Raw genomic sequence first — 48,758 nt, 5'->3', positions numbered from 1 at the left:
CTCTCATCAGGAGGATCGGTCAACCGATCCTTATCTGATCTACGTTGCCGCTAAAGCGGGCGTTTTCAGTTAAGGCCAAACTCAGTGCTGATGACCACCGACGCCATGGGCATGACCATGAGCTATCTCTTCATGGCTGGCTTCACGGGCTGAGACCACTTCAATATCAAAGGTCAGCTCGCGACCGGCCAATGGGTGATTGATGTCCACAGTGGCCATAAACTTGCCCACCTTGACCACAGTCACTTGACGCTGACCTTGATCTGTATTGACGACCGCGCGCATGCCAGGCTTCCATACTTTGGCGCCCATCAGGTGTTTTACCGATACGCGCTGCTCAGCGCCTTCAACCCGCTCACCGTAAGTTTCAGAGGCTGGCAAGGTCACACTGAACTTGGCACCTATCTCTTTGCCTTCAATGGCTTTCTCGACTCCGGGCATCATGTTGTCATGGCCATGCAGATAGGCGATGGGATCGTGCCCCTCGTTGGTTTCCAGCACTTCACCCTTTTCATCGCGCAGTGTGTAATTGAACTGCACCACCATATCTTCTTTAACGCTCATTCTGAGTCCTCAGTATTCATGATTCCGGCGCAGCTTAACAAAACTGTCGCCTGCACTCCACTGCTTTGGATTAACGCCCCGCGCCCGGCACTATCGCCAGATGCTCGAGTCGCTCCAGCACCTGGTGGTTTTTCAATGCCAACTGACAAACACCACCATCAATTTGATGCTTAACAGAGCAATCCACACTCCAGCTGCGCAGCAGATATCCGGCCAAGGCCGCATTGCTGGCCACCTTGAGTTCGCCATCCTCCATACGATAGTCGAGCATAATCGCCTCCGGGTGTTTCAGGCTCGGATGGGGAACCAACACCAGTTCCACCGGCGTCAACCAGTTGTTGTCGGCTGCCGGTTGCTCCTTGGGCAAGGGAGAGCCTTCAAGTTCTCTGGCCTGCTTGATACGGGTCACCACAAAGTCGTTGAACTTGCCATGCAGTCTGTCAAATGCCCGCACATGCCAGCGCTGACCGTTGTTGACCAGGGCATGGGGCACTATTTCTCGAAAAGTTTCGCCGCTTGAGGTGGAGACATATTGCAGCGCCAGCGCCAGCCCTTGTTGAATCGAGCGCATCAGCGCCGCGATAATCTCGGTATCCGGATGAATAAGCCGCACCGCATCGAAACAGACCTGGCTGGGCACCAGGGGCTGTGACAAACCATCTCCAAAGCCACGGGCCAGACCCGAGAGAATGGCTTCAGGATCGTGATGAAACAAGGGCTTGAATTCATGCTGGCGCTGATAATGACGGCTGGGATGCATCAGCTTAAGATTCTGTGGCGCCAGCTCGCGATAGAGGCTGAAGTCGCGGGTGGCGGCCGCCAATCCGGTGGCAAACTTGGCAATCAGATCCTGACGACTGACCTGACCAAAATATTGCAAACTGAAATCGATAAAGGCCAGACGCTGACGCTGGCCGTGACTCAACATGTCTATGTTGCTCATCTCGCTGCGCATATCATTCCCTGAGTTCAAATCGGTGCAAGAAAACGCCAAACTCTGCTGCCGGCATTATCCGGGCAGTTTCTTGGCGCCTTTATAAACTAACATTAGCCAATCCCTTGGCTACCGGCAATCATTTTGATTAGCAGAACTAGAGTCCCAGGGCTTTAAAGGTTTCGGCAGAAGGGAAACCGTCGGCCACCAAGCCTTTGCTGAGCTGAAACGCCTGTAAACTGGCGCGGGAGTTACGCCCGAGAATACCGTCCGGCTTTCCGGCATCAAACCCCTGCTCATTGAGCTTTTGCTGCAGTGCCTTTATCTGGGCGCGGCTCAAGCGGGTTTGCTGCGGCGGTGCTTTGGCAAGCCGACCGGCGCCACTTATTCTGTCGGCCAAATGGCCTACTGAGATGGCATAAAACTCAGAACGGTTCCAACGCTGGATCACCTGGAAGTTATCGTAGCCGAGAAACGCAGGTCCCTCGTGCCCGGCGGGCAGATAGAGTCTGGCTTCCATCTGGGCCTGTGGCAGCACCCTGCCATTGCTCTGGGTCAACCCCAGCGCCTGCCAGTCAGCGAGAGACTTTTTCTGCCCCAGATGCTGATAATCAAATGATTCAGGTAAGCGAACCTCCCTGCCCCAGCGTTCGTTGCGCTGCCACCCCAGGTGAGCAAGAAAGTTTGCCGCCGAAGTCAGGGCATCGTCTATGCTGTTCCAGAGATCCGCCTTGCCGTCACCGTCACCATCGACGGCATAACTGGCATAAGCACTGGGCATAAACTGGGTGTGTCCCATGGCCCCGGCCCAGGAGCCTTGCATATCGGCCGCAGCAAAACCATATTTCTGGCTCAGCTTCAACGCTGTCATCAACTCCTGGGTAAAAAAGCCCGAACGGCGGGAGTCGCAGGCCAGGGTTGCCAGCGAATCCAACACCGGCATCTTGCCCTTGTACCCCCCGTAATTAGTCTCCATGCCCCAGAAAGACAAGAGATATTGCGGCGGCACACCGTACTCGCGCTTGAGCTTATCCAGCAGCGCTTTGTGTTCAACCAGCAGTTCCCTGCCCTTGGAAACCCGCCAATCTGTTACCCGCTTATCGAAATAGTTGGCAAATGTCTGGGTAAACTCGGGCTGACTGCGATCCAGCTCTATCACTCTGGGGACAAACTTGAGTTGCTTAAGATGTGAGTCGATGGTCTGTTGACTGATCCCCTCTTTCAGGGCCTTGTCCTGCATCGCCACAATACACTGAGGAAAAGCCGCTTCTCCGGCCTTTATCAGGGCTTCTACAGGATCCTCATTCTGGGGGGCTGCCAGCGTTTGCGTGGCCAACAGCAGGGGAAACCAGGATAATACTCTGAACACCTTCCGACTCCTTAAAAGATTAAACACCCCATCGAGTTCCATCCTAACCAGTCGCTCAGCGTTTTTTAAGCCCCGCAGGCATAATTCCCTGTCGTTGAGTCGATTTTTAAGCATTTATTCCTGTTTGTTCATCTGAGGTTAAGATTCACTTGGACTCCAGTGCTTATGCCGTATAATGGCGCCACTAACCCTTGCTCAAGAGAGAGATCATGACTGATTTAGCGCCGGCACTGAGCCAATTTATCGATAACGTCAAAGCGCACCAGCAGGTGTGGGGCTTGCAGGACGACTCCGGCGAAGGCTGGGTGGTGTGTGACTCCAGCGAATATGAAGACACAGATGTCATGCCTTTATGGTCTGATCAGGCAGTGGCCCAAAGCCATTGCACCGAGGAGTGGGTCAACTTCGCACCGGTAGCGATTTCACTGGAAGAGCTGCTGGAGTTCTGGATTGAAGATCTCAACGAAGATGGCGTATTGATTGGTATCGATTGGCGCGCCGAGCAGGAATGTCCCGAAGTTGAGCCGGTAGAGCTGGCCAAGTTCCTGGTGGACGTGGAAGCCGAATAAGCTTTATCAGGTCGGGAGTCACCAAGACTCCCGACTTCTTTTAAGACTCAGAGCAGCATCTGCACAACCCTATGCCCTGTCCCTTGGTCGACATCCCCTTTAATTGCCGTCACAGTTGCTGGTTTTGTGCCGAGCCCTGCGAGCACATTTTCGCCTTTGAAGCCTCCCCCAATGCAGAACATGCCTCACTGAGCGTGCCCGCCTGTAAGGAGTGCCTGACGCTGGCCCGCCAAAATCCTCTCACCTCGATATACGAGTGCCGTATCGCAGTTAAAGATGCATTGATGAAGCGCTACGCTAAACATCTGGCCATAGGGCTGAATTGGACCCGTGAAGAGCTGGAAGAATCTGAGTTTTCCTGCAAAATTCTTGGCGGTTTTAAACGCAGCGCCTGGTTTATGTATGAAGTGGCCAGAGACAGGATCAATGCCAAGGGCTGGCCCCTGTGCATCGAGGGAGTTCCGCTGAGCGACGAAACCCCAAATACCGGGTTTGACTTCGATGGCTTGCACTACAGCTCAGTGTTTGCCGCCATAGAGCACTACGCCAAAAACTTTGCACTGGATAAAGACTTTCTGCAGGCGCTGACCGCCATCTGCGGCCGCGACAGATTTGCCTTCGCCGTGCGCCTGGCCAGGCTCAACATCGCCGCAGACAAACGCACCAAAAAGCAACTTATCCGCGAACTGGAGCAGGAAAACAGCCGTTAATCAGCCCAGCTGGCGAATTCTGTCCTGCACGGCTTCCACCAACAGATCCGGCTGGAACTTGGAAATAAAACGATCGCAGCCCACCTTTTCTACCATCGCCTTATTGAAACTGCCGCTGAGGGAGGTATTGAGGGTAATAAAAAGATCGGCCATCCGCTTGTCATTGCGCACCTCATAGGTCAGACGGTAACCGTCCATTTCGGGCATTTCAGCGTCGGTGATCATCATCAAAATCTGCTCTGTCACCTTGAGCCCCTGATCGCACCAGGACTTAAGCAGCGTCAGCGCCTCGCGGCCATCACTGCGTTCAATCACTTCAAGCCCCAGCTGCCCCAAAGTATCGCGAACCTGGCGTCTGGCGGTGGGCGAATCGTCAACAATTAAAATCTTGTGTCCCGGCATCTTGGCCACCAAGGATTCATCCAACACACCTTCTGAGAGACGCACGTCATAGTGGATGATTTCCGCCAGTACCTTTTCCACATCGATAATCGACACCAACTCAGTTTTACCCTGGGTTTCCATCCGAGTGATGGCTGTAAGGTAATGATTGCGGCCGGCGGTTTTCGGCGGTGGCATGATATCGCCCCAGGTCATGTTGACTATATGCTCAACCTTGCCCACCAGAAACCCCTGCACACTACGGTTGTATTCTGTGATGATAAGGTTAGCGTCTTCGCCCACAGGCATGGGCGAGAAACCTATAGCGCTGCGCAGATTGATAACGGGAATCGAAACGCCACGGATATTGGCGACACCACTGATGGCTGGGTGGCTGCCTGGCATGGTCGAGAGTTCCGGCAGTTTCACTACCTCTTTAACTTTAAAAACATTGATGGCAAACAGCTGAGTCGAACTGATCCTGAACAGCAGTAACTCCAGCCGATTCTCTCCGACGAGTTGGGTTCGTTGATCTACTGATTCCAATACATTTGCCATAACAACTACTTGTCCAATTCTACTGCTGAATATTACGTCGATTATAGTGGTAAAGCGGCGGAACAAACCATGCTTCAGGGCAAATTTAGGCTAAATTGTCTTAAATGATATGCACTTGGCTACTGTTATATCCGTTACAAACATCTGCCTTCATAGAGTTAAGCTGGGCTACAGCAAAAGCCCACGCACGCTCACTGATTACACGTCATTATCCCGCTCATGCTTGCCGAAGGTTTTACGGGCCAGGATGATACCCGCCAGCCCCGACAACTGGTGTTGACGAATAATCTCAAAGTTGCCGCTATCTTCAACAACAGCCAAGAGTTCAGCGTGATTGAAACGGTTTTCCTGGGGATGCTCAAACAGACGTCGACTCAAAGGATTACAGATGGCGGCGCGATAAAGCTCTTCCATGACGAAATAGCCGCCAGGGCGCAACACTCTGTACACTTCGACCACCGCCTGTTGCCAGTCCGGAATATGATGAAAGGCGGCAAAATCGACCACAAGATCAAACTGGCTATCGGCAAAGGGCAAGCCGCTGCCATCACCCTGGCACAGATGCAACCAGTTTTGATCCGAATACCGCCCGGCGCAGTGGCTGACCATGTCGGAATCAAAATCGAGCGCCCATACTTCTTGCGCCCCCAGTTCCTGACGCACAAAAGCGATTCCCTCACCAAAGCCGCAACCTATCTCCAAGGCGCGACTAAAAGCCGGTAAAGGCTTGGCAAACAGCTTCAGCAACATCCGCCGCTCCAGCCGCCTTTGCAGCCACAAACGCAGCGGATGCCTGACTATCGATTTTTCAAAGCGATTGAGTTGCATAAATGGCGATCCACGCAGAATAATTCATGGTTAACTTTTAAGTGCCCTTGCGGCGACAATCATCTTCACTCGTCCCCAAAGGGTTCCAGCGGCAGTTGATCCCAATAGATGCCCTGACCAAAGAAGTCTTCCAACAGTTGATTGAGTCGCGAAAAACTACTCACCCTTTGCGGCTTGCCGCTGATACAGTGCCACACGTACCTGTGGCAGTTATTATCAAACAGGTCATAATCCCGATATTGAAACAGGCTCTCGCCGGCGCGGGCCAGTGCTTGTTCACTGACCAAGGGCATTCTTTGATGATCGCAGGCGACAAACACCTTGCTGCCGCTGCGACCTGCCAGAAAACGCTTCACCGACACAGGCCGTACAAGGCCACTGCCGTGGAGCTCGGCCAACATACCGTCGCCGAGCCAGATACCTGTGTGTTCAATGACCCCGAATACGTGGCAGCACACCAGCATCCCGGGCTGCACCTGTTTGACACTCTGACTGTGAAACCATTCACTGGGTGTCAACCGCGCCTGACCCTTGACGCGCTGTACCGGCAGCTCCTTGAGTAATCGATTCTGGGCGATCTTCTTACGCTTCAGTCCTTCATCGGCAAGCCAAATGGTGCCGAGGGCTGCAGAACCGAGCCATAGGAGAGGCAGCGCCATAGGCATACTCCTTATATTATCCTTCGCCGAAGGTTTGCATCTCTGTCAGATCCGTACCGGGGCGGCAGAGCATGGTTCCCAAAGCACTAATTGCAGATACAACAATTGCAATATAAAAAGCCTGACGCCGGTATACACGCTCCAAGGGCCCCTCTTTACCCTTAAACAAGTCAATATGAGCCGCAAGTTTAAATTCTAGTGAAGATTCAGCCAATTAAGCCCACCTTTTTTGAGTAAATTAACACTCACTACTGCAAACTTTTCGGAACATCTTTTCCTGGACTGGTCAGATCTGCTTCACATAGTCCGTCAACAATGGGCGCTTTGGCAAACTTTTGCTAGTATCCGCGCCAAACAACAACACAAAAGTGTAAACCAGCATGCATATTGAAACCCCGGTAATGATAACTTTTCTGGGTTATTTGGCCCTGATGATGGGGATAGGTCTTTGGGCCTACAAGGCGACCGATTCGGTCGATGACTATATTCTCGGCGATCGCAAGATGGGCCCGGCGGTGACCGCTCTCAGTGTCGGCGCCTCCGACATGTCCGGTTGGCTGCTGCTGGGTTTGCCCGGCGCCGTCTATCTCGGCGGTTTGGGCGAAGCCTGGATGGGAATAGGCCTGTTACTGGGCGCCTGGCTTAACTGGCTTTTGGTGGCCAAACGTCTGCGGATCTATACCCAGATGGCCGACAATGCTCTCACGCTGCCAGACTTTTTTGAGAAGCGTTTCAACGACGAGGGCGGCCTCCTGAAACTGGTATCTGCCGTCACCATATTGCTGTTTTTCACCTTTTACGCCTCCTCCGGCATGGTGGGCGGCGCTGTGCTGTTCAGCAATGTCTTTGGCTTCGAGTACCTGACGGCGCTGCTGATAGGTTCCGCTGTGATAGTGGCCTATACCTTTGTCGGCGGTTTTTTTGCAGTCAGTTGGACAGACTTCTTCCAGGGCTGCTTGATGTTAATCGCCCTGTTGATAGTCCCGGTCAGCATGTTTACCCAACCAGAGAGCCACCAAAGCCTGGATACCCTGGACCCAGCCATGCTGTCGTTATGGAGCGATAAGCTGACCCTGATAGGTCTGCTGTCGGCTCTGGCCTGGGGGCTGGGTTACTTTGGTCAGCCCCATATTCTGTCACGCTTTATGGCGATTAACAGTGTTAAGGATCTGCCGGTTTCACGCCGCATCGCCATGAGCTGGATGTTTGTCTCCCTGATCGGCGCCCTGGCGACCGGCATTGCCGGCTCGCTCTACTTTGCCGATGAGCCGCTCAAGAATCCGGAAACTGTATTTATCCATCTGACTCAGGTCGCCTTTAACCCCTGGATTGGAGGCCTGCTTATCGCCGCTATCTTGTCGGCCATCATGAGCACCATAGACTCGCAACTGCTGGTATGTTCCAGCGTGATCACCGAAGATTTCTACCGCAAGTGGCTCAGGCCCGAGGCTTCAAGCAAGGAGCTGATGTTGGTCGGTCGTATCGGCGTGTTGGCCATTGCCATTATCTCAGTGGTTGTTGCCCTGGATCGGGAAGCCAGTGTACTGGGCCTGGTGAGCTATGCCTGGGCCGGTTTCGGTGCCGCCTTTGGCCCTGTGGTCATCCTGGCACTGTTTTGGCGTGGCTACAGCCGCAACGGCGCCATTGCCACCATCCTAGTTGGCGGCTTGACAGTAATCATCTGGAAACAATTGGAAAGCGGTATCTTCGCCCTCTATGAAATATTGCCTGGATTCATTCTGGCAACTCTGGCCGGGATTGTAGTTAGCCGTTTGTCGCCGCCATCCGAGGCTACACAGACACAATTCAGTCGCTTCAAACAGAGTCTCTAACCACGATACTTATGCCGCCGCCATAGTTTGGCGTACACTTGTACGCCAAACGCGTTCGCAGTTTGTAATTTATTGTGTCTCTAACTTTTACAGCTTGGCAACACTGTCAATGGTTGTTTTCAATCGCTGAAAACACAGTTATCACTGCTTTTCCTGTCAACTACCTACTTTTCAGTTCGTGACACGTTCGCAGCACATTTGCAGAAATTAACCAAAATATTACAATTTTTCACATCTGGTCGGAGTTGTTGACACACTGGAGCATCCATAAGATGCACTGGACTAATAAGCGGGTGCCTGTGGGGTATTAAAGACTGACAGCCAACCTGCAAACATAAAAGAGAAGATAATAATGAAGTATTTCAACAAGACTCTTATCGCAGTTTCTGTCGCGCTGATCAGTGGCCAGACCCTGGCAGCCGGTTTCCAGCTCAACAGCCAATCAGCCACAGGTATCGGCCGTGCTTTTGCCGGTGATGCCGTGATTGCAGACAACGCATCCGTGTTATCCCGTAACCCGGCCGCCATGGCACTGTTTGACAAAGCCGCTATTTCGGTTGGTGTCACCACTGTTGACGTCCAGGTAGATATCAAAGACGTTAACTTCATGGGCGGCCAGGTGGATCTGGGGGGGATTGATGATGCAGGCAGCGTCAAATGGATCCCCAACATCTATTACATCCAGCCTTTGAACGATAAATGGGCTGTCGGTTTTGCGGCCTTTTCCAACTTCGGTACCGGCACAGACAGCGCATCATTGGTCAATAGCAAAACAGTTGCGGCTCCTTATGATCTGATAGGTAATACCGAAGTAACCACCATCAACTTCAACACCAGTGTTTCCTACCGCATCAATGATATGTTGAGTTTGGGCGTCGGACTGGATTTGGTTTATGGCGAAGGCAACCTGGATCGCTATTACAATCAAATGCCTTTGGTCGATGTGGATGCCGATGGTTGGGGCATTGGCGGTATTGTTGGTGCCACACTTGAGCTAAATGAGAACAACCGTTTTGGCCTGAGCTACCGTTACAGCCCCAATGTCGATGTGAGTGGTCATATTGCGACACTGACACCTTTACCAGGCCAAACAAACAGTTTTGCGTCAACCCTGTTTGATGAGCTGGAAGTGCCTTTGGCTGACATATTCCAGTTGGCCGGTTTCCACCAGTTAACCGAAAACTTTGCGGTTCATTACACGGCTCAATACACCCGCTGGGGTAACTTTGATCAAATTACTGCCAAAGATGGTGTCAGCAGCATTTATGGTACAGGTACTGTGATTGCCAATAATGTCAATGCTCCTCTGAAGCAGTATCAGTGGAAAAACTCCTGGCTGATGAGTGTAGGCGGAACTTACGACATCAATGAGCAGTTCACCGTGCGTGCCGGTTACATGTTCGACAATGGTGTTGTCGATGAAATCAGCTCTATCTCCATTCCAGACTCTGACCGTCAATGGTTCACTGCAGGCTTGAGCTACCACATCAACCAGCATCAAACCATCGACTTCGGTATGGCCTTTGTTAAAGGTGAAGAAGTGGAACTGGTAGAAAACAGTGCAGTAGTTGGCCCGGTTAACGCCATTACCAAATCAGAAGCCATGTACTACTCAGTGCAGTACAGCTATCAATTCTGAGCCAAGGCTCCAACGAGTTTAAGCTGACAAGGCCGCCCTTCTGGGCGGCTTTTTTGTTGATTAACAGCAAGTTGTTCAGGCAGCATTCAAGCTTACAGATGCATTCTCGCCAAGGCTTGGTTATCTTATGGAAGGTGTAAACTGCGCTGCATCGGCTGACTTACAAGGCCGGATATAAGGCGTACTTCGTACCTCTCCTATGTCACAAAAGGATTTCGAAATGAGTAAAAATTATTCTCTGGCGGCCCTGTTGCTTGGGGGTTTTATTTGCGCCGGTTTACTGCTGCTTGGCACCAGTATTGGAAACAGCCTGCTGGCAATGAAAGGTATGGAGCGAACCGTGGCGGTCAAAGGTCTGGCTGAACGCGAGGTCAAGGCCAACGTCGCCATCTGGCCGATTCGCTTCAATGAGGTGGATAACGATCTCAACACCTTGTATCAGACGGTGCAACAAAAAACAGATAAAGTGACGGCCTTTCTTGAACAGCAAGGTTTCAACAAGGATGAAATCTCTGTCTCTCTGCCTTCCATAGAAGACAGGCAAGCCCAGGGTTATGTCGATCCCAATGTTAAGTATCGCTACGCAGCCCGGGTGACAGTGTCGCTTTATACTCACCAGGTGGATCTGCTGCTTGAGAGCCGTAACAAGCTGCTGGCCCTGGCCAAAGAAGGCATTGCCATCGCCAGTCAGGACTATGACAGTCGCATCGAATTCCTGTTTACCGAACTCAACAGTATCAAGCCGTCCATGGTGCAGGAGGCTACCCAAAATGCCCGTGAAGTGGCCGAGAAGTTTGCCAAAGATTCAGACTCGGTACTTGGGAAGATCAAACAAGCCAGTCAGGGCACCTTCACCATTTCCGATCGCGACAGTAATACGCCTTACATCAAGAAGGTGCGAATCGTCTCTACCCTCACCTACTATCTCAACGACTGAACTTTTGAAGCGCAAACCTGAAACGGATTTTTCAATATAAACAGGTGGCCAAGGCCGCCTGTTTTCGTATCTGTATTCTGGCTGTGTATATTCTGGCCTGGGTATTCAAGGTCTAGTCAGTTACTCAAGCCACCTCTTATTTAATCATATTTTTCTAATAATAGTTGCAGGCGACCACCTTATTCATTAGAATTTTCTCATAGATGCTTTTTTGAGAACAGTTCCATGCCCAGAATAACGCCAGTATTGACCCTGTTACTGCCCGCGCTGCTGCTCATTCAACCCGTTAAGGCAGCCGAGCCGGCCACAGTGACTGTCCGCCAGACAGAGCACTCCCAATTGCTGACCCTGGATGGCAGGCTCGAGGCGGTCAAGGCCGCAACCGTGTCGGCCCAAACCTCGGGACGGATCCTAAAGCTTTACTTTGATGTCAACGACCGAGTCCCCGCCGGGGCGGCGCTGCTTGAGATCACCAGTGAAGAACAAGGCGCGTCCCTGGCGGCGGCCGAGGCGGAATACGCCAGAGCCAGAGCCTTGGATACCGAAGCGCAGCTGACGCTCAAGCGCTATCAGGAACTGTTTCCCAAGGGCGCGATTTCCCGCGGCCAAATGGATCAGGCCATAGCCAATGCCAAGTCAGCCTCCCAAGCGGCCAGCGCGGCCAAGGCGAGGATCATTCAGGCAAAAGAATCACTGAAATACACAGTCGTCAGCGCACCATATGCTGGCATAGTCACGGCCAGGCATGTGGAAGAGGGAGAAACAGTCGCTCCCGGTCAGCCGCTCCTGTCCGGTTTTGCCGACGATGAGATGCGGGTGGTGATGCAGCTGCCGCAGCGTTTTCTTCAGGCCGCTAAAGCCACAGACAAGATGACGGTTATCCTAGCCGATGGCCGCAGTTTTGACGTTACCACCCCCAAGGTCTTTGGTTTCAGTGATGAGCAGAGCCGCGCCTTTCAGGTGAGACTGCCACTGCCGGCCAACACAGGCGATCTGCTGCCCGGCAGTTTCGTTAAGGTGCGCTTTGCCATAGACAAACGCCAGGAGATAGTGCTGCCCAAAGAAGCGCTTTACAGCGTCAATGAGCTGTCGGCCGTCTACCTCAAGCGCGGCGATAACTTTGTCCTGCAACAGGTACGTCTGGGAGATGTGCGTGACGATGGCGTGACCATACTGGCAGGACTCGAAGCCGGAGACATAGTCGCCGCCAACGCCTATCAGTTGCTGCTCGAGCAGCGCCAGGCCAAGTAAGGGGAACTCATGGCTAATCACAGCGAAAATAACACCGGCATCTCCGGCCGCATTGCCGCCAGTTTCCAGCTCAGTGCCATTACGCCGCTGCTGGCCCTGCTGGGCTTGTTGCTGGGGATGTTTGCCATTATGGTCACTCCCAAGGAGGAAGAGCCTCAGATAGATGTGACCTTTGCCGATGTGTTTATCCCCTTCCCCGGCGCCACACCGACCGAAGTCGAGCAGCTGGTGACCCTGCCGGCAGAAGAGGTGATCTCGCAGATAAAAGGCATAGATACCCTCTACTCCTTCTCGCAGCCCGATGGCGCGATGATCATCGTCATCTTTGAGGTGGGTGTGCCCCGCAACGAGGCGATAGTCAAACTCTACAATCAAATCTATTCCAACCTGGACAAGCTGCCCAGAGCCGCGGGTGTGGGCGATCCCTTGATAAAACCCATGGGCATAGACGATGTGCCCATTGTCAGCCTGACTCTCTGGTCAGAGGATCCCGGTGTCTCGGCTCAGCAACTGACTCATGTGGCCCATGGGCTCGAAACCGAACTCAAACGCATTCCCGGCACCCGAGATGTCGAGTCCATGGGGTCCCATGAGTTGGTGCTCAATGTGCGCATCAATCCGGCCCAAATGAGCTTTTATGGTGTCAGCTTCGATGCCATCAACCGGGCGCTCGGCGCCAACAATGCGGTCTCCATGCCCGTGTCTCTGGTGCAGGATAACCAGGAGATCAAGGTGCAGACCGGCCAGTTCCTGCGTTCGCTGGAGGATGTGCAGCAACTAGTGGTCGCGGTGCACAATGACAGCCAAGGCAAGGCCGCCCCTGTCTTCCTCAGTGATATTGCCGATATCAGCCTCAAGGCCGACGTGCCCCTCTATGGCGCCTGGCATCAGAACGGTCACAGCGCCGAAGCAGAAGCTAAAGGCGTCTTTCCGGCAGTGACCATAGCCATAGGCAAACAACCGGGTGAAAACGCCGTGGATGTCGCCGATGCAATCCTTGCCAAGGTGGAAAAGAGCCGTAACCTGCTTATTCCGGACAATGTCAATGTCATCGTGTCGCGCAACTATGGCGTGACGGCGGCTGACAAGTCCAACACTCTGATCTTCAAGTTGATCTTTGCAACCGCCGCTGTGGTTATCCTGGTGGTGTTCACCATGGGAATGCGCGAGGCACTGGTGGTGGGTGTGGCGATTGTCATTACCCTGGCGATTACCCTTTTCGCCTCCTGGGCCTGGGGCTTTACCCTCAACCGGGTATCCCTGTTTGCACTGATCTTCTCCATAGGTATTTTGGTGGACGATGCCATAGTCGTGGTGGAAAACATCCACCGCCATATGGCCATGGGCAAACGCAGCCTGAGTGAACTCATTCCCGCTGCCGTGGATGAAGTGGGTGGCCCCACCATTCTGGCGACCTTTACCGTTATTGCGGCATTGCTGCCGATGGCCTTTGTCTCGGGGCTGATGGGCCCCTATATGAGCCCTATTCCCATCAACGCCAGCATGGGCATGTTGATCTCCCTGGCGGTGGCCTTTGTGGTCACTCCCTGGCTCAGTCACAAACTGCTCAGGCACAAGGGTGGCGAGGGGCATAGCGACAACGCCAGCCCTGTAATGCTCAAGCTGTTTACCCGGCTTATCAAGCCATTCCTCGAGAGCCGCAAGGCCCGAGTAGGCATGGCGGCCGGCGTGTTTGTGCTGATAGGCATGGCCGTTGCCCTGCCCGTCGGCCAGTTGGTGGTACTCAAGATGTTGCCCTTCGACAACAAGAGCGAATTCCAGGTGATGGTGGATATGCCGGAAGGCACGCCGGTGGAGCAGACGGAAAAAGTCCTCAAGGCCTTGTCCGATTATCTGGTGACTGTACCCGAAGTGCAGCATCTGCAGCTCTATGCCGGCACCCATGCCCCGATCAACTTCAACGGCCTGGTCAGGCATTACTTTGTCCGCAACAGTCAGGAGCTTGGCGATATTCAGGTCAATCTCAGTGACAAACAGCACAGGGACAGAGACAGCCACAGCATAGCCCTGGCGGTGCGCGGCCCGCTGCAGCAAATCGCCCAGGGCTTCAACGCCAATGTCAAAGTGGTGGAAGTGCCCCCCGGCCCACCTGTGTGGTCGCCGATTGTGGCCGAGGTCTATGGCCCCAGCCAGGATATTCGCCAGCAGGCGGCCAGCGAGCTGCAGTCCCTGTTCCAGGCGACCGAAGATGTGGTGGATATCGATATCTTCCTGCCGGCGGCACAACAGAAATGGCAGGTGCTTATCGACCGCAGCAAGGCCAGTCTGCTGGGCGTGCCCTACGCCAACATAGTGGATCTGGTGGCCACAGCTGTCGGCGGCAAGGATATCAATGTGCTGCATAAGCCGATGCAGAAACGCCCGGTGCCCATTCGCCTGGAACTGCCGGAGGCCAACAAACTGGATTTGACTTCAGTACTCAACCTGCGCCTCGACAGCCTCCATGGCGGCACTGTGCCCGTGGCCGAATTGGTGACAATCCGCAAGGGGCAGATAGACGCGCCCATCATTCACAAAAACATGATCCCGATGATCATGGTGATTGCCGACATGGCCGGGCCGCTCGACAGCCCACTGTACGGCATGTTTGAAATGGCGGCGGATATCGACTCAGAAGGTGGCCTTGGCTTCAACCAGCATTATTTCAGCCAACCCGATGGTCTGGATGCCATCAGCGTACTCTGGGATGGCGAGTGGAAGATCACCTATGAAACCTTCCGTGATATGGGCCTGGCCTATGGGGTCGGCATGATTGCCATCTATCTCCTGGTAGTGGCTCACTTCCGTTCCTATCTGGTACCGCTGATCATTATGGCTCCTATCCCCTTGACCATTATCGGGGTCATGCCGGGGCACGCCTTGCTCGGCGCCCAGTTCACCGCCACCTCCATGATAGGCATGATAGCGCTGGCGGGGATCATAGTGCGTAACTCCATACTCCTGGTGGACTTTATCAACCAGGAAACCGCTGCAGGAGTGCCATTTGAACAGGCGGTCATTCACTCCGGCGCCGTGCGGGCCAAACCTATCATGCTCACCGCCCTGGCGGCCATGATAGGCGCCATGTTTATTCTGGATGACCCTATCTTCAACGGTCTGGCCATCAGTCTTATCTTCGGGATCCTGATCTCCACCCTGCTGACATTGGTGGTGATCCCGGTACTTTACTATGCCCTGATGCGCAAGCGCATCGACTCAGTGATCAACCAGGCCCAGGTGGCCAAAGGAGCTTAAAATGTCTGTAGAACGTGCCACTATGGCCTTTGCCGGATTTATGGTGATGTTGTCATTACTGTTAACCGCCACTGTCCATCACAATTTTGTATGGCTAACTCTGTTTGTTGGCGCTAACCTATTCCAAAGTGCTTTTACCGGCTTTTGTCCTGCCAGCATGCTGATGCGTAAATTCGGTATGAAAACAGAGGCTGAACAGGCCAAGGCCACTGATTAAGGAATGCAAGTGAAGATAATAACCCGTACCCAACGCCATTTCCTGTGGCTGACAACTCTGCTGTTTGCTGTACTGCTGAGCCTCAGTGTTCGCGCTGAGCAGATGGTTCCCGAGGTGGCGCTGACCAAGGTCGCCCAAGGCGCCATGCTGGTGGATGTCAGAACCCCGGAGGAATATGCAGAGGGACATCTGCCAGAGGCGGTTAATATCCCCTTTGAGCAGATAGCCGAAGCTTTTGCCAAACAGGGCATTGCCAAGGACACCCCTGTGGTTGTCTACTGCCGTAGCGGTCGCCGCTCAGGCATTGCCAAAGAATCACTGGAAAAAGCCGGTTATCAGGAAGTCTACAATGGTGGCGGCTATGATAGCCTCAAGGCCAGCGCCGGCAACTAGCTGACCAGATAGCCATTAACTACTGCGCCACTCATGCAACCAGGCCCACTCAAGTGGGCCTTTTTACAAAACAGTCAACACAAAAAATTAACAAAAGCCAGAAACCAAAGATGACGGACAAGCGTCAAAAAATGCACCTCCAGTCAAAAAACCGCCTTTGCCTCATACTAAAGTATCCTTTTCGCAACCATTATTCTTAAAAGTAATTTCTTATGATAAATTGGAATATCTGGCACAATTAAACATACAAATCAATAAACTACACATACCTCACAGCTCACAACCCTATCCAACCTCGCATCCAGGCTTATTCAAAACCGGCAAAATTTCATGCACCCGACAATGATACATTTGGTAACACTAAACGCTTGATTGAATTTTTATTCACAAAAAATGAAATACAGCAAAACGAAATCAGAACACCATACCGCTAACATTTGTTTTACATGGTTTTTTCGTGACGGTAGATTGCAAAAGGGTCATTTAAGTGAACGCTGAAGTGCCCGAGGACAATAAACCAAGATCTGTTACACGGAAGACAAGTATGAAAAAAATAACAAATAAACAGCTGGTCCTGAGTCTGTCCATGCTGGCCCTGGCAGTTTCTGCCGGTGTTCATGGTGCACCTTTCCAGCCTCAAGCCAATGATCTGTCACAGCAGTCGCCCCTGCCCAAACGCTATATCGTTAAGTTCAAGGACAACAACGGCCTGCAAACCCTGAATGGTCAAAGCGAACTGAATCAGGTATTCGGCCAGCACAGAGCGCTTAACGGCGTTAAGGCGCGCGAAATGAAGCGCATTGGTCGCAGCCACAGCTACAGCGTCAAGTTGGATAACCCCGGACTCAAGGCGCTACGTGCCCGCACCGATGTGGAGTATGTCGAAGAAGATATGCCCCGCCGCTTGTTGAGTGAAACCACGCCCTGGGGGCAAACCTATGTCGGCTCGACTCAGTTGGCCGATAACCTCAGCGGTAATCGCACCATATGTATCATAGACTCCGGCTATGATCGTGCCCACCAGGATCTCAGTGGCAACAATGTCACAGGTACCAACAACTCGGGCACCGGAAACTGGTTCGAGCCGGGCAATAACAATGCCCACGGAACCCACGTTGCCGGCACCATAGCCGCCATCGCCAATAATGAAGGCGTGGTTGGGGTGATGCCGAATCAGAACGCCAATATCCATGTGATCAAGGTATTCAACGAGTCAGGTTGGGGTTACTCCTCTTCATTGGTATCTGCCGTGGATACCTGTGTCGACAATGGCGCCAATGTGGTCACCATGAGCCTGGGTGGCCCAAGATCCAGCACCACTGAGCGCAATGCCATGACCAACCACTTTAACAACGGCGTGCTCTTGATTGCTGCAGCCGGTAATGCCGGCAACAATACCCACAGCTACCCGGCTTCCTATGATGCGGTAATGTCTGTGGCCTCGGTCGACAGCAATAAAGACCACTCGGCCTTTTCACAGTATACCAATCAGGTCGAAATCTCCGGCCCGGGTGAAGCTATCCTCTCAACCGTGACTCGCGGTGAAGGACGCCTGGCTGATATTGTCATTGCCGGTCAGTCGCTGTTTGCCGAAGGCGTGGTGCCTCACAACCGCCTTGTACCATCGGGCAGCAACTATGTGCCCTCGCCCATCAGCGCCAGTGCCGGCGGCGAACTGGCCGAGTGTGACACCAGCGGCGGCAACTACAACTGTGGCAACATGACGAGCAAAGTCTGTTTGGTGCAGCGTCTGGAAAACCAAGGTGCCGGTTATCCCGAGATCAATGCGGTTCGCGCCTGTAATAACGCCGGTGCAGCAGCGACTATTGTCTACTCCAACAGCACTCTGCCCGGACTGCAAAACCCCTTCTTGGTGGACTCAAACACTGAATTGACCAAGGCATCTGTGTCGGTAGACCGTGAAACCGGTCTGGCGCTGCGTAACCAAATCGGTCAGCAGGCCAGCGTATCCAACACCATTGGCGAAGATTATGAGTACTACAACGGTACTTCCATGGCGACGCCACACGTATCCGGCGTCGCGACTCTGGTATGGAGCTATCACACTGAGTGTAGCGCCGCCCAGGTGCGTCAGGCACTGAAAGCTACCGCCGAAGATCTGGATGTGCCCGGCCGTGACGATCGCACCGGCTATGGTCTGGTCAATGCCGTGGCCGCCAAGGAATACCTGGATGCCTCCTGTAATGGCCCGAGCGATCCCGGCACACCAAGCGATGGTCAGTTGGAAAACGGTGTGGCAGTCAATAACCTAAGCGGTGCCAAAGACGATGAACTGCACTTCTTCCTCGATGTGCCTGCCGGCGCCTCCAATCTCAGCTTCAACCTGAGTGGCGGCACTGGTGATGCCGACCTTTACATGCAGTACGGCGCGGCTCCAACCACCAGCAGCTTCGATTGTCGCCCCTGGAAAAGCGGCAACACTGAAAGCTGTTCGGTCAACAGTCCTCAAGCCGGTACTTACTATGTGATGGTTCGCGGTTACAGCAGCTTCGGCGGTGCCAGCCTGGTGACTAGCTACACAGGCTCAAGCAGCACAAATCCAGGTGGCGCAGCGAGTTACACCAATGGTGACAATATCGATATTCCCGACAACAACAGCACTGGCATTACCAGCCCCATCAGTGTCAGCCGCAGCGGTGATTCGGGCGTAGTCACTGTGGATGTCAGCATAGTGCATCCTTACATTGGTGATCTGCAGATTGAACTGCACAGCCCCAATGGCCGGATTGCCGTGCTGCACGACAACACAGGCAAAGGCACAGACAATATCAACCAGAGCTATTCGGTCGATATGACAGGTGTCGAGTCCAGTGGTACCTGGTTGCTCAAGGCCGTCGACTCGGGTCGCCGTGACCTAGGCTACATCGACAGCTGGTCACTGCACTTTAAGTAATCTCTCTTTCAAGGGGCCGCTACGGCCCCTTTTTCCTCTCTCTCTATGGTTTCCCCTTGGCTAAAGAGCTGCCGGACAGTTTGACGCAACTTTTTCAACCTTTTTGCAAGGCATTTGAAAAGCTTCTCGGTTATACTGGCGCCGCTTTTATAACACCAGCTACCAAGGCCCATTGATGACAGCTCCCAACTCCCCTCAAACCAACAAAGATCCCCTGCACGGCTTGACCCTCAAGGCGATACTCACAGAAATGGTGGAGCATTACGGTTTTGATGGCCTGGCACAAAGGATAAAAGTGCGCTGCTTCAGCCATGATCCCAGCATTAAATCGAGCCTGACTTTTTTGCGAAAGACCCAATGGGCCAGGGAAAAACTGGAACGCCTCTATCTGACCAGCAAGGGCTTGCCCATTCCGCCTCACCTGCTGGACAGTTCAACCCCGGCAACACGGGAAAAGCCGGCCAAACAAATCTGTGCCGACAAACCTCAGACCAATGCCCATATCTGGGGCAAAAAAACCGACTAACCAGGCCCAGATACAGCACGCAACCCGCTATATTTTTAAACAATTTTGCCTCAAAATTGCTAAAGTCTCTCTCAATGCAGCCGATAAGCAGTTATCGACTATCAGCACGAATAGATGCCGCCAGGGAGGTTAATGATGAACATTGCAGGCTTAGGTCAACTCGCCACTCAAGGAACAGGTCCCCGAAGCCTGAGTGAAGTCACTGTGGTCGCCAAGGACACAGCTAAGGAAAGCGCTGCCACAAGTCCCGACAGCCAGGATAAAGTGAATATCTCTTCTGCCGGTCACAAAGCACTGGCGGATGATGTGGGCGGTCAGTTGCACAGAAATAATTCGGCGCAAACCTCAGAAGCGCAGGAAGCCGCCGAGGAAGATACCTCGGGTATGTCTGAAATTGACAAGAAGATTAAGGAACTGCAGAACAAGCTCAAAGAGTTGCAGCAGGAGTTGCAGCAGTTGAATGGTGATGACTCAGAGGCCGCCGAGATAAAGCGTAAACTGCTGCAGGATCAGATAGCCGCCGTCAGTGGTCAACTGGTCGCCTTAATCAAAGAGAAAACCCACCAGGACAAGAATGCTGCCACTGAGGGCTGATGCCGCTCAGATAGGCATGCTGAACAGCAGGCGCCAGATCTCCAGCCCATCACCACTGCGGTAACTGAGCCCCAATCTGTCTATGCCAAGTACGGGCTTGGCAAGGGCCAGGGTGGCGCCCAGCTCAATACTGCCGGACACCAAGGTGTCCTGATTGAGGTCGCCGGCAAACTGTAACTGGTCAAAATACCAATAACCCAAAGCGAACACCCTGGGCTGCATCTGTAACCCCTGCCAGGACCAGTGATAAGGCAAGCCGATATCTACCCCGGTTTGCAATACGGAAAAGCTCTGGCTAATGCTGAACGCCCGTTCACTGTAGGCGGCAAATTTCAACCGGGTCACCCACAAAGAATCTGCCTGCCACAGTTCAAAATGACGTAAGCCACTGATGCCGGCAGCCATGATGGCGACATTACCGCCTTGGTCGAAATTACTGCCAAAACCGAGATCGCCATAGGCCTCCATGCGCCAGTTTTCATCCAGACGCCAACGCTTTTCAAAGCCGGGGGTCACGGTCAAGGTACCAACACTGGATGGCAGTTCAAATTCACCGGCATCTTCAAGGCTGTAGTTGAAAAAGCCTACAGAGATAGGCAGGCGCAATAAGAACTCCGAGTCCTCACTCTGCTCCAACGTAAAGTCCAGCGGTAAGCTGATGACTGTGGCATCCTGCTCGGATGCGCGATAGACCCCACTGCCAAGATAGCTGCCAAAGGCATAATGGGAGTTGTCCGGTGGCCGAGCGTGGCCGGGAGACTCTTGAGCATAGATTGGCGCTGCAAGCAGCAAAAGCCCCAGGGAAGACACACTCAATAAACCAACTTGGGTTGATGCTTTCCCCGGTGACTTCATCTTTGCCGACTCAGTCCTGATGACCTTCGGTGAAATGATACTCAGACATCATATGGCCAAGCTCAGTAGACTTGGTCTTGAGATAGGCTTCGTTGTAACGGTTTTTGCCAACCTGCAGCGGTACCCGCTCGACGACTTCAATGCCGATATCTTTCATCGCCTGCACCTTGCGCGGATTATTGGTCATCAACCTAACCTTGTGAACACCGATTTTTTCCAGCATGGGCGCAATCATATCGTACTTGCGCATATCGGCCGGAAAGCCCAGGCGCTCGTTGGCTTCCACTGTATTGGCGCCATCGTCCTGCAACTCGTAGGCTCGAATTTTGTTCAACAGCCCAATGCCACGACCTTCCTGACGTAGGTAGAGAATAAAGCCCTGACCGGCTTCAGCGACATTTTGCATCGCGGTCTGCAGTTGAAAGCCGCAGTCACAGCGCAGGCTGAACAGGGCATCTCCGGTGAGACATTCCGAATGGATCCGTCCCAGCATGGGTTTATCGGCTTGGAGCTCACCAAAAGTCAGCGCCACATGCTCTTTACCGGTTTCGGTATCCTCGAAACCATGCATGGCAAACACCCCCCAAGGGGTTGGCAATTTGGCGGTGGCGATAAATTTAATAGACATGAATTAACCTTAACGACTGCTCTCATTCCCTGAGACGGTTAACATCCTTCAAAATCAAGATAATAGTGAAGCGCGCTCAGTACTCAGGCCGGTCATTTTATGCGTTTTTACCACCGACCGAAATACCCAAGTGAATTCATTGGTTATTATTTGCTGTCACGGCGGCAGTTAAAATGCCTTGGGTGCAAACCCGGTAACGGCAGTAATGCCCATTTCTCTGCCCAGCGCTGTCATGGGATGCACAACGACCAACCCCCGAACCGACTTTTTGAGCTTGCCCATATCGGCCTGTTCGGCCTTGGTGAGTGCACGGCTAAACGGCAGATCGCGAATAGACTGCCCCTGTTTGCCAAGCTGACGACTCTGCTGCCCCTTGATGGCTGCAATCCGCTTACTGACGGCGGCGATTTCCCGCTGAAACTGGGCAATGATAGGACCATCGCCACGTTGCTCTGCGGCGGCCAATTTACGGCGATACTGATCCAGCTTATCGTTGAGCTGTTGCAGCTCCTGCTTCAAATTCATTCTGTTACCTTACAAAATCCCGGCACCCTGAGAATGGACGGCCTGGTTGCCGTAAATGTGCCGGACAGAAGTATAACAGCAACTCAAGCTCAGGTGACGGGGTTTTTTAGCAGGGAAAAGCAATTGTGTTAACCAGTTTTCACTTTTGTACTTATTGAGGGGCTTTGAGCAGGTGTATCACCTGATTGGCCGAACCGCGAAACTTCAATGAGGGGTCCGCTTGCTCCTGCACAAATTTACCATCCACCAACACATGAATAAGCCCGAGCAATTCCCGCTGCGCAGGACTGAGCTCATCGAGACGATAACCAGTCCAGAGCCAGACATCCTTTCCCGGGCATTCGTCGCGCACCCGCAACAGCAAGGCCTTGATGGCGTCAAGATTGCCCGGATACAGTGGGTCACCGCCGGAGAGTGACAGGCCCCTTCTCGGGATCCGGCTGTCATTGAGATCGGTAATGATCCTGTCAGACATCGCCTGGTCAAAAGGATGCCCGGAGCGGGGATCCCAGGTTGACTGGTTATAACAACCCCGGCACTGATGTTCACAACCGGAGACAAACAGGGTTACCCGGGTGCCCGGTCCATTGACGACATCCACGGGGTAATACTGATGATAGTTCATAGCTATATCCACAAGGCGCCCCTTGGGGCGCCTTTATTTAGGGAAAGGGGCAAAAATGCAAGCGTAAGTACACAGAGTACTGTTTTACATCTTCCTTTCGTTAGAGGTGCTTAACCCGACGCTTGACCTCTTCCTGCTTACCGTGATTAAAGGGTCTGGCATCCGGGCTGCCAAGATACCCACAAACCCTGCGGGTCACAGACACCCGACTGGGCTCATGATTACCGCATTTGGGGCAGGTAAAGCCCTTGCTGGTACAGATAAACTCACCAGTAAAGCCACAGTCGTAACACTCATCTATCGGTGTGTTGGTTCCATAGTAAGGCACCCGGCTATAGCTGTAATCCCAGACATTCTCAAGCGCTTCCAGGTTGTGCTGCATATTCGGGTATTCGCCATAGCAGATGAACCCCCCATTGGCGAGCTCAGGATACGGCTGTTCAAAATCGAGTTTGTCGTAAGGGTTCACCTTCTTCTCTACATCCAGGTGGAAACTATTGGTGTAATAGCCCTTATCGGTGACACCATCAACCAGGCCAAAACGCTTGACATCCAGCTTGGCAAATCGGCTGCACAGGCTCTCACTCGGTGTGCTGTAGAGACTGAAACCATAACCGGTTTCCTCTTTCCAACGCACAGTGGCCGCCTTGAGGTGAGCCACTATGGCAACCGCTTTCTGCCTCAATGCTTCATCGTCAAACACATGAGTGTCTGTGCCATAAAGCGCATTGATTGTCTCATGCAGGCCAATGTAGCCCAGAGAGATGGAAGCTCGGCCATTTTTGAAGATTTCGGCAATGTTGTCATCACCGCGCAGGCGCACGCCGCAAGCCCCTTCCATATAGAGAATGGGCGCCACTCTGGCCTTGACGTTGGCCAGGCGTTCGATGCGGGTATCCAATGCCTTGCGGGCCATCTCCAGCCTTTGATCCAAAATGCGATAAAACTCGGCTTCATCGCCCTTGGCCTCCAACGCCACCCTCGGCAGGTTCAGGCTGACGACGCCTAAGTTGTTGCGACCTTCATGCAGCAGCTCGCCGTTTTCCTCATAGGTGCCAAGGAAACTGCGGCAACCCATAGGAGTCTTGAATGAGCCAGTAACCTTGACCACCTGCTCATAGTTAAGAATATCCGGATACATGCGGATGCTGGCACATTCGAGCGCCAACTGCTTGATATCGTAGTTGCAGTCGCCGGCCTTGTGGTTAATACCATCACGAATGGCAAACACCAACTTGGGGAAAACCGCTGTTTTACGGTTCTTGCCAAGGCCTTCCATACGGATCCGCAAAATAGACTCTTGGATCAGCCGTGACTCCCAGCTGGTACCCAAACCAAAACCGAAGGTAACAAAAGGCGTCTGACCATTAGCGGTATGCAGGGTATTGACCTCATATTCCAGCGACTGGAAGGCGTCGTGACACTCTTTCTTGGTCTGCTCTGTGGCAAACGCCTTGGCATCGGTAATCCCCCACTTGAGCGCCGTTTGATAATGCTTGTCGTAGCTCTTGGCCACAAAGGGGGCCAACACTTCATCTATGCGGTTGATTGTGGTGCCGCCATAAATATGGCTGGCGACCTGGGCGATGATCTGCGCGGTAACTGCAGTGGCAGTCGAGATGGATTTTGGCGTTTCAATCTCGGCATTGCCCATCTTGAACCCTTGGGTCAACATGCCACCGAGATCGATCAGCATACAGTTGAACATAGGGAAGAAAGGTGAATAGTCGAGATCGTGATAGTGGATCTCACCGGCCTCATGGGCGGCAACCACATCCTTGGGCAGGATATGATGTTTAGCATAATGTTTGGCGACAATACCGGCCAAGAGATCCCTCTGGGTGGGGATCACCTTGGAATCTTTATTGGCATTTTCGTTGAGCAAGGTCGCGTTACTCTGCTCGACCAGGCCGCGGATCTCCAGATTCAGGCGGCTGCTGGATTCACGGCAGATATCTCTGTCATGACGATATTCTATGTAGCTACGGGCCACTTGCTTGTACGGCCCTTCCATCAATAGATTTTCTACCCTGTCCTGCAACTCCTGGATATTGACCTCGGCCTTGTCGGTTACCGCCTGGGTGACCAAAGCTGCAACTGTGGCCGCATAGTCCGCATCTTCTATACCGCAGTGGCTAGAGGCCGCCAGCACCGCATCCCTTATCCTTGTTTCGTCGAACTGAGTACGGCACCCGTCCCGCTTAATCACTACCGGCATTTCTTTAATCTCCATGTTGTTTATTTAACACCATATATAGTGGTGTTTTATTAACCAAGCACTATATGTGGAGATTAAGCGACAAATCGCTCTTCAATACCATGATCTGGATCATGGTATTGAAGAGGATGAACAACACTATGGGATTAGTGCCGACGAGCACAACTTGTGGAGATTTTTCCCTTGACCGGGCTCCAAACGGCCGCTAGTCAGTACCTCTTTACCAAGGCCAGATAACTGTTGATTTGCCCACTGCCCTGCTGCTGGCTGCCCATGGCTGCAGCGGTGCGCATCAGCGCGCTGACACCACTGAGCCGGGATAACAGTTGCGGCTCTTGCAGTGCGGAGTCGACCTTGGCCGCTAGCTTGCTGCTGCCATTGCCGCTCTCTGCGCTCTTGGCAGTTTGGTTTTCGCCCTTGAGCACGGCATCCAACTGAGCCGCCACCTTGTTGGCCGCCAAAGAGCTCGATGGGGTATACATCATCCCCATATTGCCCATAAGACTGTCCGCTCCCTCAAGTGCATTGAGCAAAGGGCTTTGGCTGGCCTGTTGTCTGAGCAAACCAATCTGGCCTTGAATAAACTCCTTGAGGCTGACGTTATCCTTGGTATCAACTCCCATCAGGCCATTGCCCTGCAATTTGACCATCTGACTTTCAGACAACAGCCCTTCCTCGCCGAGGCGCGCCAACAGCTTGGGCAAATCGGCACTGCTGAACTGGCCTGAGCCGAAAAACTCCTTGGCCAACTCCTGCACCCGTGCGGCTCTTTTGCCATCGTTGGAGATAGATATGCTGTCCTGCCCTATATTTGCCGAGGTTGAGCCCTTGCTTTTGTTGTCACTGACAGTTTCAGTGTCGACAACCGAGAGGCCGCTGCCGCTGGTCAAACGATTGTTGACGCCATAGGCATCGACCCCGGACAATCTGGGATCAACAGAAGAATGGATTGGCTGCATGTCAGTTTTCCGTCATATCGACGTTCTATTGGTTGTTTTTAAGACAAGATTGCTTGAGAAATGTCAGAAAAACGCCCTTTGAGCGCCTTGATGCTAATGATGTGCTGAACTATGCAGAAAGTGTGCCCACACCGCAGAAAATGTGCCCACACCAAGCATTAATAAAAAGCGCCTGCTTCAGAGACGCCCCAACGCCGCATCAATCAGATGCGAGGCCTGCTGCACCGCCTTCTCACCGGCGGCAATGGCTTCACTGGCACGGTGGAACTCCATAGTGCCTATATCCGACACCTTAGGTACAATACAGATATCCGGTGGATCTCCCATTAAACGCGCGCGCTTGTGGCGCTGCTCCAGAATATCCATCGACTGTGACATCACAGCCAACATACCGGGTTCAGCCTTATTGCCAAGAGAGAACTTGTCGGTCAGGCCGGAAATATAATCCTTGCCCTTGGCCAACAGATCCATAAAACCACTCTCAGAGGAGTGTTCCGCCACTTTACTCTGCAATGAAGGTTCTTCGCTATTAAGCGCCACCGGCAACACTTGCAGTTGCTCGCGCCTATGACCATGCAAATCGACGCCTATCACCAAACTCGCGCCCATAGCTCTGGCCACAGACACAGGAATGGGATTCACCACAGCGCCATCCACCAGCCAGCGATGCCCCTGACGCACTGGCGACATGATCCCCGGCATGGAACAGGAAGCTCTGACGGCTTGGCGTAAATCCCCCTGACGGAACCAGATCTCCTGCCCTGAGTAGAGGTCGGTTGACACGGCAGTAAAAGGATATTTAAGTTCTTCAATCAGGAGATCACCGATGCGATCTTGAATGGCACTGAATACCTTATCACCACTGATGAGTCCGCCCTTACCCCAACTAATATCCATCAACCCCAACACATCCCAGCTGGAAAAACTGCGCACCCAGTCTTCCAGCTCTTCGAGGCGCTCATTGGCATAAGCCGCACCGACCAGGGCACCTATAGATGAACCGGCCACCTTATCTGGCTTTACTCCCATTGCTGCCAAGCCTTTGAGTACACCTATATGGGCCCATCCTTTGGCGGCGCCGCTTCCAAGAGCAACTCCGATACAGGGTTCATGACTCTGCGCCATCCTCTCTCCTTAATATTTTCTACCAATCACGCAGCCTAAGCTCAATCAGCCAAAGCAGCATACACCCGAAGCCGGAGCTGCTCCAGATTTTATCCCTGGAGCCTGTTGTGGTTAACTCAAGACATTTTAAAACCAGTCAGCAACCATTTCGACACTCTATTGACTAAATACATGCCCCACAGCGTAAAAGCCGTTATAATATGCGGCCGTTTTTATTGAGGAGTTTCACCTTTGCATTTTTCCGATTTTTCGCTGGATCAGCGTCTGCTGCAAACCCTTAAACATATGGGTATCGATGAGCCCACAGAGATTCAGCGTGAAGCGATTCCCGTGGCGCTGGCCGGGAAAGACCTGATGGCCTCATCCAAGACGGGCTCGGGGAAAACCTTGGCCTTTTTGCTGCCGGCGATGCAAAGGGTGATCTCCACCAAGGCGCTCAGCAAGCGCGATCCCAGGGTACTGATACTCCTGCCGACCCGTGAGCTGGCCAACCAGGTCTACGCTCAGTTGCGTCTACTGGTTGCCAATACCCAGTACCGGGCCATCAGTGTGCTTGGCGGGGAAAATTTCAACGATCAGGCCAAGGCGCTGGCGCGGGATCCGCATTTTATCGTCGCCACCCCGGGGCGGATTGCCGATCACCTGTCACAACGCCATCTGTATCTGGAAGGGCTGGAACTGCTTATTCTTGACGAAGCCGACCGCATGCTGGATCTCGGCTTTGCACCACAACTCAAGGCAATCAACGACGCCGCCAACCATAGACGGCGGCAAACCCTGATGTTTTCGGCCACTTTGGAACATGAAGAGGTCAATGATATCGCCGCCACCTTGCTCAATGACCCGCAACATGTGGCCATTGGCGCCGCCAATGCCGAGCATCAGGACATACACCAGCGGATTTTCCTCTGTGACCATCTGGATCATAAAGAGACGCTGCTGATTGAACTGCTAAAGCGCGAACAACAGCGTCAGGTGATCATATTCACCGCTACCCGCCAGGATACCGACAGATTAGCCGAAAAGCTCAAGCAACAAGGCTACAGCGCGGTGGCGCTCAGTGGTGAACTGCGCCAAAGTGCCCGTAACCAGATAATGGATCAGTTCAGCCGCGGCCAGCAGCAAATTCTGGTGACAACCGACGTGGCCTCCCGCGGTCTGGATCTGGTGAACGTCTCCTTGGTGGTCAACTTCGACATGCCCAAGTTTGCCGAAGAATATGTCCACCGTATCGGCCGTACCGGCCGCGCCGGCGCCAAGGGCGACGCCCTGTCTCTGGTGGGCCCCAAGGACTGGTTCAACTTCAAGAAGGTGCAGAGCTTTCTCGGTCGCCGCTTCGAGTTCAGTTCCCTGGAGGGGCTCGAACCCAAATTCAGTGGCCTGGCCGATCCCAAACGCCAGAGCAGCAAACCCAAGAATACCAAGGCCAGCAAACCCAAGGGCCGCAGCAAAACAGCGGCTAAACCGGGCAAGGCCAAGTCAGGCAGAGACAAGCGCTTTATTACCGGGGTGGATGTGGGCGATGCCCCAATGAGGCGTAAACCCGCTCCAGTAAATAACGGCAATGAAAGCGACTCCGAATCATAAGATTAACATTAGCCGCCGGTGCGGCATGATGAACTACAAGGAATACCATGAAAGTTTGTGCGGTTGAATTAAAAGGCGGCGAAGCCGTCATCTGTTTACTGAGCGCCCAGGGAGACGTATTCAACGTTCCTGATTGCCGCCGTCACTCATTTACCTTGAGCAACCCTGCCAGCCAGGAAGCAATTAGAGAATTCCAATTCGCCTTCAATAAGCTGATGGAAGACTATCAGGTCGAACACGTCGTGATTATTGAGCGCGAATACAAGGGTAAGCTGGCCGGCAGCTCTGTCAGCTTCAAGTTCGAGGCGGCCATTCAACTGGGTAAGTTACCGGTAACAATGCTGACACCTCAAAGCATTAAAGAGCAGCTGAAACGCAATCCACCACAAGTGGACTTCAGCGGCCTGGAACTGAAAAAGTTCCAGGAGAATGCCTTTGAAGCCGCTTACGCCTTCCAGCAGATGCGGATCTACAAGAAGGTCTGAGCCCTTGAGCGGTTTTGATTATCTGGCCCACTACAGCGACGAGATAAAGCAACAGGTTCAGCAGCTTAGCCAAGCGGGCAAACTGGCTGAATACCTGCGAAAACGTCATCCTGAGTTACACCAGATCCGCAGTGATAAAGCGCTTTGGGACTATACCCAAGCGCTGAAGCAAACTTATCTGCGTCAATCAAACCCGCTTGCCAAAGTGTGTTTTGACGACAAAATCAGCCTCAGCCATCAGGCGCTGGGGCTGCATACCTACGCCGCCCGAAAGCAAGGGCACAAACTCAAGACCAAGAATGAAATCCGTATCTCCTCCCGGCTGAAACGGGCACCCGAAGCCTTCTTGCGGATATTGGTGGTACATGAACTGGCACATCTGAAGGAAAAAGAGCACAACAAAGCCTTCTACAAGCTGTGCACCTATATGGAGCCGGACTATCATCAGTTGGAATTTGAGTTGAGACTTTACCTCAGTCTTCTGGACGCCAATCAAGACCCTTATCCGGCTTGAATCCCCTCCTGCTCCTCAAACAATAGCAGTTAATTCCCAGAGCTGTCGTTCCTTGTTCATGCTAGTGATAGTGACGCTATGACAAAGCAAATACCTATAGCGGAAAGTCACACTGATTGACGAAGCAAGGGTTACTCTGCTTCGAATTCCTTCGAATTTAACTATTTATTTTGATGTCTATAAAACCGGCTTACCTGCTGATAAAGAAGCTTGGCAAGCTATCATTTTTATGGCTAACTGAGCGACGCACTAATAAAAGATGGACGCGGTGCCAACATCAAAAAATCATTATAAATATCGTATTAAAGGGAATAATAATTATGATAAGAAGGAGTTTAACAGTCCTTGGGGTAATATTTTTTATTAACGCTTGTGCCAATATACCACTCGGCACCATGCTCAGCCTGAGTTCTTTCGATGAGCAGGATTTTGCCGAATTAAACCCGCGAGTTATCAGATCGCAGATCCTCATCGATGAACCGGGTAAACTCAAGATTGATGCCACTGAACTGACCCTGGAACTGGATACCAGCCAGGGAGTATCCCGGTATAGTTTCCCACTCAAATTGGAGTCTATTCAAGTTATCCCCCAAAATGAGGGCCTTTTCAGCAGCAGTCCCGCACAAAATCATTATCAATTGGCACTCACTGATACGGCAATAAACAGCTTCCAGCAAGTACAAACATTGATAAATACCGAGACACCTACCCAATATAGCTTTTCTATTGATGCAGGTCTTGATGAGATGAGCAAGCCAGTGAAGGAAATTACCTTGTCGGTTTTGATCAAACTGACCGAAGATCAGGGATATCTGACTTTGATAGATAACGCGACACTCAACCTTGAGCAACAGCCTTGACCCCGGATTTAATTAAGACTGAATCCAAAACAACCAATAACAACTCAAGGAAATCGGTATGCAGATTGACCTTTTACAGCAAGTTGATGACGACCTGCAAAATGAGCTTATCGACAAGCTCAGAACCTATAATCACGAATATATGGGCAAGGAGAGCAGTCAACCTCTGGCCGCCATCGCCCGCGATTCCGAGGGGCAACTCATTGGTGGCGTGAGTGGCCGCAGCATCTATCGCCAGTTGCTGATTGAGGTGGTTTGGGTCGCGAAGGAGCATAGAGGTTCAGGTCTTGGCAGCCGCTTAATGGCTCTGTGCGAGCAAGAGGCAATCAAACGGGGGTGTCTGGCTGCGCAGCTCGACACTCTGTCGTTTCAGGCGCCGGCATTTTATGCCAAACAAGGGTTTGAAGTTGTCGGCTCGGTCAGTGGAATTCCCGGCAGCCCGGACAGGTATTTTATGTGTAAACGCTTCAATGGCTGAAGGCCAGGCTGCGACATGCCCCTCCCCTTCAACAAAACGTCGACTGAAGCCGGTATTATCATGCTCCTCCCCCCAAATGACTGAGAACGCCATGACACTGACACAACTCAAGAAACTGTTACAGCAATGCCCCAACGCCACTGCCGACTATCCTTTTGGTCCTGAAGCCAGAGTCTATAAGGTCATGGGTAAGATGTTTGCCCTGCTGGCCGAGCAGGAAACGCCCCCTAGGGTGACACTCAAGGCCAAACCTGCCGACGTGCAGGCACTGATCGATAGCTTTGAGGCGATAGTGCCCGGCTATTACATGAATAAGCAGCATTGGTTCACGCTAACCTTGAATGGTGAGGTCAGCGAGGATATGCTCCGTGACCTGATTGAGGCATCCTACGCTCTGGTTGTCAGTAAACTGACCCAGGCGCAACAAGCCCAGTTGCAACAGCAAAACACCTAAAAATGACTTTTCAGATTGAGGGAACAATCAAGATGCGTGCCAGCCTGCGACAAAAAGTTATCCATGTCTGCCAGCAAAAAATCGCCCAGAAGGGCGAGAATGTTGGCGTCTCCTTCTATGCCTTCTTTGCCAACAAGAATGATGATCCCGAGTTGCTCATGGAGGCCGCTAGCTGGTGGATCCAGACCCACAAACTGGATCACTTTGAGAAGGCCCGCAAAATTCTGCAAATGGTGCAAGCCGGGCAATAACCTATGGTGACAGGATCCTACCGGCATAGAGGCTTTAAACAGATCTCCCGCTCGGCACTCGATGCCATGGGTAAGCCCTTCCCTATTTTGCATCTGTCGCTTGATACCTCAAAAGGGTAACTGATTGATGTCCAAGGAAGATGAGTTAAACAAAAAATATCGCGCTCTGCCCCGCGGCGCTCGTTGGCACTTAAAGCTGGATGCCGATGGGCGAGCCTACTTTATTGGCAGACAGCAAACCCTGGCTACAATCTGGGGCTTTATCATGCTGGTTCCCCTGTCGGCCTCAAGTTTAATGGCTGTGGTGCTGACAGGTAAATCACAGGTATTTCATGCCGTCTCGGCCTTGCTGTTGTTAACCCTGGCAATTGGCTGTTTGGGGGTAAGAAGGCGTTGGCTGTTTGACCCTAAAAGCGCTGAGATTCAAGAATACACCGGCTGGTGGCGTATAAAAGCCAAGCCCCGCAAAACCCTGCCCTACAGTCAACTCTCTATTCATATTACCCCACTGGCGCAAACGCCAAATGGGGTACAGCTGGTGCTGCTCGGACAGCGCCACACCCTGACAGATATGGCTGAAGCACTGGCATTGATAGGCTTTTTGCGCGGCTGCGCCGGCCCGCTTGCAGTCAATGAACTTGAAGTCTATGAACTTGAAGTCTATGAAAAAGTCACTGCCTGGCCCGAGTTGAAAGCCGTGCCCTTTGACACAGCTCCAAGCAACTCGGCGCCGGAGGCCGAGAGCCAGACCGCAAAATCCCCCCATACCGAAACCAAGCCTCTGAAAGCCGCGACTCAAACTGGCCAATCCAGCAGTCAGTACCGGCCCATTTGGGAGCAACACCTGATGTGGAAACTGGCACTGCCGCTGCCGCTTTTTGCCCTGCTCGGACTGCTGATGACACGCTTAGGGAGCTGAGCCATGGCGCACTGGAACAAGTATTCCTCACAAAGGGCCGAGTTGGTGTTTGGCCGCTGGACCTGGTTAATCGGCCTGCCGCTGGCGGCGCTGACTCTGGCACAGGTGTATTTCGGGCTTAACCCTGAATTGCTGCTCGGTTGGGCCATGGGGGCAACACTCGGCTGGCACGCGCTGTTCTGTCGCCATAAAATCTTGATAGACAAAAATACCTGTGTGCTGGAGCACAGCATTCGCAGTATCTACCCCATAGGGCAACTCAAGGTGCCACTGGCCGAAATCAGCGGATTTTGCCTCTGCCCTCACTTCGGCGAGCCCAGATACTGGGACTTGATCTTGATGCTCAAGGATGGTCAGAGAGTGACGTTGCTGAGACGTAAGGGCAAGGCCGCCATGCAGGAGCTGGGTAAAGAACTGGCCGATGTCAGCGGCCTGGCCTATGACGAAGAGTTCAGAGACTGAATCCATAACCGTCTATGCCGGCATAACGGCGATAAAACCATCAGATACCTAGCCATTGATAAAGTAACCGCTTGAGAAATCCGTAGCGCTCCAGTAATTTGGGCCAAGTTTCATTGCTTGGTGCCGTTACCGAGCTTTAAGGAGTCGAGATGCAATCTGCACTGGTAAGCAGCGAGTGGTTGGCCGCTCATCTTTCTGATCCCAAGTTGGTCATTTTGGATGCCAGCATGGACAAGGTGATAGGCCGCGAGCCGATAGTCTACGATGAGCCCTGCTTTATTGCCGGTGCCCGGCGGCTGGATCTGGAGCGGGAGTGCACAGATCTGCAGTCCAGCGAGTTACACGCCCTGCCGAGTCAGGCCCAGTTTACCGAGCTGGTGCAGCGGCTCGGCATCGACCAGGACAGCACTGTCGTCATCTATGACAACCAGGGTATCTACTCATCACCCCGCGGCTGGTGGTGTTTCAAGGTCATGGGGTTTGAGCAGGTGTTTGTTCTCGACGGCGGTCTGCCCAAATGGCTCAAAGAGCAGCGCCCCTGTGCCGACAAGCCGGCGACCAGGTTTCCGCGCGGTAACGCCTGTGGGCAATATCAAGCGGAAAAGGTCTGTAACGCCCCCCAGGTATTGGATACCTTGGCAGGCAAGCAGGCCATGATACTGGATGCCAGGGCCAGTTCACGCTTTCTCGGCCAGAGTCCCGAACCCAGAGAAGGCGTGCGCAGCGGCCATATTCCCGGCGCCGTGAATCTGCCGTTTGCCGAAGTGCTGGAGGGCGACAGCCTGAAACCTCAGCCGACACTGGAGCAGATTTTTCTGCATCTGGGTGCCATGGACGCCAGACGCAGCGGCAAACCTTTGATCTTCAGTTGCGGCTCAGGGATCACCGCCTGTATTTTGATCCTGGCGGCCTATCAGGTACGCCTCGATGCCCTGATACTCTACGATGGCTCCTGGGCCGACTGGGGCAGCAAGGCCCATCTGCCGCTGGCAACAAGTTAAGACCAAAGCCGTTATAAACCAAAGCGGTTAAATATCAGGGCGGTTAAAAATCAGGGCTGTTAAAAACCATCTCTCGCTTTCAGCCCAACTGAAGGCGAGCAGCAAACACTTCTCTAGCTTCACCTTCCCCCTCAATCTCAAGCCTGCTTCCCCAAGCAGGCTTGTTAACATTGTCCCGCCCATCAGCTTCCCCCTCCCAAAGAGAGCCAAGGCTGCTTATGCTTGTCTAAAGAAAGCCTTAAGCCCTTTCCTTAAGGCGCGCCCGGCCAGCAAGGGCCAATACGGCTATGCCTATGTGCTCAACAGCTCGGTCAATGAAGTCGTGTGTCACGGGGTTCCGTCGGAGCAGCAGTTGCTGAAGGCCAGCGATATTGCCAATCTGGATATTACCCTCGAAAAAGATGGTTTTATTGCCGACTCCAGCAAGATGTACCTGATGCCACAGGCATCGCCTTTGGCCAAATGCCTGGAACTGCGAGCCGGTATGTGGTTTACCATAAAGCCGATGATCAACCAGGGCGGCGCCAAAATAAAGACCAAGAAAGATGGCTGGACAGTAGTGACCCGGAATAAAAAACTCTCGGCCCAGCGGGAGCACAGCATACTGGTGACAGATACCGGCTATGAAGTGCTGCCCCTCAGAGATGAAGAGCGCTGAACCACAGCGCTCATCCCAAACGCTTACGGAACCTCAATGAAGCGAGCAACACGCCTCCCAGGGTGAACGCCCCCAGCCAAAAGGCATCTTTAGCCAACATCAGGATATCGGCCTCACGCAGGACTATGGCGCGCACCATACGCATAAAGTGGGTCGCCGGCAGCGCTTCGGCAATCCACTGCGCCGCAATTGGCATAGCTTCGTAAGGAAACATAAAGCCTGACAACAAAATAGAGGGCAGCAGGATAAATACCGTCAGCTGCATCGCCTGCAATTGGGTCTTGGCAATGGTGCTGATCACCAGGCCCAGGCTCAGACTGGCAAAGATAAACAGCAAAGAGGCCAGCAACAAGCTGTCCAGACCGCCGCGCACCGGCACACCGAACAGGAAGTGGCCCACGCTGAGGATAATACTCACCTGAATAAGCCCCACCAGCACATAGGGGATGATTTTCCCCACCATCAGCTCCATGGGTTTGACCGGGGTGGTGATCAGAAACTCCATATTGCCCTGCTCTCTTTCCCTGACAATAGCGGCAGAGGTGAACATGATCATTGTCATGGTCAAAATCACCGCCAGCAAGCCGGGCACTATGTTAACCACAGTGCGCTGCTCCGGGTTGAAATACTGCACCACCTCAAAGCTTGGCACCCGGTTTTGGCTGCTGAAATCGGCCACTTCATCGAGCGGCATGCTTCTCAGGCTACGGATCGCGGCGGCGATAACCGTATCCGAGCCATCCACCAGCCACTGGGCCACGGGCCGGGTAAGCTGGCTGTCGCTTTGACGACGGTCGAAGGCTGGATGATTCACCAGACGGGCATTGAGATCCGCCGGCAAATAGAGCACGGCGCGCACTTCCCCCGAGGTGATGGCCGCCTCGGCCTGTTCGATAGAGGCGTATTTTGCCTTGAAGTCCACCACCTGGGTGGCCTTTACCGCCTGCACCAAGGCCCGGCTGTAGCTGCTGGCGGACATATCCACCAAGCCGGCGGGCAGATGCCTGGCATCGGTATTGATGGCGTAGCCGAACAGCAGCAGCTGCACCAGAGGGATCATCACTATCATGCCGAAGGTCATCCTATCCCGCGACAGCTGCCTGAGCTCCTTGAGCATGATCGCCAATATCCTAGCCCACATGTCGACCTCCGGTGCAGGATACAAACACATCTTCGAGACTGGGGCGCGCCATGGCGAGCTTGCGCCCATCGCAATAGGGGCTGAGAAAGGCGATGGGATCTGTGGCATCACGCCGCACCAACACCCTGAGCCGGGTGCCTACCTGAGCGGCAGAAACAACCTCAGGCAAGGCCACCAACTGTTGTTTGAGCGCCCTTAGCTGCTCACCGCTCACTTCCACCACGCTGGCGTCCATCTGCTGCATCAATTCGGCCGGGGAGCCATCGGCCCGCTTGGCGCCACGCTCAAGGATTGCCAATGCATGGCAGCGCTCCGCCTCGTCCATGTAATGGGTTGACACCAAAATAGTGGTCCCGGCGGCGCAGAGATCGAACAGCCGCTCCCAAAACTCGCGGCGGTTTTCCGGATCGACCGCCGAGGTGGGTTCATCGAGAAACAACAGCTCGGGGGAGTGCAGCGTGGCGCAGGCTAGTGCCAGACGCTGCTTCTGACCACCACTCATGGAGCCGGCCAACTGAGACTCCCTGCCCTCCAGGCTATACAGATGCAGCAGCTCTTCAATGCGCGCCTTGCCGCGGCGGCCGAACAGGCCATAAATACTGGCGACAAATCTAAGGTTCTCCAGCACAGACAGATTATCGTAGAGAGAGAACTTCTGGGTCATATAACCTATACGTTGCTTGAGCGCCTCTTCGTTACCGGCAAGCGGCTCTCCCAATACGGTTACCTCACCGGCATCCGGCAACAACAGGCCGGTAAGCAGCCGGATCGCAGTGGACTTGCCGCAACCGTTGGGGCCGAGAAAGCCGTAAATACTGCCACGGGGGATGGCAAGACTGAGATTATCCACCGCGGTCAACTCACCAAAGCGCCGGGTCAGCCCATGAGCTTCAATGGCTAGGGGAGCTTCAATGGCCAGGGGAGCTTCAATGGCCTTGGAAGAATCAATGGACAAGGTAGCTTGAATGGCCGAAGAAGCACCGGCATCAGCTGATTGAGTCATGGCAGTCGTACCTCCAGCGCCAGCCCTGAGGGCAGAAACTCGGCGCCCTCGACATCGATATCTGTCAGATACATCAATCTGGCACGATCGCGCTCATTGAGGGCATAAAACGGGGTAAAGGCTGGTTGGGAACGGATATTTCTGACTGTGCCTTTGAGCGGCTGCGCCACCCCATCGACCCAGACCTCCAGCTTGTCGCCGCGGGAAAGCTTACTGATGGCCGTTTGCGGCAGATAGACTCTGGCATAGGGTTTATCCAGTGCCAAAAGCGCGACAAGTTGAGTGCCCTGAGCCACTCGATCGCCCCTCTTCCAGGGCAATATGTCCACCTCTGATGCCAGCGGCGCCCTGAGACTGAGGTCGTCCAAGGCTTTCTCCTCGGCCTTGAGCGCCGCCGCTGCGGCTGCCACTCTGGCTTCGGCCTGGGCCAGTTGTTCGCTGCGGGTACCGTTTTCCAGTTGCAGCCAGTGTTCATTGGCCTGCTCGACCAAGGCCTTGGTGTGATCCCGCTCGGCGATGGCCGCATCCAGCTCCGCCTGCCCCACCACTTTGGCGGCAAACAGTTCGCGGGTGCGCTGATATCTGAGTCTGGCTTCGGTCGCGGCTGCCGTCGCCGCCTCTATGGCGGCTCTGGCCGCCCGCCGCTCTTCTACCCTGGCACCTTGTTGCAACTCATCGAACCTGGCGCCGGCCTCGGCCAGTTCGGCGCGGCGCTGTGCCACTCTGGCTGCCGCGCTGCGGCTGTCCAATTGCAGCAACAACTGCCCCGCCTCGACCTTGTCACCCTCGGCCACATGGATATCGGCTATCTGCTCGGCAACGGGCGCTGAAAGCTGGATACGATCCCGCTCCAGAGTGCCCATGGCGCGGCTTTCGCCGCTGTCGCCACAAGCTTGCAACAGCAATAGTGTCGCTGTCAGTATCAGGGATATCTTGTTCATTGGGGTTCCTCACTGCCCGGGTTGGCGGCAATATCCTGGCGCAATAAGCCTTGATGCAGGACTTTGGCATTGTGCTCTGCCAGCTGTTTGAGCCAGGTTTCGTTCAATTCGACGCCGAAGTCCCGCATCAGATGGGCCGGGGCGATCAGCGGAAACACCATCAGGCTGACAAAACTCAGCCGCGCCAAGCTAGGGTCCAGGTTGGGATTAAGGCCTTGATCTTGCCCAAGCTGGCGGATCCACAGCCTCGAGCGGCTGAGCATGTCACTGAACACGCTGGCAAGGGCATCGAAGGCTTCACTGCCTTCTCTGTGATTCAATACCTGGATGATAAGCCCGGGCAAGGCCGGGTTGGCAGCCATGGCGCGGTAATAGACCTGCATCAACTCAAATGGCCCGCCAAAACCTGGCTCAGGCCTTTTCTTGCTCGGATCAAGACTCATCTTGCTCCGCTCAGAACCTTTGTTGCTCGGCTCAGGGCTATTGTTACCAAGCTCAGGGCTGTTATTGCCGGGCTCAGGGCTGTTTGCAAAGCCCTCAGAGGCAGATTGACGACTTTGCGCGGCATTATTGTAGTGTTTGAAGGCTTCCAGTACAGGGGCGATAGTGTCTCTGACCATGGCCTCAAACAGGCCTGCCTTGGAGCCGAAGTAATAACGGATCATCGCCGCATCCACTCCCGCCTTGCGTGCCAGCTCTCGAGTGGAAACCCGCTCATACCCCTTCAGGGTAAAGCAACTGCGCGCGGCTTCTATCAAAGCATCCCTGGCCCCAGACTGACCTTTAGGACGACCGGCTGTGGCTTTCATCCCCTGCTCCTCAAAAATTCCTCTTGTGATGAATATACTCAGTTTAGTGCTTATATGGCAGTGAGTTAATTCTCCATTCGTGCCTATGTTGGGGAATTTAGTCGGCCCGGTTCAAAGGATATTTGCGCAAGCTTGCTCCGCTGTATTAGGGAATTCTTGCATTCCGGTCTGTAAGCCGACAAAGAGCACACATAGGACTTGTGCGCACCTTCCTTGGACTCGACCCTTTGCCTCGCCGCCGATTGCGCCAACTCCGTCACTCTTGACTCAATCGCCGGCAATCCCACCACAGTCAGTTCCGCCACTCTCTATTCAGTCTTTATCTGAGCAATTTGTTGTGATTGATACAGGGGTCCAATCAAGGCGGTTACATCTTTACACAAATCAAGTGAGAATCATTTGCATTTGTATTTGAGTGCGTGCTAATTTGTCGCCGCTGTCGTTAAGAAAAGGATGACAGCAAAAAAGGAATGGCCCAGGGAAAGGCCGAAGTAGTTCCTTATCCCTGGGTGACTTGTCATTGATGACTGACCTCATGTCAGTCGCAAAGGAGGCAAAAGTGACCCACCCCAGCATGGAGCCTGAACAGGCGAGCAATGACCCGAGCTATGATGCCGCCGGCCATCTGCCGTTCGCTCCCCACACTGAACTCTTTGGTATCGCACCCGAACACCACTACTCCCGCTTGATGCAACTGGGCATGGATACCCTGAAACACCGCCTTGAACGGCTGGATGGCCCCAGCAGTGGCATTCGCCCCGAAGAGCTGCAAAGCGCATTTTCCGATATCAATCTCAACCGCCCCCTCGGGGACATGAAGCAAGTTCTGGCCGAACTGGACAAGCTCTATCTCAGCCACGCCATCTATTTCCAACACCCGGATTATCTGGCCCACCTCAACTGCCCTGTGATGCTCACATCCTTGTTGGCCGAGCTGTTGAGTTCAGCCATCAATACTGCGGTGGAAACCTGGGATCAGAGCGCCGGCGGGACTCTGATTGAACAGAAGGTTATCGACTGGGCCTGCGAGCGCGTGGGATATCAGGGATTTGCTGACGGTGTCTTCACTACCGGCGGCACCCAGTCCAACCTGATGGCGCTGCTGCTTGCCAGGGAGTTAGCCGGCAGCCTTGAGCCGGGTCACAGAGGCAATGTTCTGGCCGGTCTGGCTACCAATGCTCACCGCTACCGCATTCTCTGCTCTGAATTCAGCCATTTCAGCATCCAAAAAGCGGCCGCACTTTTAGGGTTGGGACACGAGGCGGTAGTGAGTGTCGGTTGTGATGCCAATCGGCGCATGGATCCCAAGGCGCTGGCGGGCAAACTCAGGCAGCTCAAAGCGGCAGGACTGATCCCCATCGCCGTGGTCGCTACCGCAGGGACCACTGACTTTGGCGCCATAGATCCCATAGCGCCCATCGCTGCCCTTTGCCGCGAGTTCAGCTGTTATTTGCATGTGGATGCAGCCTACGGCGGCGCCTTGTTGCTGTCACCTACCCAACGCCAACGCCTCGAAGGCATAGAGTTGGCCGACTCAGTCAGCCTGGATTTCCATAAGTCCTTCTTCCAGCCCGTGTGCTGCTCGGCGCTGTTGGTCAAGGACAAAGGCGTGCTCGGTTACCTCACCTACCATGCCGATTACCTCAACCCTGAGTCCCAGGCCCAGGCCGGAGTACCGGATCTGGTCAACAAGAGCCTGCAGACCACCCGCAGGTTTGATGCCCTCAAGCTGTGGCTGAGCCTGAGAGCCGCCGGGCCGGATGCCATAGGCGAGATGTTCGACACCCTGATTGCCACCACAGCCGAGCTTTATAAAAGCTTTAGCCGTTTCCCCGAGTTGCAGACGGCGCAGCGCCCGTCGCTGACCACCCTGGTGTTTCGCTTCAACGACCCGGCACTGGGCAGCGCCGAACTGGATGAATGCAATCGCCATATCCGCACCCGTCTGGCCCGCGAAGGCCGCGCCATGATTGCAGCGACCAAGGTGGCCGGCAGCCAATATCTCAAGTTTACCCTGCTCAACCCTCACACCCGACTCGAGGATATCGAAGCCGTATTGACCGACATCTGCAAAATCGGTCGCGAGCAGGCCCGTCACTACAAGACCAGCGCGCTTTGCAGCGCCTGAGGAGGAACTGATGCAAACCAAAATTTACGATATCCTGGGTATAGGCATCGGCCCCTTTAACCTGAGCCTGGCGGCCCTGGCCGAGCCGCTTGACGGTCTTGAGTGTCTGTTTGTCGATGCCGGCACCGGTTTCGACTGGCATCCCGGCATGTTGCTGGAATCCTCCAGATTGCAGACCCCTGTTATGTCGGACCTGGTGACCATGGCCGATCCCACCAGCCGCTACAGCTATTTGAACTTCGCCAAACAAACCGGCCGACTCTACAGCTTCTATATCCGCGAAAGCTTCTTCCTGCCGCGGCAGGAATATAATCGCTACTGCCAATGGGTCTGCGCCGAGCTGAGTAACCTTAAATTCAATTTCAAGGTCACCCGGGTCAGTTTCGATGCCGAAACCGACACCTATCTGGTCAAGGGGCAGGACAAAGTCAGTGGCCAAGAGCTAAGCCTGCGCGCCCGCCACCTGGTGCTGGGAACCGGTACCCAACCCTGGATGCCCCACTTCTGCCCCGGCGCCGACAAGCGGGTACTGCACTCGGCCAACTATCTGCACCGTAAACAGGCGCTGCAGAGCCAAAATGACATCACCATAGTCGGTAGCGGCCAGAGCGCGGCAGAGATCTTCGAAGATCTGCTGCTGGATATCGACAAATACGGTTATCGCCTGCGCTGGCTCACCCGCTCACCAAGATTCTTCCCGCTTGAGTACACCAAGCTGACACTGGAGATGACCTCGCCAGAATATATCGACTATTTCCACGCCCTGCCCGAGGCGCAGCGCCGCGAACTTATCGGCTCACAGAAGAGCCTCTATAAGGGGATCAACGCCGATCTGATCAACAGCATCTATGATCTGCTTTACCAAAAACGCCTGCACTGTGACTTTGATGTACAGCTGCTGACCAACACGGCACTGCAAAGCGTTCACAGCGACGGACAGCAACTGCTGCTGGGTTGCAAACATACGGAGCTTGAACAGGAGTTCGAACTGAGCAGTTCGGCACTGGTGCTGGCCACCGGCTACTGCTACCGACTGCCGGACTTTCTCGAGCCGCTCCACTCGCAGCTGCTGTTCGATCAAAAGGGCGATCCCGATGTCCAGCGTCATTATCACATAGACAAGGCCGGGCGAATTTTTGTTCAGAACCTGGGGCTGCACACCCACGGGCTGTGTTCGCCGGATCTGGGAATGGGCTGCTATCGCAACGCCACCATATTGCGGCAGATCCTGGGCCAAGCACCGTACGAGATAGAGCAGCAAATTGCCTTCCAGAGCTTTGGTATTCCCAAGCAAGACGCCAGTGCACCCAAACACCGGCACAGCAGCAATCACGCATTGCAGCGGGAGGCCAGCTGATGGCCTCTCAAACAGCAATCAATCCGGCTGCCGACACAGCCGGCTTCAGCGCCAGATACGGCTTTGCGCCGGGCAAGCGCCTCAAGATCAACGACTTTGATTTTTGCGCCTATCAGGAAAGCGAGCACTTTGACACCCTGAGCGACTGGCTCGGCCGCGACTATGCCGCCTTCTGGGGCATGCAATCCTTGACGCCCACCGAGCGCCGCGTTGAGCTCGCCCCCGCTGCAGATAAGTTTGGCCTGATGGCCTATCGCGGCGCTGAGCCTGTGCTCTATACCGAGCTGTACGATCCCCGCTTTGATGAAGTGGGCCAACACTTTGACTGCCAACACGGCGATTGCGGCATGCATTTGCTGCTGGCTCCTCCCACTAAGCCGCAGCGCGGTTTCAGCCGCCAGGCCATCACAGCTGTGGCGTCTCTGATACTGCAGCATCTGGGCTTTGCCCGCCTGGTGGTAGAGCCGGATATCAACAACCACAAGATACACCCGCTGAACCGTGCGGTAGGCATCTGCTACAGCCACGCCATTCAACTGGAAAACAAACAAGCCATGCTGGGTTTTTGCACCCTGCCTGGGTTCAGTGCCGCACTGGCAACAGGAGCCACACAATGACAGCATCCATTATCGAACAGCCCCGTCTCAGCCATCTGACGCCTGCCATCTGGAACCAGGCAAGCCGCCATCTGCTGGCGAAAATTCTCAGTGAATTCAGTCATGAAAAGCTAATAGCGCCAGAGCTGTTGTTGCCAGCAGAAGCAGAGCAAGAGGCCTGTTGGCAGCTCAAGCTGGATACCCGGGATGGTCAGCTCTGCTACCGCTTCAGCGGTCGCCGTTATCAGCTGGATCAACTGCAGATAGCGCCGGACTCCATCGAGTGTTTCAAAGATGGCGAGCTGCAACAGCCGGACGCCATGCTGCTTATCATCGCCCTCAAGGAGAGGCTCGGCATAAGCGATACACTGCTGCCCACCTATCTTGAAGAGATCACCAGCACCCTCTACAGCAAGGCCTTCAAACTCCTGTGGCAGGCAAAGCCGGTGCAGGAGCTGGTGGATTGCGACTATCAACAGATAGAAGCGGCCATGACCGAAGGCCACCCTGTGTTTGTCGCCAACAATGGCCGCATAGGTTTTGATGTCGATGACTGGCGTGTCTTTACGCCGGAGAGCGGCCAACCGCTGCAACTCGAGTGGCTGGCGGTCAGCAGTGAACATACTAGCCTGGCGTTGATAGCTGGGCTCGACTATCGCCAACTGCTGCAAGAGGAGTTGGGCGATGCTTTGCTGCTCAGATTTGAGCAGAAAATACGGCAACAGGGCAAAAACCCGGACGATTATTTTCTGATGCCCGTTCATCCATGGCAGTGGCGCGAAAAGATCAGCCGCATATTTGCCGCCGATCTGGCCCGCGATCGCCTCATTTACCTGGGACAAGGCCATGATAAATATCAGGTGCAGCAATCCATCCGCACCTTCTTCAACCTCAGCCAACCCAAGCGCTGTTACGTGAAGACGGCGCTGTCGATTCTCAATATGGGCTTTATGCGGGGTTTATCGCCCTACTACATGAGCCGCACCCCGGAGATCAACGCCTTTGTCGCCGAGCTTATCGACAGCGACCCTTTCTTTGCCAAGCAAAGATTTGTGCTGCTCAGGGAAATCGCTGCCATAGGCTATCACCACAAGTATTATGAGCAGGCTCTGGAGAAAGACACCCCCTACAAGAAGATGCTCTCGGCACTGTGGCGTGAAAGCCCTTATGCTCTGAGCTTCCAGGGCGAGCCTTTGGTAAAACCCGGCCAGCAACTGATGACCCTGGCGGCGCTGCTGCACCAGGATAGCCAGCAGCAGAGCCTGCTGGCGGCGCTTATCAAAGCATCCCCCCTGAGCGCCCACGACTGGATGAGCCGGCTGCTGGATCTCTACCTTACCCCCTTGCTGCACGCCTTCTTTGCCTACGATCTGGTGTTTATGCCCCATGGCGAGAACCTTATTCTGGTGCTGGATGACAAGGTGCCTGTCACCATATTGATGAAGGACATAGGCGAAGAAGTCGCAATTCTCAACGGCAGTGCGCCGCTGCCGGGACGAGTGGCGCAACTGGCGGTCTCACTCGAAGAGGAGATGAAACTCAACTACATACTGCTGGATATTTTCGACTGTATCTTCCGCTTTATGGCGCCGCTGCTCGATAGCCACACCAGCCTGAGTGAACAGGGATTCTGGGCTCTGGTGGCTGGAAAGGTACGTGATTATCAGGCCTCCCACCCCCAGTTTGCCGATAAGTATCGCCGCTACGATCTGTTCCAGCCGACCTTTGTCCGTACCTGCCTGAACCGGATCCAACTCAATAACAACCAGCAGATGATAGATCTCGAAGACAGGGAGAAGAATCTGCGCTTTGCCGGCGATATCGACAATCCGCTGCACCCCTTTGCCGCCAGCCACAGCTTTGGCATTACATCAACCCAGACCGAGCGTCTTGCAGACCCGGCCTTATAACCCTTCCAGGAAGTAACAGGAAATGGATATTAATATGCAAACCCTCAATGGCTTCAAACCGACTCCCATCGCCCTTCTCTGCTCTGTGCTATTGAGCGCCCCGGCGTTCGCCGCCGACAAGAGTGAGGCCCATGAGAAAGAGATGGAGGTACTGACAATCGTCGGTGCCAAAGACAAAACCGCAAGCTACAAGGCGAGCGACATGAGCACGGCCACCGGCATGAAACTCTCGTTTCTCGAAACGCCGCAGTCTGTCACAGCCGTCACCGCCAAGGCCATTGAAGATCAGCAGCTCAACTCTGTCATTGATGTCATGACCAGTGTCGCCGGGATCAACGCCCGCCCTTCGGACAACGACAGATACTCCATCAGCGCCCGCGGGATCTCGGTCAGCAGCATTCTCTATGATGGTGTGGCAACCACCTATGACACCCGTTTCAACTATGGCGACAACCTGATGGACAGCGCCCTTTACGAGCGCATCGAAGTGGTACGCGGTGCCACCGGCTTAATGCTGGGTGCCGGTAGCCCTTCCGCCGCCATCAATTTGGTGCGAAAACGGCCCACTGCCGAGTTTCAAGGCAGCGTCAGCCTGAGCAGCGGCTCCTGGGATATGCTGCGCGGTGTGGTCGATCTCTCCGGCGGCCTCAATCAGGATGCCAGCATCCGTGGCCGGGTGGTGCTGGCCTATCAGGACAGGGAGAACTGGCAACACAGATATGAGCAGCAGCGGCAAACCCTGTATGGCATCCTGGAGGCTGATTTGGGAGCCAATACTCTGCTGACCCTGGGCAGTGATTTCCAGCATACCAGGCCGGAAGGCACCATGTCCGGCGGCTTGCCGCTGTTTGACAGTGATGGCAACCGCACCAATTACGACCGCCATGTATCCACCGCCCCCAGTTGGGCCTCCGCCAAGACAGATGCGCTCAATAGCTTTGTGACTCTGGAGCATCATTTCAGTTCAGACTGGACCCTTAAAGGCAGCTATATCTATGGCGACAACAGCCTGGAGTTTGATGTGCTCTGGCCCATGAAAAATCCGGATCCCGTCACCAATGAAGGCATGGTCCCCGGCTCTTTGGCCTTTATCGACGGCAGTCGCACTCAGCACACCTTTGATCTCAAGCTGTCCGGCAACTTCAACGCCTTTGGCCGCAACCATCAACTGGTGGCCGGCGCCAATCAACAAAAACAGGATTTTGCCAACCCCTACTATGGCGCACTCGGCGCCAGGCCACCTCTGGGAGACTTCCGCCAACCGGGCTTTGATTACCCAAAGCCGCAATGGAGCGATAAGGTGCTCTACGGCTCCTGGGGTGAAACCAAGCAACAATCTGTCTATGTCGCTTCCCAGCTTGAACTGACCGATGCCCTGTCCATGGTGCTCGGTGGCCGCCTGGATAACTGGGAGACAGATCAGGATAACTTTGGTGCCAAACATGACTATAAGGTCGATGGTGAGTTCACCGGCTACCTGGGACTGACCTATGCCCTGAGCGACGAATATGCCCTGTATGCCAACTACACGGACATTTTTACTCCGCAAAATAAGGTTCAGGCCGATGGCCGTTACCTGGACCCCATCAAGGGCAGCAACTATGAGGCCGGGATCAAGGCCAGCCTGTTCGATGAGGCGCTGGACTTGTCACTGGCCGCCTTTGAGATACGTCAGGACAATGTTGGTGAGCGAACCGGCGAAAGCCTGCCCAACAGCACTATTCCTATTTATCTCAGTGTCGACGGCACCAAGACCCGGGGTTTCGAGTTTGAGGTCAACGGCTCCATCAATGACAACTGGGATCTTTACCTGGGCTACACCCAGTTTGATACCGAAAATCCCCAAGGCCAAAAGATCAACACCACCAACCCGGAGCGGCAACTCAAGCTCTTTACCACTTATGAGTTCGATGGCTGGCTTCACGGATTGCAGCTGGGCGCCGGGGTCAACTGGCAGAGCCGCATCTATAGCCAAGTCTCAAAACCGGACGGAAAAAAGGTTGAAGTGGAACAAGGCAGCTACGCCCTGGTGAAGTTGATGGCGAGATACAAGTTCAATGAACAGTTGAGCCTGAGAGCCAATCTGGATAACGCCCTCGACAAAAGCTATTACAGCCAGCTCGGCTTCTATAACCAATTCCAGTATGGCGCGCCGCGTAATTTCAGCGTCACCCTGGACTACCGTTTCTGAGCCGCGTTATGCCGTGAAACTATCCATAATAAGGAGCGCCCCGCACTGCGGGGCGAATAACAAATATGTTGTGTGAAGCAAGGCGCCTGTTGGCGCTTGTCGTGTTTCTGAGCCTGGGGCTGGCGGGCTGTTATGTCCCTCAGCAAACCAAAACCCAAACACCGCCGCAAAACGGTTATCCGGTTTGCATTACCACGGCCCACGGGACCAGCTGTATCGAGTCGCCGCCCAAACGCGTGGTGACCCTGGGAGCCGGGGCCGAAGACTGGACCCTATCCTTAGGGGTTGTCCCCATCGCCATTGAACCCCATTACTGGGGCGGCGATGCAGAGGGTTATCTGCCCTGGTTTCGCCAGGCATTGGAAGCGCAAGAGCTGCCGCTGCCCGCCATCATCAGCAGTTACCCCGAACTGGATGTGGAGCGATTATTGGCGTTGAAACCGGATCTTATTCTGGCGCCCCAGTCCGGTATCACCCGCGAAAGCTTTTTGCAGCTGAGCGCTCTGGCCCCCGTCATCGCCTATCCGGACAAACCCTGGCTGACACCGGTTAAGCAGCAGGTGGAACTGATAGCCAAGGCGCTCGGCAAAGAAGCGCAGGCCAAAGCACTTTTGAAACAGCAACAGGCCTATATCGCCCGAGTCGCCGCCGAAAATCCTCAGTTCAATGGCGTGCGCCTGGCCTATATCAATGCCGCCAGTCGAGTTGGCAATCTCTCGGTTTATGTCACAGGCGATCCCAGAGTGGATCTGCTGTTGGCGCTGGGGTTTGTATTGCCGCCACAACTGTCCGGGCTCAATGCCAGCCGAGGCCACTTCGCCGCCCACATAGGACTGGAGCACGCCGATATGCTGGACGATGCCGAGCTGCTGCTCAGCTGGTACAGCTCGGACAAGGCCAGAGCCGAGGTGGAAGCCATGGCGGTTATCCGTCGTCTGCCCGCCATGCGCCGCGGTCGGTATCTGGCAATAACCGACCCGGCGTTGGTGATGGCCAGCTCCTACGGCTCGCTGCTAAGCGTTAAATGGGCTATTCCCAAGCTGGTGCCGCAACTGCAACAAACCCTGGCAGGGCAACAAGAAAACCCTCGCCCAAACAGACCGTCAGACACACAGGCTGGTGCAGATACAGGCGCGCCATCGAATAAAAACGGGAGGCCGGGATGACACACCCAAAAACTTTTCTGCAACATGGAGCTACCCAGTCCCCGAGCCGTCTTGGACGTAACACCTTAGCCCTGCTTGGGCTGCTGACGATGCTGGCGCTGCTGGTATTGGCCAACCTGCTCTTTGGCGCCCGCACGCTACCGCTGACTATGCTGGGCAAGCTCTGGCAACCGGCCGCAGACGATCATCTGTCGCTGGTGTTACAGGCAAGGCTGCCAAGATTGCTGTGCGGCATGTTGGCCGGCATGGCATTGGCAATGGCCGGTTGCGTTATCCAGGCGCTGTGCCGCAACCCCTTGGCGGATCCCGGCCTGCTCGGCGTCAATGCCGGCGCCAGTGCCTCTCTGGTCACTCTGGGGCTGTGGAGCGCAACAGCGGGTTTGAGTCTCTTCTGGCAGGCCTTGCCCGGGGCGCTGCTGGCCAGCGCCTTGGTGTATCTGATGTCCAGGGCGCAGCAATCCCAGGGGCAATCCGCTGCCGTCAGGCTGATCCTGGCCGGCGCCGCCATCAGCGCCGTGCTCGGGGCCTATGTCCAGGCCAGAGTGCTGCTGAACCAGCAGCTATTTGATGGTTTCAGGTATTGGATGGCGGGCTCCCTATCCGGACTGGGCTGGCCGGAGTTTCATGCGCTCTGGCCCTATCTGCTGCCCGCCGCGGCACTCTTGTGGCTGCTGGCACCGGCGCTGAATCTGATGCTGCTGGATACTCATACCGCCAAGGCGCTCGGTGCCTCCCAGGGCTGGCAGGGGCTGCTCGCCTGGCTGGGTGCCACTTTGCTGTGC

Annotated in this window: 47 protein-coding genes and 1 pseudogene (1 of these 48 running past the window's edge); 30 read left to right on the top strand and 18 right to left on the bottom strand. The window is 54.2% G+C overall.

What is annotated here, in order from left to right:
• Nucleotides 1–81 precede the first annotated feature (81 nt).
• The 3 genes from RC73_RS01005 to RC73_RS00995 all read right to left on the bottom strand — a co-directional run bounded on the left by RC73_RS01005 (nt 82) and on the right by RC73_RS00995 (nt 2,867).
• Entirely contained in the window at nt 82–564 is a 483-nt protein-coding gene (locus RC73_RS01005; RefSeq protein WP_039032870.1) for an FKBP-type peptidyl-prolyl cis-trans isomerase, read from the bottom strand.
• Nucleotides 565–634: 70 nt separating this feature from the next.
• Entirely contained in the window at nt 635–1,519 is an 885-nt protein-coding gene (locus tag RC73_RS01000; protein ID WP_235369935.1) for a WYL domain-containing protein, read from the bottom strand.
• A 136-nt stretch (nt 1,520–1,655) separates the two neighbouring features.
• Nucleotides 1,656–2,867, bottom strand: a complete 1,212-nt coding sequence (locus tag RC73_RS00995) for a lytic murein transglycosylase (protein ID WP_405130418.1) — start codon at nt 2,865–2,867, stop codon at nt 1,656–1,658.
• A gap of 209 nt (nt 2,868–3,076) precedes the next feature.
• Between RC73_RS00995 and RC73_RS00990 the strand changes: the two genes are divergently transcribed.
• Together RC73_RS00990 and RC73_RS00985 are read left to right on the top strand one after the other, a co-directional pair.
• Nucleotides 3,077–3,436 (top strand): DUF2750 domain-containing protein, encoded by a 360-nt coding sequence (locus tag RC73_RS00990; RefSeq protein WP_039032869.1) that lies wholly within the window; start codon nt 3,077–3,079, stop codon nt 3,434–3,436.
• Nucleotides 3,437–3,507: 71 nt separating this feature from the next.
• Nucleotides 3,508–4,146 (top strand): hypothetical protein, encoded by a 639-nt coding sequence (locus tag RC73_RS00985; RefSeq protein WP_039032868.1) that lies wholly within the window; start codon nt 3,508–3,510, stop codon nt 4,144–4,146.
• Here the strand turns inward: RC73_RS00985 and RC73_RS00980 are convergent, their stop codons facing one another.
• The 4 genes from RC73_RS00980 to RC73_RS00965 form a co-directional block, all read right to left on the bottom strand.
• The gene (locus RC73_RS00980) at nt 4,147–5,085 is read right to left on the bottom strand and encodes a chemotaxis protein CheV (RefSeq protein ID WP_039032867.1); all 939 of its coding nucleotides are present in this window, start codon (nt 5,083–5,085) and stop codon (nt 4,147–4,149) included.
• Between the two features lie 198 nt (nt 5,086–5,283).
• The gene (locus RC73_RS00975) at nt 5,284–5,913 is read right to left on the bottom strand and encodes a class I SAM-dependent methyltransferase (RefSeq protein ID WP_052247905.1); all 630 of its coding nucleotides are present in this window, start codon (nt 5,911–5,913) and stop codon (nt 5,284–5,286) included.
• Between the two features lie 65 nt (nt 5,914–5,978).
• Nucleotides 5,979–6,572 carry a hypothetical protein gene (locus RC73_RS00970; protein ID WP_039032866.1) on the bottom strand — a complete coding sequence of 198 codons (594 nt, stop codon included), beginning with the start codon at nt 6,570–6,572 and terminating at the stop codon, nt 5,979–5,981.
• Between the two features lie 16 nt (nt 6,573–6,588).
• Nucleotides 6,589–6,786, bottom strand: coding sequence for a hypothetical protein (locus RC73_RS00965; RefSeq protein WP_039032865.1), 198 nt, complete (start codon nt 6,784–6,786; stop codon nt 6,589–6,591).
• A gap of 166 nt (nt 6,787–6,952) precedes the next feature.
• Between RC73_RS00965 and putP the strand changes: the two genes are divergently transcribed.
• The 10 genes from putP to RC73_RS00915 all read left to right on the top strand — a co-directional run bounded on the left by putP (nt 6,953) and on the right by RC73_RS00915 (nt 20,130).
• Entirely contained in the window at nt 6,953–8,404 is a 1,452-nt protein-coding gene (putP, locus tag RC73_RS00960; protein ID WP_039032864.1) for a sodium/proline symporter PutP, read from the top strand.
• A gap of 352 nt (nt 8,405–8,756) precedes the next feature.
• Entirely contained in the window at nt 8,757–10,043 is a 1,287-nt protein-coding gene (locus RC73_RS00955) for an OmpP1/FadL family transporter (RefSeq protein ID WP_039032863.1), read from the top strand.
• A gap of 220 nt (nt 10,044–10,263) precedes the next feature.
• On the top strand, nt 10,264–10,980 hold the full coding sequence (locus RC73_RS00950; protein WP_039032862.1) for an SIMPL domain-containing protein: 717 nt from the start codon (nt 10,264–10,266) through the stop codon (nt 10,978–10,980).
• A gap of 225 nt (nt 10,981–11,205) precedes the next feature.
• Complete coding sequence (locus RC73_RS00945) at nt 11,206–12,231, top strand: efflux RND transporter periplasmic adaptor subunit (RefSeq protein ID WP_039032861.1); 1,026 nt, start codon at nt 11,206–11,208, stop codon at nt 12,229–12,231.
• A 9-nt stretch (nt 12,232–12,240) separates the two neighbouring features.
• Nucleotides 12,241–15,486 carry an efflux RND transporter permease subunit gene (locus tag RC73_RS00940; protein WP_039032860.1) on the top strand — a complete coding sequence of 1,082 codons (3,246 nt, stop codon included), beginning with the start codon at nt 12,241–12,243 and terminating at the stop codon, nt 15,484–15,486.
• A 1-nt stretch (nt 15,487) separates the two neighbouring features.
• Nucleotides 15,488–15,703, top strand: a complete 216-nt coding sequence (locus RC73_RS00935) for a YgaP family membrane protein (protein WP_039032859.1) — start codon at nt 15,488–15,490, stop codon at nt 15,701–15,703.
• A 3-nt stretch (nt 15,704–15,706) separates the two neighbouring features.
• Nucleotides 15,707–16,096, top strand: a complete 390-nt coding sequence (locus RC73_RS00930; protein WP_039032858.1) for a rhodanese-like domain-containing protein — start codon at nt 15,707–15,709, stop codon at nt 16,094–16,096.
• A 544-nt stretch (nt 16,097–16,640) separates the two neighbouring features.
• Nucleotides 16,641–19,010, top strand: coding sequence for a S8 family serine peptidase (locus RC73_RS00925; RefSeq protein WP_039032857.1), 2,370 nt, complete (start codon nt 16,641–16,643; stop codon nt 19,008–19,010).
• 175 nt (nt 19,011–19,185) lie between these two features.
• Complete coding sequence (locus RC73_RS00920; protein ID WP_039032856.1) at nt 19,186–19,536, top strand: VF530 family DNA-binding protein; 351 nt, start codon at nt 19,186–19,188, stop codon at nt 19,534–19,536.
• Between the two features lie 132 nt (nt 19,537–19,668).
• Entirely contained in the window at nt 19,669–20,130 is a 462-nt protein-coding gene (locus tag RC73_RS00915; RefSeq protein WP_143078358.1) for a hypothetical protein, read from the top strand.
• Nucleotides 20,131–20,136: 6 nt separating this feature from the next.
• Here the strand turns inward: RC73_RS00915 and RC73_RS00910 are convergent, their stop codons facing one another.
• From RC73_RS00910 to rssA, 7 genes are all read right to left on the bottom strand, one after another.
• Nucleotides 20,137–20,985: a hypothetical protein gene (locus RC73_RS00910; protein ID WP_039032854.1), complete on the bottom strand. Its 849-nt coding sequence runs from the start codon at nt 20,983–20,985 to the stop codon at nt 20,137–20,139.
• A gap of 10 nt (nt 20,986–20,995) precedes the next feature.
• Nucleotides 20,996–21,613: a GTP cyclohydrolase II gene (ribA, locus tag RC73_RS00905; protein ID WP_039032853.1), complete on the bottom strand. Its 618-nt coding sequence runs from the start codon at nt 21,611–21,613 to the stop codon at nt 20,996–20,998.
• A gap of 168 nt (nt 21,614–21,781) precedes the next feature.
• Nucleotides 21,782–22,138 carry a YibL family ribosome-associated protein gene (locus RC73_RS00900; RefSeq protein WP_039032852.1) on the bottom strand — a complete coding sequence of 119 codons (357 nt, stop codon included), beginning with the start codon at nt 22,136–22,138 and terminating at the stop codon, nt 21,782–21,784.
• Between the two features lie 151 nt (nt 22,139–22,289).
• Nucleotides 22,290–22,763, bottom strand: a complete 474-nt coding sequence (gene nrdG, locus RC73_RS00895; RefSeq protein WP_039032851.1) for an anaerobic ribonucleoside-triphosphate reductase-activating protein — start codon at nt 22,761–22,763, stop codon at nt 22,290–22,292.
• Between the two features lie 100 nt (nt 22,764–22,863).
• On the bottom strand, nt 22,864–24,981 hold the full coding sequence (nrdD, locus tag RC73_RS00890) for an anaerobic ribonucleoside-triphosphate reductase (protein WP_039032850.1): 2,118 nt from the start codon (nt 24,979–24,981) through the stop codon (nt 22,864–22,866).
• 209 nt (nt 24,982–25,190) lie between these two features.
• On the bottom strand, nt 25,191–25,940 hold the full coding sequence (locus RC73_RS00885) for a hypothetical protein (protein ID WP_039032849.1): 750 nt from the start codon (nt 25,938–25,940) through the stop codon (nt 25,191–25,193).
• 177 nt (nt 25,941–26,117) lie between these two features.
• Nucleotides 26,118–27,065 (bottom strand): patatin-like phospholipase RssA, encoded by a 948-nt coding sequence (gene rssA / locus RC73_RS00880; RefSeq protein ID WP_039032848.1) that lies wholly within the window; start codon nt 27,063–27,065, stop codon nt 26,118–26,120.
• Between the two features lie 231 nt (nt 27,066–27,296).
• Here rssA and RC73_RS00875 point away from each other — a divergent pair, with 231 nt between their 5' ends.
• From RC73_RS00875 to RC73_RS00820, 11 genes and pseudogenes are all read left to right on the top strand, one after another.
• The gene (locus RC73_RS00875) at nt 27,297–28,652 is read left to right on the top strand and encodes a DEAD/DEAH box helicase (protein ID WP_039032847.1); all 1,356 of its coding nucleotides are present in this window, start codon (nt 27,297–27,299) and stop codon (nt 28,650–28,652) included.
• 47 nt (nt 28,653–28,699) lie between these two features.
• Entirely contained in the window at nt 28,700–29,137 is a 438-nt protein-coding gene (locus tag RC73_RS00870) for a DUF3010 family protein (protein WP_039032846.1), read from the top strand.
• A 4-nt stretch (nt 29,138–29,141) separates the two neighbouring features.
• Nucleotides 29,142–29,651 carry a M48 metallopeptidase family protein gene (locus tag RC73_RS00865; protein ID WP_039032845.1) on the top strand — a complete coding sequence of 170 codons (510 nt, stop codon included), beginning with the start codon at nt 29,142–29,144 and terminating at the stop codon, nt 29,649–29,651.
• 173 nt (nt 29,652–29,824) lie between these two features.
• Nucleotides 29,825–30,511, top strand: a complete 687-nt coding sequence (locus tag RC73_RS00860) for a hypothetical protein (protein ID WP_152608400.1) — start codon at nt 29,825–29,827, stop codon at nt 30,509–30,511.
• Between the two features lie 58 nt (nt 30,512–30,569).
• Nucleotides 30,570–30,989 (top strand): GNAT family N-acetyltransferase, encoded by a 420-nt coding sequence (locus RC73_RS00855; RefSeq protein WP_039032843.1) that lies wholly within the window; start codon nt 30,570–30,572, stop codon nt 30,987–30,989.
• A 91-nt stretch (nt 30,990–31,080) separates the two neighbouring features.
• Nucleotides 31,081–31,443: an MmcQ/YjbR family DNA-binding protein gene (locus tag RC73_RS00850; RefSeq protein WP_039032897.1), complete on the top strand. Its 363-nt coding sequence runs from the start codon at nt 31,081–31,083 to the stop codon at nt 31,441–31,443.
• Nucleotides 31,444–31,475: 32 nt separating this feature from the next.
• Nucleotides 31,476–31,694 (top strand): DUF6500 family protein, encoded by a 219-nt coding sequence (locus RC73_RS00845; protein ID WP_039032896.1) that lies wholly within the window; start codon nt 31,476–31,478, stop codon nt 31,692–31,694.
• A gap of 127 nt (nt 31,695–31,821) precedes the next feature.
• On the top strand, nt 31,822–32,613 hold the full coding sequence (locus RC73_RS00840; protein WP_039032842.1) for a hypothetical protein: 792 nt from the start codon (nt 31,822–31,824) through the stop codon (nt 32,611–32,613).
• A 3-nt stretch (nt 32,614–32,616) separates the two neighbouring features.
• A complete protein-coding gene (locus RC73_RS00835) occupies nt 32,617–33,075 on the top strand; it encodes a hypothetical protein (protein WP_039032841.1) in 459 nt (152 codons plus the stop codon).
• Nucleotides 33,076–33,224: 149 nt separating this feature from the next.
• On the top strand, nt 33,225–34,076 hold the full coding sequence (locus RC73_RS00830) for a sulfurtransferase (RefSeq protein ID WP_039032840.1): 852 nt from the start codon (nt 33,225–33,227) through the stop codon (nt 34,074–34,076).
• Between the two features lie 250 nt (nt 34,077–34,326).
• A pseudogene (locus tag RC73_RS00820) lies at nt 34,327–34,734 on the top strand (M24 family metallopeptidase); the annotation flags it as partial.
• Between the two features lie 10 nt (nt 34,735–34,744).
• On the opposite strand, the gene RC73_RS00815 reads toward RC73_RS00820, so the two are convergent.
• The 4 genes from RC73_RS00815 to RC73_RS00800 are packed head-to-tail and all read right to left on the bottom strand — an operon-like array spanning nt 34,745 to nt 38,628.
• Nucleotides 34,745–35,875, bottom strand: coding sequence for an ABC transporter permease (locus RC73_RS00815; protein ID WP_039032838.1), 1,131 nt, complete (start codon nt 35,873–35,875; stop codon nt 34,745–34,747).
• Nucleotides 35,865–36,878, bottom strand: coding sequence for an ABC transporter ATP-binding protein (locus tag RC73_RS00810; protein ID WP_082014201.1), 1,014 nt, complete (start codon nt 36,876–36,878; stop codon nt 35,865–35,867). Before RC73_RS00810 ends, RC73_RS00815 begins: the two co-directional genes overlap by 11 nt.
• Nucleotides 36,875–37,819: an HlyD family secretion protein gene (locus tag RC73_RS00805; RefSeq protein ID WP_039032837.1), complete on the bottom strand. Its 945-nt coding sequence runs from the start codon at nt 37,817–37,819 to the stop codon at nt 36,875–36,877. Before RC73_RS00805 ends, RC73_RS00810 begins: the two co-directional genes overlap by 4 nt.
• On the bottom strand, nt 37,816–38,628 hold the full coding sequence (locus tag RC73_RS00800) for a TetR/AcrR family transcriptional regulator (RefSeq protein ID WP_052247903.1): 813 nt from the start codon (nt 38,626–38,628) through the stop codon (nt 37,816–37,818). Before RC73_RS00800 ends, RC73_RS00805 begins: the two co-directional genes overlap by 4 nt.
• 559 nt (nt 38,629–39,187) lie before the next feature.
• Between RC73_RS00800 and RC73_RS00795 the strand changes: the two genes are divergently transcribed.
• The 7 genes from RC73_RS00795 to RC73_RS00770 form a co-directional block, all read left to right on the top strand.
• Entirely contained in the window at nt 39,188–40,756 is a 1,569-nt protein-coding gene (locus tag RC73_RS00795) for a pyridoxal phosphate-dependent decarboxylase family protein (protein ID WP_200887979.1), read from the top strand.
• A 10-nt stretch (nt 40,757–40,766) separates the two neighbouring features.
• Nucleotides 40,767–42,113: a lysine N(6)-hydroxylase/L-ornithine N(5)-oxygenase family protein gene (locus RC73_RS00790; protein WP_039032836.1), complete on the top strand. Its 1,347-nt coding sequence runs from the start codon at nt 40,767–40,769 to the stop codon at nt 42,111–42,113.
• A complete protein-coding gene (locus RC73_RS19990) occupies nt 42,113–42,730 on the top strand; it encodes a GNAT family N-acetyltransferase (protein WP_082014199.1) in 618 nt (205 codons plus the stop codon). The genes RC73_RS00790 and RC73_RS19990 overlap by 1 nt, the downstream gene beginning before the upstream one ends.
• Entirely contained in the window at nt 42,727–44,619 is a 1,893-nt protein-coding gene (locus RC73_RS00785; protein ID WP_082014198.1) for an IucA/IucC family protein, read from the top strand. The genes RC73_RS19990 and RC73_RS00785 overlap by 4 nt, the downstream gene beginning before the upstream one ends.
• 22 nt (nt 44,620–44,641) lie before the next feature.
• Nucleotides 44,642–46,810, top strand: a complete 2,169-nt coding sequence (locus tag RC73_RS00780) for a TonB-dependent siderophore receptor (RefSeq protein WP_039032835.1) — start codon at nt 44,642–44,644, stop codon at nt 46,808–46,810.
• Nucleotides 46,811–46,875: 65 nt separating this feature from the next.
• Entirely contained in the window at nt 46,876–47,976 is a 1,101-nt protein-coding gene (locus RC73_RS00775; protein WP_082014197.1) for an iron-siderophore ABC transporter substrate-binding protein, read from the top strand.
• A protein-coding gene (locus RC73_RS00770; RefSeq protein ID WP_052247902.1) for a FecCD family ABC transporter permease crosses the window boundary here: on the top strand, nt 47,973–48,758 show its 5' portion. 264 nt of this gene lie beyond the right edge of the window; the window shows 786 of its 1,050 coding nt (coding positions 1–786); the start codon lies at nt 47,973–47,975; the stop codon falls past the right edge of the window. The genes RC73_RS00775 and RC73_RS00770 overlap by 4 nt, the downstream gene beginning before the upstream one ends.

Origin of the sequence: Shewanella sp. ECSMB14102, assembly GCF_000813075.1 — a bacterium.
In the GTDB taxonomy this organism is placed as follows: domain Bacteria; phylum Pseudomonadota; class Gammaproteobacteria; order Enterobacterales; family Shewanellaceae; genus Shewanella; species Shewanella indica.
This window is presented reverse-complemented; position numbering and strand designations above follow the sequence as displayed.

Coding starts and splice junctions, on each gene's coding strand:
- RC73_RS01005 (WP_039032870.1), bottom strand. CDS start 564: ATGAGCGTTAAAGAAGATATGGTGGTGCAGTTCAATTACACACTGCGC.
- RC73_RS01000 (WP_235369935.1), bottom strand. CDS start 1,519: ATGCGCAGCGAGATGAGCAACATAGACATGTTGAGTCACGGCCAGCGT.
- RC73_RS00990 (WP_039032869.1), top strand. CDS start 3,077: ATGACTGATTTAGCGCCGGCACTGAGCCAATTTATCGATAACGTCAAA.
- RC73_RS00985 (WP_039032868.1), top strand. CDS start 3,508: ATGCCCTGTCCCTTGGTCGACATCCCCTTTAATTGCCGTCACAGTTGC.
- RC73_RS00980 (WP_039032867.1), bottom strand. CDS start 5,085: ATGGCAAATGTATTGGAATCAGTAGATCAACGAACCCAACTCGTCGGA.
- RC73_RS00975 (WP_052247905.1), bottom strand. CDS start 5,913: ATGCAACTCAATCGCTTTGAAAAATCGATAGTCAGGCATCCGCTGCGT.
- RC73_RS00970 (WP_039032866.1), bottom strand. CDS start 6,572: ATGGCGCTGCCTCTCCTATGGCTCGGTTCTGCAGCCCTCGGCACCATT.
- putP (WP_039032864.1), top strand. CDS start 6,953: ATGCATATTGAAACCCCGGTAATGATAACTTTTCTGGGTTATTTGGCC.
- RC73_RS00955 (WP_039032863.1), top strand. CDS start 8,757: ATGAAGTATTTCAACAAGACTCTTATCGCAGTTTCTGTCGCGCTGATC.
- RC73_RS00950 (WP_039032862.1), top strand. CDS start 10,264: ATGAGTAAAAATTATTCTCTGGCGGCCCTGTTGCTTGGGGGTTTTATT.
- RC73_RS00945 (WP_039032861.1), top strand. CDS start 11,206: ATGCCCAGAATAACGCCAGTATTGACCCTGTTACTGCCCGCGCTGCTG.
- RC73_RS00940 (WP_039032860.1), top strand. CDS start 12,241: ATGGCTAATCACAGCGAAAATAACACCGGCATCTCCGGCCGCATTGCC.
- RC73_RS00935 (WP_039032859.1), top strand. CDS start 15,488: ATGTCTGTAGAACGTGCCACTATGGCCTTTGCCGGATTTATGGTGATG.
- RC73_RS00930 (WP_039032858.1), top strand. CDS start 15,707: ATGCAAGTGAAGATAATAACCCGTACCCAACGCCATTTCCTGTGGCTG.
- RC73_RS00925 (WP_039032857.1), top strand. CDS start 16,641: ATGAAAAAAATAACAAATAAACAGCTGGTCCTGAGTCTGTCCATGCTG.
- RC73_RS00920 (WP_039032856.1), top strand. CDS start 19,186: ATGACAGCTCCCAACTCCCCTCAAACCAACAAAGATCCCCTGCACGGC.
- RC73_RS00915 (WP_143078358.1), top strand. CDS start 19,669: ATGATGAACATTGCAGGCTTAGGTCAACTCGCCACTCAAGGAACAGGT.
- RC73_RS00910 (WP_039032854.1), bottom strand. CDS start 20,985: ATGAAGTCACCGGGGAAAGCATCAACCCAAGTTGGTTTATTGAGTGTG.
- ribA (WP_039032853.1), bottom strand. CDS start 21,613: ATGTCTATTAAATTTATCGCCACCGCCAAATTGCCAACCCCTTGGGGG.
- RC73_RS00900 (WP_039032852.1), bottom strand. CDS start 22,138: ATGAATTTGAAGCAGGAGCTGCAACAGCTCAACGATAAGCTGGATCAG.
- nrdG (WP_039032851.1), bottom strand. CDS start 22,763: ATGAACTATCATCAGTATTACCCCGTGGATGTCGTCAATGGACCGGGC.
- nrdD (WP_039032850.1), bottom strand. CDS start 24,981: ATGCCGGTAGTGATTAAGCGGGACGGGTGCCGTACTCAGTTCGACGAA.
- RC73_RS00885 (WP_039032849.1), bottom strand. CDS start 25,940: ATGCAGCCAATCCATTCTTCTGTTGATCCCAGATTGTCCGGGGTCGAT.
- rssA (WP_039032848.1), bottom strand. CDS start 27,065: ATGGCGCAGAGTCATGAACCCTGTATCGGAGTTGCTCTTGGAAGCGGC.
- RC73_RS00870 (WP_039032846.1), top strand. CDS start 28,700: ATGAAAGTTTGTGCGGTTGAATTAAAAGGCGGCGAAGCCGTCATCTGT.
- RC73_RS00860 (WP_152608400.1), top strand. CDS start 29,825: ATGTCTATAAAACCGGCTTACCTGCTGATAAAGAAGCTTGGCAAGCTA.
- RC73_RS00855 (WP_039032843.1), top strand. CDS start 30,570: ATGCAGATTGACCTTTTACAGCAAGTTGATGACGACCTGCAAAATGAG.
- RC73_RS00850 (WP_039032897.1), top strand. CDS start 31,081: ATGACACTGACACAACTCAAGAAACTGTTACAGCAATGCCCCAACGCC.
- RC73_RS00845 (WP_039032896.1), top strand. CDS start 31,476: ATGCGTGCCAGCCTGCGACAAAAAGTTATCCATGTCTGCCAGCAAAAA.
- RC73_RS00840 (WP_039032842.1), top strand. CDS start 31,822: ATGTCCAAGGAAGATGAGTTAAACAAAAAATATCGCGCTCTGCCCCGC.
- RC73_RS00835 (WP_039032841.1), top strand. CDS start 32,617: ATGGCGCACTGGAACAAGTATTCCTCACAAAGGGCCGAGTTGGTGTTT.
- RC73_RS00830 (WP_039032840.1), top strand. CDS start 33,225: ATGCAATCTGCACTGGTAAGCAGCGAGTGGTTGGCCGCTCATCTTTCT.
- RC73_RS00815 (WP_039032838.1), bottom strand. CDS start 35,875: ATGTGGGCTAGGATATTGGCGATCATGCTCAAGGAGCTCAGGCAGCTG.
- RC73_RS00810 (WP_082014201.1), bottom strand. CDS start 36,878: ATGACTCAATCAGCTGATGCCGGTGCTTCTTCGGCCATTCAAGCTACC.
- RC73_RS00805 (WP_039032837.1), bottom strand. CDS start 37,819: ATGAACAAGATATCCCTGATACTGACAGCGACACTATTGCTGTTGCAA.
- RC73_RS00800 (WP_052247903.1), bottom strand. CDS start 38,628: ATGAAAGCCACAGCCGGTCGTCCTAAAGGTCAGTCTGGGGCCAGGGAT.
- RC73_RS00790 (WP_039032836.1), top strand. CDS start 40,767: ATGCAAACCAAAATTTACGATATCCTGGGTATAGGCATCGGCCCCTTT.
- RC73_RS19990 (WP_082014199.1), top strand. CDS start 42,113: ATGGCCTCTCAAACAGCAATCAATCCGGCTGCCGACACAGCCGGCTTC.
- RC73_RS00785 (WP_082014198.1), top strand. CDS start 42,727: ATGACAGCATCCATTATCGAACAGCCCCGTCTCAGCCATCTGACGCCT.
- RC73_RS00780 (WP_039032835.1), top strand. CDS start 44,642: ATGGATATTAATATGCAAACCCTCAATGGCTTCAAACCGACTCCCATC.
- RC73_RS00775 (WP_082014197.1), top strand. CDS start 46,876: ATGTTGTGTGAAGCAAGGCGCCTGTTGGCGCTTGTCGTGTTTCTGAGC.